The following is a 54650-nucleotide window of genomic DNA, read 5'->3' on the forward strand; positions in this document are numbered from 1 at the left end:
GCTCGCCACCGTGGTCGGCTTCGTCATCCTGCTGGGTTATGAACTCTCGGCCAGTCGTTACGCCAATGTGCAGTTACCGGCCAAAACCCTGGTGTTGGGCGGCTTCACCGCTTTTGCCATCGGTAACGCCGTCGGCCTGTCGATGCTCTCGGGCGGTTCGGTACGCTATCGGTTGTACTCACGGCACGGCCTGGGCGCCATAGAAGTCGCCCGCATGACTCTGTTCGCCAGCCTGTCCCTGGGCAGTGCGCTGCCGCCCCTGGCCGCCCTGGCCATGCTCGCCGACCTGTCCGACGCCTCCTTGGCGCTGCATCTGCCGGTCGACGTGCTTGCTGCCATCGCTATCGCGGTCCTGCTGCTGGGCACGCTGGCGGCGGTCATGCTTTATCGTCGGCGCCTGCCTGAGCAGACTATCCCTCACAACCTGCTGGTGCGGATCGGTCGTCGTACCCTGCGTCTGCCGAGCACGCGCCTGACCCTGATGCAGTTGGTCATCACGGCTCTGGATGTTGCCGCAGCCGCCACCGTGCTGTATCTGCTGTTGCCACAGTCGCCGCCGTTCGCCGCGTTCCTGCTGGTCTACCTGCTGGCTCTGGCTGCTGGTGTACTGAGCCATGTGCCCGGTGGTGTGGGGGTGTTCGAGGCCATTCTGCTGGCCGCCTTCGCCAACGAACTCGGTGCCGCGCCTCTGGCCGCAGCGCTGCTGCTCTATCGCCTGATTTACGTGGTGCTGCCGCTGCTGGTGGCGTGTCTGGTCCTGCTGTTCAACGAAGCTCAGCGCTTGCTGCCGACCCGTCAGGCGATGCGCGTGGCGTCCGGTCTGGCGGCGCCGATCCTGGCCCTGCTGGTATTCCTTTCCGGCGTTGTGTTGCTGTTCTCAGGCTCCACGCCGGAAATCGACACGCGCCTTGAATACGTCGGCTTCATGATTCCGCACCGCCTGATCGATGCCTCGCACTTTGTCGCCAGCCTGGTTGGCGTGCTCTGTCTGCTGCTGGCCCAGGGCCTGCGTCGGCGCCTGTCAGCGGCCTGGATGCTGACCCTCGGTCTGCTCGTTGCCGGCGCCGTACTGTCAATGCTCAAGGGCTTCGACTGGGAAGAAGCCAGCATGCTGGTGATCACTGCCTGCCTGCTGGCCGTATTCCGCCGCTCGTTCTATCGCCCCAGCCGCCTGCTTGAACTGCCTTTCTCCGGCCTGTACCTGATGGCCAGCGTCTGCGTGGTCGGTGCATCCATCTGGCTGCTGCTGTTCGCCTATCAGGACGTCCCCTACAGCCATCAGCTGTGGTGGCAGTTCACGCTCGATGCTGACGCCCCGAGAGCCCTGCGCTCGGCGCTGGGCAGTGCGGTGTTGCTGGTGATTGTGTCCCTGACCTGGCTGCTGCGTACCGCGCGCCCGGTGATCAAGCTGCCTGACGCCGCCGAACTGGCCAAGGCCGCCGAGATCGTCAAGGCCTCGGCCCAGCCTGATGGTGGCCTGGCCCTGACCGGTGACAAGGCGATCCTGCTGCACCCCAGCGGTAATGCCTTTTTAATGTACTCGCACCGTGGCCGCAGTCTGGTGGCTCTGTACGATCCTATTGGCCCGACCCAACAGCGCGCCGAACTGATCTGGCAGTTCCGCGATCTGTGCGACGTGCACCATGCCCGCCCGGTGTTCTATCAGGTTCGCGCGGAAAATCTGCCGTTCTACATGGACATCGGCCTGACCGCGATCAAGCTCGGCGAAGAGGCGCGGGTTGACCTGCTTCGCTTCGATATCGACGCCAAGGGCAAGGAGATGAAGGACCTGCGCTACACCTGGAACCGCGGCGGCCGTGATGGCCTGTCCCTGGAAATCCATGAACCGGGCCAGGCACCGCTGGAAGAACTGAAGATCATTTCCGATGCCTGGCTCACCGGCAAGAACGTACGCGAGAAAGGCTTCTCCCTAGGCCGTTTCAGCCCCGAGTACCTGCAATATTTCCGCGTGGCGATCATTCGTTTCGAAGGCAAGCCTGTGGCCTTCGCCAACCTGCTGGAGACCTCGCGCAAGGATCTGGCCAGCCTCGACCTGATGCGTGCGCATCCCGAGGCGCCGAAGCTGACCATGGAATTCATGATGGTCGGCCTGATATTGCACTACAAACAAAACGGTTATGGACGCTTCAGCTTGGGCATGGTGCCCTTATCCGGCTTGCAGCCACGACGTGGTGCGCCCCTGACTCAGCGTCTCGGCTCAATGGTCTTCCGCCGTGGCGAACAGCTGTACAACTTCCAGGGGCTGCGCCGCTTCAAAGACAAATTCCAGCCTGACTGGGAACCTCGTTATATGGCCGTGCCGGCAGGACTCGATCCTCTCGTGGCACTGGCTGACACCGCCGCCCTGATTGCGGGCGGCCTGACTGGATTGGTGAAACGCTGATGATTCAACGCTACTGGCGATTTTTGCTTGCAGCCCTGGTTATTCTCGTAGTGGCACTGGGCTTCTGGCTGTGGAATCGCCCTGCCCCTCCAGCGGTACTGACACGCACCACCCTCTCCGATGGTTCGGCCCTGACGACCGCCACACCTGCGACCCGGGTCAAGACTCAGGTCGCCCTGGCTGTGACCACTGACGACTTTCTCTCGGACAAACAACTGCAGGCACTGAGCAAGGACGCCTCGGCGCAGATCATTCAGGTGATCCTGCCCAAGGACAACTGCGTCCTGCAGCAAAAGACCTTCCAGGAAGCCCTCACGCAGATGCAGGGCGCACCCGACGTGGTTGCCGGCATAGGCCCGGGCGCTACCCTGGCGTGGCGCTGGCTGGCCTCCCAGAACAACGATAAGGCCGAGGCCATCTCGGTCGGCTTCGTCGTCGAGGTGCCTTCAACAGAGCCAGTCAAGCCGCTGGAGCCCGATGAAATTCCACCGGTCATCTGCGACACACCCTTGCCGCAAAAGGCGCCTCACGGTCACTGGATGGTGGCCTGGAACGATCAGCCCGATGATGTCCCGGCCGCATTCGTTCGCGACCAACCCAATGCCGACACCAGTATCAGCGACTACGACATCAAACTGCCGCAAGTGCTGAACACCGAACTGCGCCACAAGCTGGTCGGCGAGAACGACAGCGGCGGCCTGGGCGTCCCTACCGTGGAAGTGCCGGCCGCTGCAGGCCCGAACTCCGACACCGTGACCCTGTTCATGTCCGGCGATGGCGGCTGGCGCGACCTGGACAAAGTGGTCGCCGGGGATATGGCCGGCATGGGCTATCCCGTAGTCGGCATCGACACCCTGCGCTATTACTGGGAACACAAGACCCCGGAACAGACCGCTGCGGACCTGACTGAAGTGATGGCCCACTATCGGCAAAAGTGGGGCGCCAAGCGCTTTATCCTCGCCGGCTACTCCTTCGGCGCAGATGTGATGCCGGCGATCTACAACCGCCTGCCTGCCGACGACCAGAACCGTATCGCCGGCATTATCCTGCTGGCCTTCGCCCGTACCGGCAGCTTCGAGATCCACGTCGGTGGCTGGCTGGGCAGTGCAGGCAAGGAAGCCACTACCGGCGAGGAAATGGCCAAACTGCCTGGCGACAAGGTGCTGTGCGTCTACGGCATCGAGGAGAAGGATGAAAGCGGCTGCACCGACAAGACAGCAGTGGGCGAGAAGCTGCAACTGCCCGGCGGCCACCACTTCGACGAGAACTACCCGGCTCTGGCCAAGCGCCTGATCGCCGTGATCAACAAGTGGCAGGCAAAGGCGGCGGCACCCGCACCGGCGGAAACCCCGGCAGCGGAGTAGCGGAGCCGACCTGTGGGAGCGAATTCATTCGCGCAAGCGATAGTGAATTCACTGGCCTCTTCGCGAATGAAGTCGCTCCTACGAGGTTCGCTCCTACGAGGTTCGCTCTAACAAAAAGCCCCCGCAGCTTCACAGCTACGGGGGCTTTTTATTGACTCCGCAGCTACATCTCGACCTGCGTACCCAGTTCGATCACCCGGTTGTACGGCAGCTTGAAGAAGCGCAGATTGCCGTTGGCGTTCTTGAGCATGAAGGCGAACAGTCCTTCACGCCAACGCGCCATGCCTACCAGCTTGGACGAGACGATGGTCTCGCGGCTGAGGAAGTAGGTGGTACGCATCGGACTGAAATCCAGCTCATCCAGATGGCACAGCTTCAACGCGGCCGGCACGTCCGGCTCGTCGATAAAGCCGAAGTGCAGGATCACCCTGTAGAAACCTTCGCCGTAGGCCTCGACCTCGAAACGCCGCTGCGCCGGCACCCGTGGCGAGTCTTCATAAACCACCGTCAACAGCACCACCTGCTCGTGCAACACCTGGTTATGCAGCATGTTGTGCAACAGTGCATGGGGCACGGCGTCGGAGCGGGCCGTCAGGAAGACTGCAGTCCCTTGGGCGCGGAATGGCGGCTGCACGCGAATACTGCTGATGAAAATCGGCAGGGGCAGGCCGCCTTCGGAGATCCGCTCGCTCAGCAACTGCTTGCCGCGCTTCCAGGTGGTCATCAGGACAAACAGCACGATACCGGCGAGCACCGGGAACGCCCCGCCCTGCACCACTTTTGGCACGTTGGCGGCGAAGAACAGGCCATCCACCAACAGGCAGCCCAGCAACACCGGCACCGCCAGTATCGGCGGCCATTTCCACAGCATCAACATCACCGACGACACCAGAATGGTCGTGCAGAGCATTGTCCCGGTCACCGCCACGCCATAAGCCGAGGCCAATGCGCCCGACGACTCGAAACCCAGCACCAGCAGGATCACGCCAACCATCAGCGACCAGTTCACTGCACCTATGTAGATCTGGCCCTGAGCGTCACTGGAGGTGTGCTGGATGTACATGCGCGGGATATAACCCAACTGGATCGCCTGCAGGGTCATGGAGAACGCGCCGGAGATCACCGCCTGAGAGGCAATGATGGTCGCCAGGGTCGACAGGCCGATCAGCGGCAACAGCGCCCAGCTCGGCGCCAGCAGATAGAACGGGTTGCGGATCGCTTCCGGGTCCTGCAATACCAGGGCGCCCTGACCGAAGTAGTTCAAGACCAGTGCAGGCAGCACCAGGATGAACCAGGCACGGGAAATCGGCCGGCGACCGAAGTGGCCCATGTCGGCATACAGCGCTTCGGCACCGGTCAACGCCAGGACCACAGCGCCGAGAATTGCCACGCCGATGCCCGGATGCTCGACAAAGAAGCGAAAGGCCCAGAGTGGATTGACCGCATGGATCACTTCAGGCTGCTGGCTTATGCCCCACACGCCCAGAGCGCCAAGGACCAGAAACCAGGTGACCATGATCGGGCCGAACAGCACGCCAATGCGCGCCGTACCGTGGCGCTGGATCAGGAACAGCCCGACCAGCACGACCAGAGAAATCGGCACGACCCAATGCTCAAGACCATCAAAGGCCAGCTCCATACCCTCGACCGCCGACAACACCGAAATGGCCGGGGTGATCATGCTGTCGCCGTAGAACAACGCCGCACCGAACAACCCGAACACCACCATGGTGGCCTGCAATTTCGGATATTTCGCCGACGCCCGCCGCGCCAGCGCCGTCAGCGCCATGATCCCGCCCTCGCCCTGGTTATCAGCGCGCAGGACAAAAGCCATGTACTTGAAGGAAACCACCCAGATCAGCGACCAGAAAATCAGCGACAGGATGCCCAGAACTCCATCGTGACTGACACTGACGCCGTAACCGCCGTTGAACACTTCCTTTAGGGTATACAGGGGGCTGGTGCCGATATCGCCGTAAACCACCCCCACCGCCGCGATCAGCAAACTCAATGGTTTTGCCGAATGATGTCCGGTCTCAGCCTGACTACTTGCTTGACTCATTTACCACTCCTGAAACCAAGACTCGAACTCCAAGACATGAAACGCCGCCTTGTGAGCTGCGCAACGCTGCAATCATCGCCGTTAACGCTCTGTTTTTTTGTGACACGACGTAACGCCGCGAAGCATAGCGCAGCACTCGTCGTAATTCTCTGCATAACGCTGGTCAATCGACAGACTCGTCGCTAGAATTGCGCACTTTTTGATCAGAGGCGCGCCAAGCGCCCAGCCAGTGCCCCCGGCCACCTGCCCAGGCACTAACTATCGCCGAGGTTCGCCATGTCCACCGTCACCACGCCATCCGCCCCCAAGGTCGGGTTCGTTTCACTCGGATGTCCAAACGATGGCACATATATACTTCTTGCCAGAACGTAATCCGGGCCAAAAAAAACCCGCCAAATGGCGGGTTCTCGATATGCTTGCAGCTTAGGCAAATACAACTTCAACGCGCCCTTCACGGCGGGAACGGGGCGCGGTTTTAACGACGATCTGCACATCACGTCCAAGACGTGACAGGCAGTCAATCATTTTGGCCTCGCTGATCCCTCGGAACTTACCCCGTAACATTTCGGAAACTTTGGGCTGAGGCATAGCCAGAATTTCAGCTGCTTGAATTTGTGTCAGATGGCGAGCCTTTATGATGCCGCCGATCTTTGTAGCCAACTGAGCTTTGACCAGCATTTCTTTGGCGTCAGAGCGCCCGATGTCGGCATAGACACTTCCACTACTTTCTTCGATCTCAATCATTTTTTTAATCCTTTTGCGTGTGCTTCGGCGTCTTTCAATCGTGATTTGATCAAGTCAATATCATGCTGCGGAGTCTCTATGCCTTTAGTCGATTTCTTCTGGAAGCTATGCAGGGCATAGACCGCCGCTCCAAACTTTACGGTGTAGACAGCTCGATAGGTATCGCCATCGTGGTCCTCGACCACCTCAAGCACCCCAGCGCCCCAGCGCCCGAAAAACCCTTCATCGGCTTAGCTTGTGGATGCTTGCCGCCTTCCTGAGCGAGATGGAGAGCGAACCCGAATACATCCTGTACTTCATCGGGCATTTCCATGAGGTCCTTCTTGCTACTACCGACCCATCGCAATGGCTTCACTACCGACTCGCTTCCCTGAACATGTGGTGAAAATATATACCTATTTCGGTATAAATTCAAATGTCATATCAATGATCATTCAACGGCGAATCCGGCATCAGCATCAGCTCCCAATCGCCACAATTTGGGTCAAAACAATTGCCCCAGGGACGCAGGCTCCCAGCTTGTGATCACGAGCTCACCACTCGCCTCTGCCGTTCCTCCTCTCGGATTACCAACGCTGTAGCGAATGTTCACTTCGTCGAAATGAAAGCCCTTGAACGCCTCTCTGATGTCCGGGTGGTCGTTGATGCTCACCATTACCTTGCCTTTACACCGTCGCATGAACTCCGCCATGCGCTCGTAGTTTTCAAACGGGAAATCCACCCCATAACCTGCAGTCTCCCAATATGGCGGATCCATGTAGTGGAATGTGTGCGCACGATCGTAGCGTTCAGCACATTCGAGCCAGGGTAGATTCTCGACATAGGTGCCTGAAAGTCGCTGCCATGCGGCTGACAGGTTTTCCTCGATACGCAGCAAATTGATTGCAGGGGCCGTCGTAGCGGTACCGAAGCTCTGCCCGGTGACCTTTCCGGCGAAGGCGTGATGCTGCAGGTAGAAGAACCGGGCAGCTCGCTGGATATCGGTGAGTGTTTCCGGTCGGGTCATCTTCTGCCACTCGAATATCTGCCGTGAGCTCAGCGCCCATTTGAACTGCCGCACGAATTCTTCGAGATGGTTCTGGACAACGCGATAGAGCGTAACTAGGTCGCCGTTAATGTCGTTCAGAACCTCGACGGGCGCGCCCTGCGGGCGGAGGAAATAGAGGGCTGCCCCACCTGCAAAAACTTCGACATAGCACTCATGGGGCGGGAACAAAGGTATCAACCGATCGGCCAAGCGGCGTTTGCCGCCCATCCAGGGAATGATGGGAGAAGACATGAAAATAGGCCTTAATACTGTATGGATAAACAGTTCCCATGATAACCGTTTTTCTTATGATGGCGATGCGCCTTCGTGCAAAGTTCCGAAGTACTGAAAATTGGCTGTAGGCCACAGCCGGTGTGACTTCAGCCGCCACGACCGCAGCCAGCTCTAGCTGGGCCTTGCTCATAAACTCGACCAGGGCTAAGTTTGAAAACACGCTTAAATAGATGTTTTCGAGTTTTTCACCTAATGAATCCGGGGGTATCACCTTTTATGGGGGGCAACCTGGCTGGCACGTCGATGTGCGATCGCGCTGCATTTGTTTGCAAAACCTTGCACAGAATGCAATGGCCGATCGCCTGGGAGAGCCCACGGCCGGCGTGGGCTAGAGCCTTGATAGCACCACCCCCGTGGTTTGCACTAAAAAGGGACACAAAGCCCGTCGGCGAGGGGGGGATAAGTGTTTTTCCCGTTTAGTTTTTATTTCTGACGAGATTTTTTTTCGTCATTTTTTTGGGTCATCTGTCGACTGATCGCTGTAGTCCGTTGACCGTCTGAGCGTTTCCACGTTTACTGTATGTTCATACAGTCATTTTGAAACCAGGTGTGTCATGAGCATTACCATTCTTGGCCCGTTGATGGCCGGGGGCGCTGAACTCCCGCTCTACTCGTTCCAAGTACCTGCCGGCTTCCCTTCGCCAGCAGCCGATCACCTGGAAAAGAAAATCTCGCTCGATGAGCTGTTGGAGATCCGCGCTCCTCACGTCTACCTGGTGAAGATCGAGGGCAACAGCATGCAGGGTGCCGGGATATTCGCGGGTGACCTGGTGATCGTTGACCGTGGCCGGGAAGCTGAGCATGGCGATATCGTGATTGCCGCAATCAACTGCGAGCCAATGTGCAAGCGGCTACACCGTCGCGACGGGCATGTAGTACTGCAGTCTGAGAACCCAGGGTTTCCTCCGATCCACATCATGGAAGGCGACGATCTGTTGGTGTGGGGTGTTGTTCGATACAGCGTGCGTGCCCATGACAAAGCCTGATCAGGTTTTCGCGCTGATCGACTGCAATAGCTTCTACGCGAGCTGTGAGCGCGTGTTCCGGCCGGACCTTGCTAAGACCCCGATTGTGGTGCTGAGCAACAACGACGGCTGCGTCATTGCCCGCAGCTACGATGCAAAGCCCTATGTGAAGATGGGCGCACCGTATTTCCAGATAAAGGACGATCTGAGCCGCCTGGGCATCGTGCCGTTTAGCAGCAACTACGCCTTATATGGCGACATGAGCGAGCGCGTGATGAGCATCATCGAATCTATGGTGCCCGCCGCCGAGGTGTATTCAATCGACGAATCGTTTGCCGATTTGTCGGGCATCCCGGGCAACCTCACCCAGTTCGGTCGCCAGATCCGTAGCACTATCTTCAAGCGTACGGGCATACCGGTAGGTGTGGGGATAGCACCGACAAAGACCTTGGCCAAGCTCGCGAACCACACCGCGAAACGACTGCAGGCGCAGACAGGTGGTGTTGTCGATATCTGTGACGAATTCAAACGGGCTTGGGTATTGCGCAATACCGAGGTCGGTGAGGTATGGGGTATTGGTCGGCGCCTGAACGCGCACCTGGAAGGAATGAAGATCAAGACAGCCATGGACCTGGCCATGGCCGATCCGTCTATGTTGAGGCAGAAATTCAGCATCGTTGTCGAGAAGACCGCCCGGGAGTTGGCCGGAACACCATGCTTGGAACTTGATGACCCGGACCCACCGAAACAGGAAATATGCTGCAGTCGCATGTTCGGTAAGCGGCTGACGGAGATCGAGCCGATCAAGGAAGCGGTGGCCACCTACATGATGCGAGCATCGGAAAAGCTGCGTGCCCAGGGTTCGCTATGCAAAAAGATCCGGGTCAGCATCAGAACAGGCATGTTCAACCCTGAAGAAGCAAAGTATGCGCAAGGCGCCCTGGTGGAGCTGCCCTACCCAACGAACGATGTGCGGCTAATGACGAAGTTCGCCGTGGCCGCCGTGGACCGCATTTTCCGTCCCGGCTTTCGGTACAGCAAAGCAGAGGTGCTGCTGATTGATCTGCGCCAACTTGGGCAGTTCACAGACGATCTGTTTGCTGAACACCAGCCCGCCACCTCGGACCAGGTGATGGGCGTCCTGGATCAGATCAATAACAGATGGGGACGTGGCACGCTGCGCACTGGAGGCGTGCCAGCGGCGCCGGACTGGGGTATGCAGCGCTCATTGATGAGCCAGAGCTACACAACCCGTATAGATCAGCTATGGACCGTAAAATGACTGACGATCCTGGTTGGGCTGCATGGATGGCAGTGCTGTATGACCGGCAACCGCTGCTCAACGCGCCAGGGGCAAGACATAAGCTGCTGATCAAAGAAGCCTACGCCATGGTTAGCGCCGGGACCATTCATCCCGACCTGCTGTGCGATATGCTGGAGATGGCCGATGCAGCCTTGGAATGGGCATTTCAAGAATTGATCGAATGGGAGTCGGACCAACCTGCAGATGCTCATGCCGGGCCACGGGCATCTTTGGGGGCACAACCTTGTTCATCGATAAAATAAATGCTTAGAAATGCTGGCGTGACAAAGCATAATGAAGATCCATCATGGACGAATAATTCGAAGGGATTTCAAATGCTGTACGAGAAAAAAACCGAAAAAGAAAAAAGCGTTTTCGTCCAACCCCTAGTGCTGGTGACACTATTTCTGTCTGTAGGGATAGCATTCGCAGTGCTGGCATCAAGATTCCCTGACAAATTTTGGGAGTTTAGATTGTTTGATATCTTTACGTTGATTGCTCAGACGGCAACAGCAGGGGCGTTTTATATCGGCTTTCGGCAATACGGCGAAAATAAGCTAAAAGATCGGCAGACCGCATTATCAGTTGAGTGTCGCGCATTGGTCACAAGCATGTCAGAGTTGCTGGAGAAAATGCCAGACAGTCCAGCTAGCCCGCATTCTTATACTCGTGACTTCACCAAGCTTTGCAATCAAGCCGGAGATTTTAGAGAGATTTTTTCGGCAATGCGGGAAGATATAATCAAAGGTATAGCCCGTATGCACTGGCAAGATATGTACTTCAACGAATTCAGACCATATGTTCAAGGCCAGGCTTTTTTTACGTTTCTTTCGAATGCCGGAATTGATAAGGATGTTGTTCGTGCACGACTGGCCAGACTCTCAAATCAAATAAATCCAAACATATCTGATGAGGAGCGATCTAGCACTCTAGCTGACTTGGTGATTTCCGATCCTGAGATAGCGGACAAACTTCATACCACAAAGTGGTACTGGCTGGACTCAGTATATGAAGAATTTTTCAACAACAAGAATCTCAATGACTTTTTATACGGCACCAAAAATAGAGCAGATATGTATATAGAAGCCCCGCTATTATATAGTCTTTATAAATTAAGAAAAAAAGTAGTCCTTGGAACAGTAATTACACCTTCGTCATTGCGCTAGCTATATGCTTGGAAAGGTAGAGTGACTGATACCTTATAGATGTAGCGGCATTAGCCAGTGGGAATGTAAGTGGTCTGAGCGGTATCTTCGATGCACACCGCAGCTTTAGGGCTTGGGATGTTTGATGCCGCCGACCCACCCTAACGAGTGGGTAGCCACGTCTAGATCATGACTTTGGTACTTCTCCGAATTGGTTGAGGCGTCACCGAGCTTAAGAAATCACGACTCCGCCATGTTGCGGCTATACTCAATATATTTAGCCAATACATCTCTGGTAAAAAGTAGCATGGCTCGTCTTTGATCTCTATCAGAGCCGACCTCTATCCAATTGCCATGACGGACCGGTGCTGCATATTGGCCCACCATGTTCACGATTGTATCTTTGGTTGTTCCAAGTGCTTTATGCATTGGCCTCCAGTCCGTATCATCAATACCGGTATTCCCTAAAGATTTAGCCAGGCTCTCTAATGCTCTGTAACATAGCATCGGGCCGCCAACGTGGTCTGTTATAGCAGTGGTATAATCGCTGATGGCAAATCGCAAATATATATCTTTTCTTACCAACTCTGTCAGCTCATTAAACTTCTGCGTCAATTGCTCATTTGACTCTTTAAAAGCAACATCAAGATCCTGCACGCCATAAAAGCACGTCTGGTCAGAATCGTTAATTACTTGAGCTATTTCCGTAGAATAACTACACCCGAATAAGAATCCCGCTGCGCTTACAACAGCATGGGCCACATGCTCTATTGAGTGATGAGCAGAATCGACGTCGTTTACGTCGGCGCGATCAATAACAGCGTATATTTGCGAGCAATCGCAGGACACCGATATCATCCTTCCTGGCTCACCCCACGTTACTGTGTTGAAACGTAAACCCGCTCTTTCTGGATATACCCTACCAATCCCCCTAAACCTCATTTCCTAATACTCCGTTATGAAAAATCTGAAGTGTAGTCGCAGGTGAACCACATGCAGATAAAATTTCAGAGTGTGATTTGACTAACCTTTAGTGACATTAACGCAGCTTTGGCCGCATCAGCGGTGAATGCAGCAGCGTTAGCAGGCGGTGAACCAAGCTGAGGATGCACATGCAAAGCGATCTGCGTGTTCATCTGCTCCACCAGGTCGATTAGGTCGCACACGACCTTGAATATATTGACGTTCGCCGACCCTACCCAGCTTTTAGGCGCCTGCAGGCGTTGGCTCTCTTTAGCGATGCTCTCGCGCAGGCCCTGGATCCGCTCGGACATGTCGCCACCCACAGCGGCGTTGTGCTTCTTGCCCACCACCAGGTTGAGATCGCGGCCGGTGGCCTGGTGCATGTCGTCCAGGGCGGCCAGCGTGGCAGTGCCGGCGGAATTCAGCTTGAGCGCGCCCAAGGCGTCGATACGTTTGATGCCGCCGACCTGTTCCGTCGAGTGGGTGGCCACGTCCTGGTCGTGGCTCTGGTACTTCTCCTGGTTGGTGCCGCTATCGACCTGGCGTACCAAGGACTGGTCGCTGATCTTGCCATCGGTGGTACGGGTCCAGTTGCCGGCCGCGTCGACGCGCTGCTGGGCCACGTCGCTGTGCTGCCAGACGTGATCGCCCTTTGGCACCTTGGGCAGGCTCAGGCCGTGCGGCAGGATCGTTTGGATATACGGGCAGTGCGGCAGGCCATAAGCAAAGCACACCACAACCCGGGTTCCTTCGTGCGGGAAGGCGTACATGCCCATTTCGTCACCGCCGGTCGGTACCGGCAACGGCACACCGGGCAGCAGCGGCATACTTGAGTCGGGCATACCGTCCGGGGTCAGCACCTGCAGGTCGACCGCGTAACGCGGCCGGAAGTCATCGCACATGCCCGCGTCCGCCGGCGGATCCGCGACGGCCACCACCTGGGCGAACCTGGGCAGGTGGTATTGGCCGGACAGCTCCGGGAATTGCCGCTCTACGCTGCGTTTTACTGCGTCGTCCATTTGATGGCCATCTGTGTGCCGGCGAGGGCCACGCTGGTGACGCGCTCGCCATTGTTGATTGATGCACCAGGGCGCAACCCGGGAAGCGCAGCAATAACTGCGCTCTGGTTGCCCTGGTAGTCGTTGAAGAGTTCCAGCGGCAGCTGCAGCGCAGATCGGGCGCCAAAGAAGCTATCCGTCCAACTGCCGGCGAACACTTCGCCATTGCCCTGCTGCTGCCAGATGAAGTCGGGAATGCCGTAGACCTTGGCCAGGCTGTCCAGGGCCAGGTATCCGGACGCCAGGCTATAGAAGAAAGGTGCCTTTACCCGGGTGTAGTCCTGGTCGGGCACCTTGAACGACAGGCCGGTCTGGTTGCTGACCTCGGCCAGAACCTGGCGCATGTCGACGTGACGCAGGTTCATCGGCAGCGGGTTGGCCAGGATCCCGGCCAGCTCGCGGCAGGCGACCACCTGTTCCGTGCGGTTGGTGGTGGTGCAGCGCTCGACGTAGCCGAGGAAATGCCGCTGCAGCGTGCTGTCGTTGTAGCCGATGTCCAGGGTAACCAGGCCTTTTACCGCGGCATCGGCCTTAATCGTAAAAACAGCCCGTCCTGGGCTTTTTAGATCGAGGCGCACATCGTCTTTGATCATTGGGTAGACGGTGCCAGCAATAGCCAGTACCTGGTGCAGTTTCATGCTCATTTCTTGTCACCGCCCAGCCAGCCGTCCACCTTCTTGAGCACGTTCTCAAAGCCGGTCAGCTCCGGCTCGCCACCGGTACCCCCGCTTGCCACGCTGTCGCCTGGGGCGGCCTGGCTGTTGGTGCCGTTGGCGGCCCGGCGCTGCTCGGTTTTCTCGGGGTTAGACAGCTTCTCAGCCAGGGTGAACTGGATAATCCACTGCGACAGCGTGTCGTCTTCCCGGGCGCTCACGCTCTCGCTGAACTGCGCCTGGCGCACGCCGAAGGCCTCGGCCGTGTCGCTGACCACCCGATAGGTCTTGCGCTGGCCACCGCTTTCCGTCGCCTCCGCCATGCTCATAAGGCTGGCCAGGTCCGCCGAGTCCTTGTATTTGATTTTCATCGCGACGGTCAGCGTTTTAGGCTTGAAACCCTTATCGGCCGAGTCGGTGGCGCTGGTCTGCCCTGACATGTCGTCGCTTTCAATGCGCAGATTGCCCGTCAGCTTGATGCTGTGGCCACGGATCTGGATTCCGTCCAGGAGCAACGTCATAGGCCCATCATCTCCTTTACAAAGCTCAGCCCCTTGAGCGAGCCCACGAACATGACGCCCGAGGACATGACCCATTCGTGCCCGGGCGTGCTGTCGTCCTCCTCGAGCAGCTGCTTACGCAGCTCGGCGGTGTCGCCCGGCCCGATCATGCGGGCCTGCATGCCGGCGTTGTCCGTACCGCTGTTGAGCACGTCACGCAGCGCGGTGAGCCGATCGGACTGCTCGAGCACTTGCTCGGCCTTGCGCTGGGCCAGTTCGGCCAGGTCGCTGAGCGGTGAGCTGTTGGCGGCGTAGGCCTCCAGGTTGGCCAACTGGGTGTTGAACGCCTGGCTGGCTTCGCGCAGCACGGTGCAGCGCTCCATCGGCGCGGTAAACCAGCGCGGTTGCTCCCCTGCAGCTGGGATCTGCCACTTCTCGGTTTCCAGCTGCACCAGGTTCTGTGCTCGACGCTCGGCGCGCTGCAGGTCGCCGATCGGCATCAGGGCATTGAACTTGCCCAACAGGCTCGACATTCCGTCGTATTGCGTGCCCAGGAACAGGACAACGACCGCGTGCTGATCGTCGCCGTCCGGGCGGTTGGGGTCTGAGCTGTCCTGCAGCTTGTCGGCCAGGCGCTGGACCACGCCCGGCGCCGAAAGCGAGCACTGATATCCGTTGCTCTCGCCAACCCCGGACTGAAACGGTGTCACGGTGATACAGCGCGGGATCTCGCCAAATTGGCCGTCCAAGGCTTCGCGGCCGATCGCCACGGCGCCCTTGGCGATATCGCCGATCAGGCTCAGGTCGGTGGTAACGAGATCTGCAATGCCGCTCAGGCGATCGGCTGTGCTCTGCAGGTCGGCCGCTGCCATGTCCTTGGCCTCGTCCAGCGTGCTCATCCAGCCGGTGGCCTCCTCGGGCCACTGCATGGCGACTGGCATCCAGTTGAGCGGGATCATTGCGGGACACCTGCCAGGATCTGCTGGTGGCGTTCCTCGGTCAGGATCCCCAGCCCCTCCAGGTGAAACAGTACGCTTTCGGTGGACGGTAGCGTCAGATCCACGCCCGTAGAGTCTGGATCCTCGGCAATCGAGAAGAAGTCCTCCACCAGGTCATCAATGGCGCGGGCCTTCTTGATGGCCACGCGCTCGGCGCTGGTGAAAAGCTCTTTGAATTCCAGCCGCGTTACCCGGGTAACGATGGTCGGCACGCTTTGATCGATCCAGGCGCCGTCCTGGTACTGAGGCGTAAAGCCTTCGGTGTAAATCGGCGCTTTCGTGGTTGAATTTTCAATCACGCTGTTGCCCTGATGAAGGCCGTACAGGTAGCCCTTGTCATCAAATAGATAGAGAACCGTCATTATTTGACCCTCAGATATTTGCCAGCCGTGCCGCTCAAGTACATCCAGTTAGAGTCTGTGAGGTTTTCCAACGTGACGTTAAGCACTGTCGATTGGCTTGAGCTGTAGCCAATGATCAAAACCCCATCTTTGTAGCCGATCTGATTAGGCGGGGGCTGGCTCATCAGAGAGGTCTTCTGAATCCATACAAGACCGTCATAGGACACGAGTGTTATAGCGTTCCAGATCGCCACAAAAACTGAATCCCCGAAGGCGACGCAACCGGGCCCAGCTGCAGTCGATGAAACAGGCATGTTTCGAAGTGTCCACGTTTCCAAGTCGGTGGAAGTGGCAATGATCGGGATTGTGATACTGGTACTTTGTTTATATCCGACAGCCACATAGACGCCTTTCCCCTGCGTGACCGACATCCAGTGGCCGGGCGGCATGGCCCGTTGGGTAAACGTGATCCCATCGGCCGAACTCAAGCAGATGGACGAGCCGGACTCAGTGCTGTCAGTCGAAATGACCGCAATACCTTTAGGCCCAGAGGCTACAGAGGTCCAGAGCTTGCTGGGCACCTGTACGGGTTTCCAAACCAAACCATCAACGGACGTCAGTAACGTGGTCTGGGGGCTAGTCGAATACGGGCTGTAGCCGCAAGAAGCGACAAACAATGAAAGCTCTTTCGAGTAGATGAGCGACGACACCAGGTAAGGAAGCTGGAATGTCCTGGCCGTCCAGTTAACACCGTCTTTAGACGTAGCAAAGGACGTCGTCGCAGATCCAGTTTCAGTACCCATTGCGACAAATAAATCAGCCCCGAATGCAACAGTGCGATACGAGAGTAGAATCGGCATCTGCATGAAATACCAAGTTTTGGCATCTTCGCTGAATGCGGCTGTCGTTCCGTTTGATGCTCCCACCGCCACATGCACACCCGCTCCATAAGCAGTAGAGACCCACGCCTGGTTGGCGGGCATCGGCCCTGAGTTAACCGCGTTGATTGCGCCGGCCCTGGGATAGGCGTTGGACATGTCCGGATACAGGGCGCGTGAAATCACGCTGCCGACCAGTTTGAAGTTGGCACCCGAAGTAAATACGTCGGCATATCCGCCAATCGGAACGTTGCCGGCGTTGGTGCTGGACGATGATCTGGTAGTTGCAAAACCCATGGTTAATCCTCCGCCCCGAATGCACGCACCGACACATTGCCCTTGGTGGCCATGGCCCAGATCTTCTCCCCAGGATCCATGCGCATGGCGGTGTCCTCCCAGGGCGCGTTCCCATCGACGGTCACGCCTGGGGTGATGCATTTGTCGGGCGTGGCGTTAGGCCCGATCCAGACCCAATACTTGACGTCATCATTGTTCTGGTTGGCCATCCGGATATTCGCCGTGATCGGGGCGGCGCCGGTGTGTTCGTAAATCAGAGTGGTCGCGTTGGGAACAAGCAACGCAGACCCAAAGAATGCGGGCATGACAGGTCCTTAAAATTGAGCGAAGTAATAGAGGTGGGAGCGCTTGGGTGTGGCCAGCTGGATCTGTTCAGCTAGGCCGCTACCGTTGGTGCCCAGCTTCACAACAGTGCGCAGATCCACGATGGTGTTTGCATTGGGCAGGTGTGCGATCGGCACGACGTAATGCTGGGTCGCCACGCTGTCCAGGTAGTCGACCAGGCCGGTACCGAAAACGATCTTCCAGGTGGCCACCACGTCGTTGAGCTGGCGCTCCAGGGCGCAGTCAAGATAAACCGTGGTCGGGAAGGACGGCGGCGCGACAATCACATGTGAGGCGTTTTCAATCCGGATGCCTTCGCCGTAGGCAATACCCGGGGCGACCTGGTAAGCGCCGGCCACCTTCTCCAGGAGCAACGCGGTATCGAAGAACGCCGCTCGGCCGTAAATATCGCGGTTGCTCAGGCGCTCGCGTTGATCGATGCCAACCAGGCGCACCGTGAAATCGTGCTGCCAGGTGCTGGCGTCGACCGTCAGGCCGGTCAGCGCCTGGGCCCCGTCGAAGGCCACCAGGAAGTTGCGTGTAATGTTGTTTCCCGTCTGCAGCGGCGGGATGTTGCGGCGCTTCTGCTGCACCGGCACATACGACACGGCGAACAGCACACCGCCGTCGGACTCCAGGCCGATCCAGTTGTAGTCCCAGTCGCCGACGTCGCTGCCCACCTGGGCGCTGTACACCACCTGGTTGGGATTGACGTAGCCAGCGGCCCAGGACGGAATCGCAGAGCTGTAGACGATCTGGCCTGCAGGCGGCTTCGCGGCCGCCCGATCGACCGCGCCGGCCGTGTCCAGCCCGGGCACATTGGCGAAAATGAAATGGGTGATGTTCAACGGCAGGTTGGCGGCTTGCTTCTGTGCAATCAGCGATTCGCCGGCAAACGTGATACTGGCAGCCATGGGTTGGCTCCTACAGGGTGGCGATCAGTGTTTGCTGATCGTCATTAAAGTCAGCGATGGCCACATGCATGGACACGCGGGTGATGGTCACGAAGTCATAGCGGCGGCAGGTGCGGCCGTACTGCTGGACAATGATTCGTAGCAGCTCGGGGTTCTGCGATAGCTGCGAGTCAGAGAGGCGCAGCAGGATCACGTCCCAGTCCCGATCCGGCATGCGCTCCTCGATCTCGATGTAGCCGACGCCCAGGCGCACCAGGATGCGTTTAAGGCCTGCAGTGCTGCCGGCGTCCACTGCGTTGACGAAGGCGTACTTCACGCGCAGGCGGTACAGGCTCTCGGGTTCGCCGCTGAATCGGGTGATGTCGCGCTGCCAGGCCATCAGGTCCAGCACGGTCAGGTGGCAGGTCTCCGGGTCCAGCTGCAGGAGCGGCCACTGCAGCCAGCCCTCGACGTTTTCCCACCAGGCCTGTGCGCTGGCCTTGAGCTTGGCCAGCTCACCGGCATCGAGCCAAAAAGGCAGTTCGAGCTTAATCACCGAAGGTCACCTGCAGCGTGTGGATACGGGGAATGGTCAGCTCGGACACGATGTCGCTGTTGGTGAAGCGCAACGAGTCGATGCCGGGGAACTGCTGGTGCAGCTCCTCACCCAGGCGGCTGAATGAAAAGCGCGACTGCGGATAGGTCAGGGTTGGCTGATAGTCGCTGTCGGTGCTCTCGCGGAACGCGGCGCGAATGAACAGCTCGACGTTGGCCTTCAAGGTGTCGCGCTCGGCCGCTGTGAGGGTCGATTTAGGCCACAGCGCCATGGCGATATCGTTCTGCGTCTCCGGGATCACCATCACCAGGAGATCGTCGCCGTGGCCATGATTGCCCTCGTCCATGATCTTGCTGTTGATCTGCACCAGGTACGATTGCGCCGGCACATCGGCCTCAAACAGCACGTAGGCATTGGCGGTACCGGGACCACGCGGGGCCCCATGTTCGAAATACACGCCATTGGGCTGCACGCCCTGGAACGCAGAGATCAGCGCCCGGTATACAGCGTCGGTGTGCCACTGGTTCACGGCGCTGAACTGGTTGCGCACGCGCAGGCGCAGCTCGTCGTCGGGCTCGTCGTCTGCGCCTGGTGTTGTCAGCCAGCCTTCCGGGTTGGTGACGGCGATGACGCCGGCGATCGGTGTCGGCAGCACGCCGTAATAACCCGGGGCCAGGTTGTGCCCACTGCCGGCCAGGGCGGCGATCACCGGCACCAGGACCGTGGTCTGTCCGTCAGCGAACTGCGCGGTCGCGCTGGTTAGCAGCTGGTACACATTGCCGTTGATCGGCGTCGACTGCACGACGGTGCCGGCGGGCAGCTGCAGCACGCCCGAGGATCCGGAGCGCGTGAATAGAACAGTGCCGATCGCCTTGCTCTCGCCCTTGCGAGCGATGTTCACGGCCCAGGCCAGCGTGTCGAGCCACTGTTTACCGGCGGTCTTGACGAAAAAGTTGGGCAGCACGGTGTCGCTGAAAAAGGTCAGGATCCACAGCACCGGCTTGGTGACCAGGGCGCTGACCACGCGCCAGAACGGCGAATAGGCCGAGGTGTTGGCCACCGTGGCGCCCTGGGCGGTAACTTCCGCTTCCCAGGCAGCGCGCAGCGCGGCGTCGGTTGTCGGGATACCGGAGTCGGCCAGGGCCTGTTTGAAGTCGATATCGCTCATAGGATCACCTCGACGTCACCGAACTGCAGGGTTTTGGCGGTGATCAGGTACTGGCCGTTGCCCAGGTCTTTCACCCGGGCGGTGCCCGGTACCAGGCGCACGTCGGTTTCCACCAGCAGCTCCAGTTGCTGGCGGTAGTCGCGCTTGATCAGGTTGCTGCGCTCGGCGACAAGGGAGACCAACAGGCCGCTGTCGCGGATCATGTGGCCGATGTCCTGGGCGATGCAGGCCCTATCGACTACTAATTCCGGCTGTCGGCCGAGATCGAGCACCAGGTCGTTGTCGACGATCAGCAGATCCAAGTACTCGCTCATCCGCTCACCGCCATGCCGACCATGTTTTCCAGCTCCAGCGGGGTCATCGGCTTGTCGTTCTTGATAGTCAGGTTTTCCACACGGATGCCTTGTTGCGTCTGGTTGTTGTTGGTGGTGTTCTGGATGGCGCGCAGCAGGCCGCCCGCCGGCACAGCATTAGGGCGCAGCGGCGAAATGCTGGCGGTGTTGGCGGTGATACGCTCGCGGGTCTGGTCGGCCTGCTCGCCCAGGGACGGCACGGCTACCAGTTGCGGGATCTGCGGCGTGGCGACCAGCGGCGCAGAGATACCGGGCAGCTCCGGCGCCTTGGGCATGTCGCCAAACGATGCGTCGATCTGCACGCCCGGGATTTTGTTCAGCATCTCGATCAGGCTGTTGATCGCTGACTTGAAGATGTTGACGATGCCGTCCCACGCGGCGCTGGCCATGCCGGACCAGCCGCCGATCGAGCCGAACCAATCAGAGAGCGCCTGCAGTTTCCCGCTGACCCACTGGAACGCGGCCGTATCCATCAGGGCGCTGGTCCAGTCGTCCCAGTAGTAGACGGCGGCGGCGATAACGGCGATCGCGGCGACGACGCCGGCAATGATCAGCCCGATCGGGTTGGCGTACATGGCAGCGTTCACCAGCCAGATAGCGCCTTGCCAGAGCAACATGGCGCCCCGGACCACACCCATCCAGGTGTACATGGCCACCATGCCGACCACGAACGCGGCGATCATGACCGTGTGGTAGAGGAACATGGCGATCGAGCGGTAACCGGTCCAGGTCAGCACCTTCCAGATCGTGACCATCGACAGCCAGACCATTTTGCTCATACCGACGATCAGGGTCATGGCGGACATTGCAGCGATCAGACCCAGGACGACCAAGGTGGTGATACCCATGACCCGGGTAATGTTGGGGAACATCTGGGACCAACGGGTCAGCGTCGACGCGATGGCCACCAGCTTTTCCATCAGTGGGGTCAGGATCGGGATCAGCGCCTGGCCGAACGATATGCGCAGCGCCTGCACGGCGGCGCCGAATTGCTGCCAAGGATCGACCATTGCCTGGGCCATTTTCTCTGCCGACTCGAGTCCGCGGACTTTGCCCAGCTCCATGATCCCGTTTTTCAACCGGTCGGTGTCCTTGGCCAAGGCGCCGATCACCTGGGCGCCTTCGCCACCGAATGCGGCCAGCAGCTTGGCGTTAGCCGATGCGGTGGTGAGGTCGCCCAATTTGCCCTGCAGCTTGGCCAGCACGTCCATGATGGGCAGCATGTTGCCCTTGGCGTCGGTCAGCTTGACGCCCAGGGTCTTGGCGCCGTTGGCGGCGTTCTCAAAGAAGGCCTTCAAACGGCCGCCGGCATCGCCGCCTTCCATGGTGCTGCTGAGCGTGCCGATCACCGCGAACTGCTCCGCAATGCTCATGCCGGAAGACGTCGCAATCGCTCCGACCTCCTTGAAAGCGTCTTTGAGCTGGGCGCCATCTGTGCGGAACAGCTTCACGACCGTGGCGGTCTGGCCGCCCAGCTGTTCGACCCACTTGTCCTTACCCATGGCGTCGGCGCCGGCCTTGAACACGTTGTACATGGTGCCGACGTACTGGCCCATGGTTTCGGCGTCGGATTTGGTGGCCTTGGCCAGCAGGTTCGACGTGTTGGTGAAGGTGGCCAACTGGTCGCCGGCCAGGCCCTTGATGGCCCCGGAAATGCTGTAGGCGGACTCTACAAACTCGGACGCGCTGGTGGCGTACTGGACAGAGAAAGCCAGGGCCTTCTTGTTCAGTGCGTCCAGGGCGTCCCCGGCGACGTCAAGGGATCGGACCTGGCCCAACGCTCGGTTCATCTCAAGCGCCGGTTCCAGAGACTCGGTGATGCCCTTCGCCGCACCGATCATGCCGCCCAGGCCGAGGCCCATCTGCTTGATGTTGGCTTCACCTGCAGCAGCCAGGTCGGAGAAGGTGGTTTTCACCTTGCCCAACGGCGCGCTGACCTTATCGGTCAGGCTGAGAATGAAAGCCAGGCGGGCGGAGCGATCGGCCATTGAGTGTTATCCGTTCAGTGCGTAAGCGATGCCATTGGCAACGGCGATTTCCATGCGGCGCCAGTGCTCGTCCTCCAGCCACTTGGCTGTGCCCATTGTTTCAATGGTGAGTTCGGTACCGGGGAGCCAGCGGGTGGTGAGTGCCACCAACTGGCCCATGCCGTCTTCGGTTAGGCGATCAGCGTGCTCGAGGACTTTTTTACGATCACGTCAAGGCTTGGCGCGTATTCCTCCAGCAGTGCGCCGGCCAGTTCCATGACGGTGACCGGGTTGACCAGGAACGGTTTCAGGGAGGCGCGCTGGTCCTGCAGCACGGTATTGACCAGCAGGTTGTTGGCCGGCGCGACCTTGTTGGCCTGGGTGGTCGAGTTGAAGTACTTCGTCACGACCTGCGGATCCAGCTTGAAAGTGAACTCCTGGTCGCTGACTTCCAGGGTGATTTCGCGTACGGCGTCATTGGTTGTGGTGGTCATGGTGCTTTCCGTGGTTTGAGGTGATTCAGGGTTGTGCCGGCGTGCGCATGCACACCTGGCGGATGTGGTCCTGCAGGCCGAGGGTCATTTTTCGGCTGAGGGTGAGTTCGTCGCGGAGGGTGAAATAATCCGGTCGAGCGTCTGCAGCGAGTTCGGCGGTTCCTGCATCAGCCACGCGGCCGGCGCCGGTACTGGCGGACACTGCGGGGCGGCTGCAGGTGGCACGGACGAGCAGCCGCTGATTGCCAGCGTCAACGTCACGGTGCAGAGCCGCGTTTTCAGCGCGTTCATGGTTCAGTTCCTCGGTGCGTTTTTGGTCGATCTGGTCGCGGGCGGCGAGCATTTCGCCGGCCAGCACTGCAGCGGCGCGCAGGCCATTCACTTCCTTTGTGGCGGTGTCCAAGTCGCGCTGGGCGGTATCCCGTTGATCAGCGACGTGATCCAGCCAGGTCCAGCCGAGAAGACCGACCACCAGGAGCACCAGGGCGAGTCGTAGCGGGCTGATGGTCATTTCAGGCACAGCTCCATTTCTGCCAAGCGCCGGGCGTGCAGGCCTGGCACAAAAACCTTGCGGCCCTGGGCGTCAGTCACATAGGCCCAGACCGGCGTTTTACCGTCCTGGGCCCAAGCCAGGGCTTTGCAGCCCTCGGCGATGCGGCCGACGTTGATCAGCCCCATCGAGCGGCTGGCGCATGTGTTCGGGTTGCCGACGTTGTGACCATGGCTGGTCAGGGCGTCGAACGTGTTCTGGCCTACGGCCTGGTTGGTGATGCAGTCCGCCAGTTCGAGCTGGCCCTTGCTGATCACCAGGTGCTCGACTTCGGCGCAGCGCGCGTCAGACCAGTAGTCGCCGACAACCACGGGATACGGGCTGGTGTGCTTCGTAATGCCCTTGCACACGCTCGGGAGGCCCCGGGCCAACTTGTCGGCATAGACGACGTTCTGGCCGGTGCCTTCCCATCTGCCCAGGAACGCCGTAAGCGTGCCGCTGCACAGCACCAGGGCGCCGGCTGCGATCTTGGCGCGCAGGTTCATACCTTGCCCTTCCAGTCACGCAGCATCTGCCGGTACTTGGGGACCAGCAGCAGGATCTGCAGCACCATGTAGAAGGCAGTCAGCATGTAGGCGACCGACGACCAGTCAACGGCGCCTGTTGCACCGGTGGCAGCCACGCCAATCGCCGGTGACGCCTTTACCAATGCAATGGCTGTGTCCTGAGCAGCCTGATTCGTGCTCATCAGCGGAATCCTTTTTCGATAAGGGTCTGGCAAGGCACACAACGAGTCATGCCGCCCAGCGCCTGGCGCGCTTGGGGGATCGCCTTGTCGCAGTCCTCGCAATGGGTGAGGCTGGGCCCGGACGGACGCACCTGGGCCAGCGCGGCGGCGATGGCCTGGTCACGCTGACGCTGTTCCAAAGCCTGGGCGCGGTCGAACGGGCAAACCATCAGGTCAGGTCCTCGATCTCGCTGGCCGCCAGGTAAGGCACGTCATCGATCTTGATGAAGTCCGGCGACGTCACGTCGAAAGGCAGCTTCACCGTGGACTTGGTGGCGCCCTTGGGGTCCAGGCTTAGGAGGCTGGACACGCGGAGCTTGCAGCCGAAGGCCTCGTACTTGATTTCTTCCTCGCCGGCCTTGGCGTAGAACACGATGTCGAACGGCTCCAGCTCGCGGAAACTGCCGGCAGTACCTGCCTGTTCGGTGATCAGCTTGAAGTTGGTGATGTCGACCTCAAGTTCACCGGCCGCTGCTACGTCGCCGTCGACGTGACCGTTGGGAACGCCCCGGGTTTGCGCCACGGCGGTGTTGTCGGTGATATCCAGGGTGCAGGCTTCGCAATGGATCTTGGTGTCGCCCAGGGAGATATCAAAATTCTTACCGCCAATCTTTGCTGCCATGGGTTACTCCGTTTCGGACAGCGAAAGGTCCAGCGCCAGGTTGGCGGTGATGTCTTTCGGGCAGTTGAGGGGGCGCAGGGTCAGGTAGGCGACGACTGCGGTTTTGCTGGTCCAGGCCAACGTGATCGAGTCCTTCCCGGGTTGCTCGATCTCGCCAGGGAAGATGTTGGCGCCGACCTTCGTGGACTTGGCCATCTGGCGCAGCGGTGCCATCAGCGCGGTACGGTTCACTTCCATGCTGGCGGACGAGCTGTTCAGGCGGCGATCGCCGATGCGCTGGATCAGCAGCACGCGCACGCGGCGGGCTGCCTTATCGAGCACACGCAGATACTCGATCACGTCGGCGTCGGAACCAGGAGCGACCAGCATGTTGGCGTCGGCCCAGTACATGCCCGGGTAACCGGCATAGGTCTGGGTCACTGACAGCCGGGCGGCATCGAGCACGGCGCTGGTGGCCGATTGCAGAGGTACGTTGTCCTTGTCGACTGGGGTGTCGCCCAGGCCGACCAGCGCACCGGTGGCCACGCGCATCGGGGAGTCGGCAATGCTGACCGCCGCGTTGGCCAGGCGCCCGGCCAGCACGCCCAGGTTGTTGCCGTGCAGCTGCGGGACCGCAATCACGCGATCAGCGACAAGACCGGCCACCAGGTCACGCTGGGCCGTCTGATACTCGGCCCAGGTAGCGGTGGCACTGTCGATGCCGGCGGTGGCCGCGATGATGAACAGGCGCCGGCCATAGGTGTTCTGCACACCTACAGCGGCGGCGTTCATGCTGGCCAGCTCGACAGCAGTGGTCACCGGTTTAGTGATCACCACGGCTTCGACGTCGTAGCCATGTTGCTGGGCATAGGTGAAGGCGTCCGACCAGGCACCATCAGCCGCGATCGGCATGGCCAGGGCGTTCCAGCGATCACCGCCGTTTGCCCGGGCGGCGATGATCTGGGTTTTCAGGTCGCTGGCCGGGATGCCCAGCTGGACGTCAAGATCGCTTTCAGTGTTGAGAGCGATGACCTGGCCAATGTTCTTGGCGCCTGGTCCGATGAACAGGAATAGACGCTCGACCTCGGTGGCGGTGCCTTGGCCGAGGTTCTGGTTATTGACTGAGACTCTGCCGAGTGCCATGGGATGCCTCTATCGCGGGGATGTGATGGTTTGGCGCAGCACCAGGTTGACCAGTTGGCTGGTCTCACTGGCACTCGCGCCCAGGAATTGGCGGGCAGGCAACTGGATGTTCCAGGCCTGCTTACCGGTTGAGGCTTTGTGTTCGGTGTCCAGGACGCGGATCAACAGACCGGCCTTGGTGTATTCCAGGTTTTGCTGAATCCAGGCCACGCTGGGCTTGGAAGGCTTTTTCTTCCCGGGCAAGCGGATCCGGTAGTTGAGCTGGCGCAGGCGCTTGGCCTGCTTTTCCGTGGCGGCGGTACCGGGCGGGACCTTGTTCAGCTCGCGCATCTGGTGCGCGGTGACACGCTCACTGCCGCCGTTGTTCTGTTGCGAGGCGACGTACTGGGTCAGGCGGTTGCGCCAGCCGAGTTCCGCCTCTTGGGCGGTCAGCTTCACGACATCGAGCAGCTTGGCCAGGCCGGTTTCCATCTTCTTCTTGGACTTGGTGGTGTCCTTGCGCGGGGCGAACGACGAACCGTCCAGGTTCTCCTGGTTGCGCACGCGGCCACGGCTCAAGCTGCGCACGCGCTTGCTGACGTTGTTCAGCAGACGCCGGCGTTTCACCGGTGGCAGCTCCATCAGGGCGAGCAGCTCCTCGGCGCCCAGCAGGCCGCGAATGTCGAGGCTGAGCGGACTAGACGCTGTCATGGCGCACTACCTCGCCGCTCTCGGCGACCCACAGTTCAAACGGAACGGCCGACCAGGTCTTGCCGTACACCTCGATTTCGCCTGCAGGATCCTCGGCCAGGTACTGCGGTTCGCAGAACTGCAGGGTCAGGTCGACGTCAGCCAGGTCATCATCGAGCATGTCAATGGCAAAGGTCGGCGCGGCCAGGTCCTCGCGGTCTTCGTCGTTCGCTTCCAGCCAACTGCCCACCAGGGCGATCAGTCGCGCCGGGCTGTCGGCGAAGCGCTCAAACGAGATCGTCGCGGTGTAGTTCAGGTCGCCCATGTACATGCCCTTTTCGTCGGGCTTCCAGATCAGGTCGACCTGAACGTTGTCGGTCCAGCTGTCGAGCTGCTCGGTGGCCACCAGTTGGCGACCGATCAGGTAGGCGGTTAACGCCCGGAGCTTGATCACAGCAGCTTCGCCGTGATGCGGCCGCGACCCTGGATAGCTCGCACGGCTTGCTGACTGAACGCCAGGAAGGTGTCGGAGCGCTCAGGCAGGTCCTTGCCAGTGTTCTCGGCAGAGTCGCGGCGGGTGACGGTTGCGAACTGGGTCAGCAAGCTGGCCTTGGCGCGGCAGTAGACGGCGCGCTTGTACAGGTCGACTTTAAAGGTGCGCTCCGGCAGGACGGTGGTGTCTGCAGACTCAACGCTTGACACTCCAGCGCCCTGCCAGCGCGCTTTACACGTAGCCAGGTCGAGGTTTACCTCGTGCATGGCCATGGTCAGGTCAGCGGCCAGCATGTCGACCAGGTATTCCGCCGGCAGGCGGTACGCCTTCTGGAACTCAGACACGGAGAGGTCGGGCCAAAAGCCGTCGTTCTCTACTGCCTGTTCCACAAAGGTGGTGGGTTTACCTGAAAAGCCGCTCATGCTCGACGCTCAAATAGGGCAGGTGCGGCTTCGGGGCAGACCGGGGTCATAAATGACCTGATCGTTCCGTGGCAGCTCCCTGCAGGGGGTAGTCGGTTATTCGGTGCCGTTGCCGGCGTTGTCTTGGGTAGCGTTCGCCTGCAGTGCTGTATCCAGCTGCATAGCGGTTTCAGCGGTCGGGTCGGTGGCCTGGGCCAGTTGCTTGGCCAGAGCCTTGCGGGCACCTTTCAAGCGGGTCTCGACGCGGATTTCCGGGTAAAGGGCCTCGGCCCGTTCCAGGTGCGTGACGGCCTGGACCCAGTCCTTGCGATCCATGGCCAGGAAACCCAGCATCCGGTGGTAACGCGCCGGGATCCGCTCGAACAGCTTCCATTCGCCGTCAACCCGGGGCAGCAGATCCGACACATACGGTTCCGGGCTACGACCGGCCTTGTGCTCGGCCTCGGCCCACTCGATCACGGCATCAGCCACGAAGGTCGGGACGTCACGGCGGAAGCGCTCAGGCAGCTCCTGGCCCTGGGACATGGCGAAGTCCGCCAGTTCCTGGCCGGCGACAAACTCGCCGGTGTCGAACAGCCAGACCAGGACGTACATCAGCACCTGGTTGGGGAAGTTCAGGCCCGACTCGCGGTAGCGGGTCACGTACTCCTGGTACTTGGGCAGCAGCTCGGAACGCTTGAGCTGCTGACGCTGGTCCAGACTGTTCAACTGGTGCAGGCGATCGAGGTCACCCGCCAACGCCACTTCCATCAGTTTCAGGTGCTTCTGCGCGTTGGCCGGGCTGTTCAAGGCAGCGCCAGGCGAATAGGCAGCGGGCTCGGCACTGGCGGACGCGGCCGCTGAGCCTTGGGCGATCACGCGGCGCTTGTGCGCCAGTGCCAGGCTCACGCGGCCACCACTTCGACGTTTTCGGTCAGGGCGAACTTTTCCAGCTGCTCGATCACGTAACCTTCGTTGCGGCTGTTGAAGTCCTCGACGCGGCTGCGTTTCGGGTTGTCGATGGTCTGCTTGCGCCAGCTGGAGGCCTGGTAGTAGATCGACAGGTTGTCAAAGCTGGTGACCACCACGGCATTAGCCGGGAAGTGCGGGACGCTGAACGCCGGCAGGCCGCCGTAGGTAGCGATGACTTGCTGGCTTTCAATGCGCTCTTTTTCGGTCGGCTTGCCAGCCTGGTTGGCGTACAGCTTGGCCTTGTCAGCCGCCAGCAGGTCGGAACCAATGATTGCGATCAGATCGCCGCCATCACGAACACGCTCGTCAACCATCTGCTTGGTGTCATGCACCAGGCTGTCGAGGTTTTCGTAGTCGCCGTCCGGGCCCATGGTGACCTTGCCAGCGACCTTGCCTTCCTTGAGCACCTGTTGTGGGATCTGCTCCCGGGCGATCTGCAGCCAGCCCTTGTTCACGTCCTGGAGCAACGGATACAGGGTAATGTCTGTTTGCGCGGCGGCTTGGATACCGTGGAAGCCGATCATGATGCGATCCAGCGCGATCTGCTTTTGCACCGCTGCGGAATAACGCACATGGAAGTCGGGGAACTTGGCCCAGGCGTCAATTTTCGCGTAAGCCAGGCTTACGTCGGACTCGGTGGAAAACAGCTCGTAAGTGTCATCGCTGAGGTCCGATGCATCTTTGGCCAGACGATCCGTGGTCTTGGTGTTGGTACGCCCAGTGACCGGCCCAGTAGTGCCCAGGAACACTTTCTGACCCTTGATCTCGTCCACGCCGATGACGTTGATACGCTCAAGGAAATCGGCCTGCGCCGTGATGGCTTCGTTAAGTTCCTGGGCGATCGAGGGTTCAACGCTGAACGTCTTGGAAGCCAGCGTGACGCCGTAGGTCTCGGCCATGGCGGCCTGCATTTCGGCGAACATTTGCGCGCCGTACGCACTCAGTGAATAGGCCATGTCAGAGCACCCGACGCTTTTCAGGGGCCAGAGTGCCGGTAGTACGTGGCACAGCGCGACCGTTAGAGGTATTCAACAGATCGTTGAACTGCTTTTCGATGCGGGCGACGCTGGCCGCCAATGCCTGGTTGCCGGCACTCTGACGGCTCAACTGCTTATCTTCCTCGGCGGTGGAGACAATGCCGTCGACAGCTGCTTGCACGTCGGCAACTGGAGCTTGGTCAACGACCGGTGCGACTTCGGCCGCACCATCAATGATGGTTTGGACGCCGGCCGCTACGACCAGCAATTGGGCAACCAGGCTCTGGAGCGCCTTAGCTGTAGCTTCATCCATTGGGGGTTTGCTCTCGGTAGAGGTATCGGGCGAGTCGGAAGACCCGCCCGCTTGCTGCTCATCTGCAGCGAAGCGTTTGAAGAGTTGGGCGAACATGGCCGCGAACTTGCCCAGCGCCGCTTCAGGCTCGGTTTCACGCAGACGGCCCAGCTCGATCGGGGACGCGAAGAACGCGGCCTTACTGGTTTTGGCGGAGAAGTAGAGTTCTTGAGTGCCCAGGCTGGCGGGCGAGTCAGTGACGGCTAGGCCGGTTAGGTAGGCTTTGCCGGAGTTGGCGAAGTTCGGAGTGATCTCCACGCTGGTAAACAGCTTTTCGCCTTGGTCGTTGAGCCAAAGCAGTTTGTCGTTAGGCTTCAGTTGGGCTTCCAGGGCAACCTGCCCGGGCTCCAGGTCATCGGCCTCTTCAACCAGGCGCAGCGCAAACACCGTTCCGTGCGAGCCATACCAGCGCTCATGCTCCGCCCAGATCACGGCGGTGTACTTCGACAGGGCATAGGTCTCGGCCATGTCGCGCAGCTCCTGGGGCAGGATCTCGCGGCCGTCGACGGTGGGGCCGCTGGTGGCTACGCGCTTCCAATAGGAGACAAGGGAACGGGGCATGTACTGCGCTCAATCGGTGATGTGAGGCCCCAAGATAGGGACGTGGCCACCTCCAAACAAACGGTTAGGTTTTGCCCTTCTCCTATTTTCGATATCTAGGACGAACCCGGATTTTCTCCACACGTTTTCCGCGTTTTCGCCGCATAGACTGCGGCCATGAACTACGCCAAAGAAGTCAAAGAAGCCGCTAAACGCCTTTATTTGCGTCGCTGTTCCGTGAAGGAAATCCAGACGCAACTGAAGCTGCCGCACAAGCGCGTTATCTATTACTGGATCCGTCAGGGACTCTGGGACGAGATGTTGACGGAGGAAGAGCCGCTCACAGCCTGCAGCCGGCGCATCACCCTTCTCCTAGAGAAAACCGACACGCTGACCAAGGGCGAGTTGGACGAGCTGGACCGCTTGATCCCCATGCGCGAGCGCCTGGCGAAGCAATGCGCCAAGCCGTCGCCGGCGCCGACTGATACGCCACCTGCAGGAGATGGCCAACGCGACGAGGGAAAGCGCCGTGACCGTGGCGAGCGGCGCGAGCGCGGGGACCGCAAGAAGGAAAAGAAGAGCAAGAACGACATTGCTGGACTGACCGAAGTCGACTTCCTGGATAAGTTCATCAGCAAGATGTTCGGCTACCAGAAAGAGCTGTTCGCCGCCAAACAGAACCCGCTAACCGCCCGGATCCGGAACATCCTCAAGTCGCGCCAGGTGGGCCTGACCTACTACTTTGCCGGCGAAGCCTTCATGGATGCCGTGCTGACCGGCGATAACCAGGTGTTCCTATCGGCGAGCCGCGCCCAGTCCGAGATCTTCCGCAGCTACATTATTTCGTTTGCCATGGAGTGGTTCGGCCTGGAGCTGACCGGTAACCCGATCGTGCTCAGTAAAGACGGCCAGCCTTGGGCCGAACTGCGTTTCCTGAGCACCAACAGCAGCACCGCCCAGGGTCACCATGGCCACGTCTACATCGACGAATATTTCTGGATCCGCGACTTCGAGAAGCTGAACACCGTGGCGTCGGCGATGGCCACCCACAAGAAGTGGCGCAAGACCTACTTTTCCACGCCCAGCGCGGTCACGCACCAGGCCTATCCGTTCTGGACCGGCGAGACGTTCCGCAACAGCAAGCGCAAGAAAGCCCGCGATCCTTGGCCAGGTGCTGCCCAGTACACCGGTGGCGCGCTCTGTCCGGACGGCCAATGGCGCAAGGTCATCACAATCCTGGATGCCATTGCCGGCGGCTGCGAGCTGTTCGACCTCGAGCAGCTGCAGCTGGAGTACGACGACGACAAGTTCCAGCAGCTGTTCATGTGCAAATTCATCGACAGTACGCAGAGCGCCTTTTCCCTGGGCGATCTGGAGCGCTGCTATTCCGATCTGTCGCTGTGGACCGACTACGATCCCGACGACCCGCGCCCTTACGGCAACAGCCCGGTCTGGATCGGCTACGACCCAAGCCGTACCCGCGACGATGCCACCTGCGTCGTTATTGCGCCGCCACTCGAACCCGGGGCGAAGTTCCGGATTCTGGAGAAGCACAGCTGGCGCGGGACGTCGTTCACGCACCAGGCAGCCCAGGTCAAAAAGCTGGTGGAACGCTTCAACGTGCAGCACATCGGCATCGACACCACGGGCATCGGCTACGGGGTGTTCGACCTGGTGCGCGACTTCTACCCGCGTGCGACTGCCATCCACTACAGCCTGGAAGCCAAGAACGCCCTTGTGCTCAAAGCCCAGGACACCATCACCGGCCGCCGGCTGGAGTGGGACGCCGGCTGGAACGACATTGCCCAGGCCTTCCTGACGATCAAGCGCGGCACCACCAGCAGCGGCCAGATCACCTACAGCGCCTCGCGCACCGAGGCCACCGGCCACGCGGACGTTGCCTGGGCAATCATGCACGCCCTGGCCAACGAACCCTTGAACATCAACAAGCAGCGGCGCAGCCGCTACGTCACCAGCGGACCAGGTACCCATGCCCAAACGTCACCAAAAGCAGGCAACCACGCCGGCGCACGCGCCCAAGGGGCCAATGCGTTCATTCACGTTCGGCGCGCCCGAGGCCGTGCTGACCGAAAACATCGGGCAGTACCTGGGCGTGTTCGCCAGCCACGACGCGCAGATCTATACGCCACCGGTGTCGCGCCCCGGGTTGGCCAAGCTGCTTAAGGCGAATGCGCACCACGGCGCGATCCCGCCGTTCAAGCGCAACCTGATTCTGCGTGAGTTCATTCCGTCTGCAGGCTTCTCGATGCAGACCATGAGCCGGGCAGCCCTGGACTATGTAGTGTTCGGCGAGACCTACCTGCTGCGCAAACGTAATGCGTTTGGCCAGGTTCTCGAGCTGCAGCACCTGCCCGCGATCAACATGCGCGTGAAGCTGGACGGCGGTTTCCGGATGCTACTGCGCGACGGCAAGTACGAGGACTTCGACCAGGACGAGATCGAGCACATCTACAACTACGACGTGGAACAGGAGATCTACGGCGTGCCCGACTACCTGGGCGGCCTGCAGGCGCTACTGCTGAACGAAGCCGCCACGCTGTTCCGCCGGCGCTACTACAGCAACGGCGCTCACGTTGGTTACATCTTCTATTCCAACGACCCGAACATGAGCCAGGAGGACGAAGACCACTTGCAGGCACAGATCGCCGACGCAAAGGGCGTGGGCAACTTCCGCTCGATGTTCGTCAACATTCCGGGCGGCAGTGAGAAAGCGATTCAGATCATCCCGGTCGGTGACTTCCAGGCCAAGGACGAGCTGGAGAAGGTCAAGAACATCACCCGCAACGATGTGATTGCAGCCTGGCGAATGAACCCCGCCCTGGCCGGGATCATCCCGGAGAACGTCGCCGGCTTTGGCGACATCGTGAAGATTGACCAGGTGTACACCAACAACGAGATCCGGCCGATCTGCCAGCTGTTCAACCAGGTTAATGACACCCTACGACCTGACAGGCATATCAACTGGATAGAGCCGCCGAAACAAGTTGAAACAACTGTATAAACATACAACTGCAAGATTTTCACCTAAAAAACATGGCAAAATGATGCCACAACGAAACGCCTTGGGAGGGAGCTATGCGGATCTACTGCACGACATGCGGAAGCAAAGGAAGAATCAGTTCGCGGGAAGAACTGACCAAGGCGTTCGTGAAACTATATTGCCAGTGCCTGGACGCAAAATGCGGCCATACCTGGGTCGCAAACCTCACGTTCTCGCACACGCTCAGACCATCGGCGCAGCAACTGGACGTGTTGCTGTTCGATCGCCTGCGAGATCTGCCGCCGGCTCAACAGCGCGAACTGTTCGACCAGTTGGGGAAACAAGCCGTCGCATAACATCGCAACCCTTCCGAAGCGCCCTCCCTACCCGCCAGTCTCTGCCCTCTACTCTATCGTAAGCCCCCCGCCGTCATGCCTGCACCGCAGGCATACAAGCCGCCCGCACTACCCCACCTGACGTACACCGGATATGGCGCGGCGGAACCCGCGCAGCGGCCGGTAGTCCGACAACCTCGCCCCAAGAAATTTCAGCAGTGACACCGCGCCCGCCCGCGCTCGCCGCCAGACGACGCAACGCAACGCCCAGGCGCGCCCGATTACCGCTTTTGGGGCCGATGGACCCCGGCACCGCGTGCAGGAGTGCCAGCATTGGGTGCAGGGCGCCGCCCTGCCGCAGGTGCGGGCGCGCAGCCCGCGATCCTCTGGAGAATTGAGCGAAGCGAGCTGAGCCCTTGGGCGAAGGCATCATTGGTACACAACACACAGGACTGTCAGTACACACCGAAAGTCTCTTTTATTACCCGAAGGGGTTACTGAGTGGGACTTAAAATTCCATTTAATTCAAATGCTTCCTGGACGTCCGGGCGCGCCGCCGGCGTCGACGCATAAACACGCCGAATAGTGGGCGCACATGTGGCGATTTGCCTGTACGACAGCTGAACAGATGAAGGGAAATATGGATTTCTTGACGGCCAGCCATGAGCTGACCTCGCAGGGGATGCGATTATTTCGAGGGAGGTGTTTTGCCGTTTTTAGCCAGGACGCTGGCCATGAGCTGGTCGGGCGTCATAGGGCCTCTGTCAGGCTCTCTGGGCGGCTCTGGGTGCCCGTGCCTGCCTTCATGAACATTGACGGATTGTAACTGGCTGTGGGCTGTCTCCCGCCGTTGGCTACGCTCCCAATTGGCTCGAGACTCCTGCCGGCGCAACTCTTCTAACGAAGCCCGCTCCTGCCGCGCAACGCGCATGTCGCCGATCTGGCGCAGTTCACGTTCACGCTTCTTGATCGCAGCCTTCTTCGCTCGATGCCAAAGCCACCGCACGCCAAGGTCCGCGAAGAACTTCTCAGTGAACCTTACCAGGACACGGGTGCGCACCAGATTGAGTCCCGCCTCGTCCTTTTCCTCCAGCCTGACCCGCTCCGTGCGCAGATACACGTAGTCAGCCAATTGCATGCTGTGGAGGAGTCGATTGAACGACGAGGGGGACATGCCGCAGTCCTCTGCGATGTTGCACTGCGTGTTCAAAAAGTACTGGCCACGTTCTACGTCGAGCCAGCCCAGCACGCCCGTGGCCAGATCCATGCGTAGCAGCATTTGTTCGGATGACCTGGCAAGCGCCGCAAATTTTTCGGACCTGGTGCGCCGGCCTCCGTGAATGGTGTCCAGCTCTCGCAAGTACTTACCGCGCAACTCGCCGATCTGGCTCAAGCGATGGTAGGCCATGCGCAGCAGCGGATTCTTGCGCTGATCAGCGCTTAGGGAGCGTTTGTCGCGGTACCGATCCGGGCGGATCGGCGCATATAAGCCGGCATGCGGCTTTTTCTTGTCGACAGCAGTAGGCCGACCCTTTGCGGGGCCGGCCTTGCGATTATTTCGCGGCGGGATGTCCTTATCCAGGGAAGTCACTTGCGCTAGTTCACCTGGTGCAAAACGGGTCTTTCCGCTCGGTCGAGCACATCCTCGGCACGCGATCGCAGTTCACTGCAGCGCGCCTCTACCGACCGAAGGCGGTCGACGAAATCGGGTAGCTGCTGCAGGTCATCAATGTCGATGCGACCGTCAGCCAGGATCTCGCTTCCCAGGGCAACGGTATTGCCCAGGCGCGCAACCAATGAGCCGAACACGCCCACAGGGTTAGCATCGCCCTGCAGCGCCCGGGCGCCGGTGAGTCCGTGCCGGCTGGCCAGCTCGTTGACGCAACGTTCATGGAAATCATCGGTAAGCGCGTCAACCCACGCCTCCTCGATCCAGCACGGCAGATCCACTTCCCCGCTGAGCCAACGGCACACACGGCGCAACCAGGCGCCGGAGGCTTTGAGAAATGCCGCGGTATTGTTGGTGCCGGCCAACTTATCGAAATCGGGCACGTCCTTGCTGACTGCCTTTTCCGGAATCTGCTGGTGCAGGTTCTTACTGAGCGCCTGGGCGAAGTCGTCCTGGCTGAACCCTGTTCGGGCGATCATCTCGGCGGCATGAGCGACCAGGACCTGGTCGCGGGAGATGGTGGGTTGTCTTGGGCTGGACGTGTTCATACCAGCGTACCGCACTTAGCCTGCACGTCAGTGCTCGGCTTGTGATGCGGGAATGGTCTCAATTCCTGCGCTGAATAACTGCCGTCCTCATGCACCGTGACGATGATATTTCGACCGGATCGCACAGCTTTATGGACAGCTGCTGGGGTAATGCCAAATGCCTCAGCAACCGTTGCCTGACCGATCTTTGCGACCAGATCGGGCAATTGGATTTGATTCATGACAGGTCGTCTCTGACTGGATTCAGAAATGTTAACCGCAAGTAATCTTATCTGCAAGCAAAACGATACCGCAGGTATCGTAACCGTAAGTTACGACAACCCCGCAGGTAAGCCTAAAAAGTTAACCTCCGGTTTATCATTCGTCCCCATGACCAAGAAAAATCCCCTCGATCCAGTGCTACTCGCTGAGTGCCAAGCGGCCAACGAGCTGTACCTCTCCAAAAAAAATGAGCTGAAACTCAATAAGCGAAAAATTGCAGATGCACTCGGCGTCAGCCCCGCTGCTGTGGCGCATTACCTGAGCGGCGTGAATGCACTGAACGTGAATTTCGCTTCCGCGCTCGCGAAACTGCTGGGCGAGCCAGTCGAGAAATTCAGCCCGCGATTGGCTGCGGTGATTGCAGATCTCTCGGCAACAACCGATAACTCAAACGTGAGGCCAATGCCTCAGCCTCACAGGGAGGCAAGGGAGTACCCATTAATAAGTTGGGTTGATGCGGGTCGTGGGGTTCAATCATCTGCCAGTTACCCGACCGGGATTGCAGATGTATGGCTTAGCTCTACCGAAAATGCGGGGCCTAAAGGTTACTGGTTGGAGGTTAAGGGTACGTCCATGACATCCCACTCCACCCCGACCTTCCCGGAAGGGACACCGATTCTGATTCGTCCCGAAGGCTTCGACCTGGTCAGTGGAAAGTTCTACGTCGCTTACAACGCGGAAACTGAAGAAACCACTTTCAAACAATATGTTTTAGACACAGGGGTCGCCTACTTGGTACCGCTGAACCCCAGCTACCAACCTGTGGTGCTGGATGAAAGCTGGGAAATCATCGGCCGGGCGATTGATGCAAAAATTACCGGTATGTAGCGCCGCCGTGAGCCAGCTCCATATAATTGACCAGGTAACTTTTTTAGAAATCTTTTGATTTGGGCTAGGCAAGCGATTTCGGCCTATCATGCGTCACCAACCCTGGTGGCGCACTATGAACCACGATATGCCCCTGCCCTATCTTAAAATTCTTGATCACAGCGATACATACATTCCACGTTTCGCGGGCTACCGCGTCCCCAGAGTCAACGACATTGCCTTCTTCGTCGATGATCGCCAGCCGTGCAGGCCGGCCGTCAGCAGTCGTGATCTTATAGCCGCTGGTCACATTGGCAGCGATACGACCGTTTTCGAGTGTTCCCGTCTTCGGAATACCAATCATGCCTTTGCCCCTTGTTCTGCGACTGCATCTGTATGTTTATTTATGATCAACGCAATGGTATTGGCGTGTAGCGAGCGATTGTCCTGGGCCGTGTTAATTGCGCACCAGTTCTCGGACTCAATCGCGTTGTCCATGTCAGCGTTTGCGCTTCTGTAACCAACTATGCTTGAGTTAAGAAGCCGCGAATCTTGTTCTGAAATAGTGATGGTGATTGTCATAGTCGCTTCTCCTTAAGCCGTAACATAGCCAGCTGTAGTTTTTCTAAGTTCGCCGAGATCGAGCGCTGCCCGGAATAGCTTCATCGCTCTTCGATTCCCCACCTTTGCAGCTGCTGTGAAGTCTCGTAGAGATATTGGCGTACCCGGTGCTGTTGCCCGTGTGATGCCAAGTAAGGTCTGCATGAGCGCACCATCAGGTGATCCGAACAGATCTTGTTGCTCGCCTGGTGCTGGTATCGCTTGGACTGTTATTGGCTCAACAACAGCTGTTGCTGTTGCCAGCACTTTGGCTTCCGCAGAGGTGGCCGTGAGCAACGGGCGTTCGGAAATCGCACCCATCCGAATTGCGGAGCCAATGAGGGCTGGTACCGCCTCAAGAGCGACAGCGAAACCAGCACATAACACTATGGCCAGCCACTCTGATAACCCTGCTGAGGTTAGAGGCCTTGACCGGAGCTCTGTCAGCTCGACAGATGCCCTATCGAGCCTTTGCAGCACCTGTTCGCGTTGGCCAGCAATGCGCGACAGTGCGGTTGCTTCCAGCTCCTGAGCTTTGCTTACGATGCCACGCTCGCGCAATTGTCGCGCCTGGTCACCGATCGAGCGAGTTTCATTATCAAGCGCTTCTAGCTGGCGAACTCCATCCACCCTGACAGCTTGCAAATCGACAACTCGCTGGTCACTGACAGCCTGGTGACGCGCCTGGCCCGAGACGATCGAAGTCAGCAATCTGTCATAAGTGGCCCAGGCAGAAACTGTGCCGAGGATCAGAGCCGAAACGATCATCATCACGGCGTAGGCACGTTTGCCTCCGGCCAGCATGCCCAATGCAATTGGCCAGGCCAAATACTTATATAAATCCAGGAGCACAGCAGCAGCAGCAAAAACAACCGCCAGTAACGGGTCACTGATCAATGCTGACATAGTCATGCCAACCGATAACGCAGTAACGCTAGATAGTGATAATGCAATGACGAGCAATACCGAACGCGAACGCTGGTTAATGATGTCCTTAGACATAGCTCACTCCTTGAGAATTTTGCTTGATCAGGGCGGCGTCGCCCACGGAGTAGGTGCCCTCAACGTCAAAGACCACTACAACTTCGCTCCTCACCGACAGCTGCTGTCGCAACTGTTCGATCTCGCCCTGCAGTAGAGCCAGCGATGTGCGTCCAGCCTGTAGTCCCATCCAGTAGGGCAACGCCATGGCGATGATCTGACACGCTGCCATTCCGCCCAGAATTACGAGGTACTGAGAGGTATTCATAAATACCCCTTAAACGGCGCCGTGATAGTTGGCGACGAGTTCCTGCACACAACCGGTAAGCAACTCAAGCGCCTGCTTTTGGTCACTTGGCAAGAGGAGTGGCAGCGTCAACCCCATGCCGCTCATTTCAAATCGAAAAATCACTCGTCCTTGACGAGTGGCAGGAGAAAGCGAAAGCCCCAAATCGTCGACACCGGACGCCGCTAGGGAATAGACACCTCGTCGCCGGCAGATCGCGTTCCACAGAATCGATTCCATCGTATTCATAAGGCAATGGGGGGCCTCCGGTGCATCTCCGTTCGCTAATTCTTCAAGGAACGAGGCAACCCGAGAAGCAGCGTGAGTGCTCTGAGGGATGGTCAGGGAGTTGTTAGTTCCACGCATCTGAACACGCACTGAAACGTCGGCACCGCATTGTTCAATGTCGAGGTTTACGATTAGCCAATTCTTTGGGCCTTGGCCCTCGGTATGGTCGGTGCCAAGGTGATGCACAAAAAGACCATTTCTGGCGATCTGCCCGGCCAGCGTCTGCCGGGCTTCTGATGAGAGGGTGAAAACCTGCATTGTTAACCTCCACGATTGTAACTGCAGCGCGTTGCGCTGAGCTGGTACGCGTAGATTAACCGCAGGTAACGCATTTTTTCAATACCGCAGGTATCTAAATTAACCTCTAGTCAACACGATCAAATGTGAGACAGGTGCTGGTTTGTCCAGGTGAGCCTAGCTAATCCGCCTTCGAGACGAACGACCCTCACACTTTCGTCGATGTCCAACTGATCCAAGAAAGTTTCCCAATCATCCTCACTTTCGTCCGACAGGCGCACTATAACGGTCTGTCGCCTGAGCTGAGCATCTGAGCTATTAATCTGCTTGTGAATGCGGCGCATCAGCTCTTGGTACGAAGTGAAGACCTGGTGAGTAATACCGACGGGGGGGACGTGCAGCATGAGGGCTCCTTGCCATCACTGTATGAACATACAGTATATTCATATTACTTATGGCCGCAAGCCATCATCACCAGTCTTCACTGGCCACCCACTCACCAGATTTACGGTTGATCTGCATAAGCCGGTGCTGCCCTGTGCGGGAGAGCAATTGCACGTCGATGAATTTGTGTTTGCGGTCCTCGTCCCCCATCCCGCGCATATAGACGACGATGCGCTCGAAGGTATCCATAACCAACTGACGCACCTTTTCCCGGGCGCCGTAATCTCCTGCCGCGACCAGGGCGGCCAGTTCGGCCCACTGCTCAGCCTGTGCTGGCTTGCCAGATCCGGCGGTTGCCGCCAGCTCGTGCTCGATTGCTGCCACTTTCTTTTCAGCCTCGATCTGCTGTGCTTCTAACTCGCGAGCTTTGCGCACAAATGAGATAGGTGCCGGCCCGTCATCATCTGCGAGCAGTGCATCGGTCACCCTAACCAGCTGCTCCGTGATTTTCTGCACAGCTGCTCGGGCTGCTACCAGTTGCTTGCGAAGACCTTGCCCGTCGTCACCAACCTGCATCAACCGCTGCAGGTTGAGCTGATCAGAGCAGAAGTTGAGAAGCGCTTTTTCAATCGGTACCACGCTGCAGGAACCGCCAGATCCACAGCCTTCATTCCGGCTATACGACACGCAATGCAGGCGCCGATGGCCATCTGCGAGGGTCCCGTCTGCCCGGGCACGGCTCATGTAGTTCTGCCCAACGACGGCGGTACCGCAGTACCCGCAATAGGTAAGACCGATCCCAGTGATAATCCCTGGGATTTCTCCCTTCATGCGCCGGCGCAAACGTTGGCCGCCCATGTGCTGCAGTTCGGCCCACTCAGTTTCCGACAGTAGACGCGGGTAGTAGTCCTCGAGGACATACTCTTCACCATTGACGCTCAAACTTTTGGCCCCTCGCAGGGCCTGGAGCTTGATCAGCCTGTAAATCTGCAGAGCGGTGATCCCTACATCGCTGTAGCTCAAACCTTCGTCGTGCAGGATGCGAACCGCTCGAGCAGCACCCATTCCCTGCAAGTACAGCTCAAGGGCACGGCGCACGGTATTAACCCGCTCGGGGATTAATTCCCAACCGGTGCCCGTCCATCTAAGCCATAGTGGGTCTTTGCCGTTGCGGATCTGGCCTCGATAGGTGCCGGCCTGCCAGGCTTCACACAACCGACGGATAGAGGCCTTCACTCGCTTACTCTTCGTGTCTGACTCTTCATGGGCCCGGATCATGACCAAGAGCGAATAGACCAGGTCCATCGGCTGTGCCTTCAAACCAGCCCGGTTGTACTCCCTGCCATCGCTGGCGGTTACAACGGTAATGCCGGCATTGATAATCTGTGCGAGTTGCGCCTGCGCTTGGATGGGTTCAGCACGGCTCAATCGGTCGAGGCCTTCCACGACCAGGACTGAGCCGGAAGCGATACGGCCGTCCTCAATCGCTCGAAGGAAGACACCCAAGGCGCCCTGAGTTACATGCCGCTGGTGATAAGCCGACAGTCCCTCGTCGCGCATAGAGAGAGATTCGTCGAGAACCAGGTCTTTTTCAGCAGCCCATTTTTGAGCGTACTGCAACTGACGATCGGCGCTGCCACCGGTGCCCTGGCGGGGGTCTGAAAAGCGTAAATAGCTGTATACTCGCGCGCCGTTTTTAGTCATTAAAAAATAGAAGCCCTGATGAGGATCCACCTATTATGACCGCAAAAGCCCCTCGTGTAGGAATGGTATCGTTAGGGTGCCCCAAGGCTCTGGTTGATTCCGAGCGCATCCTGACCCAGCTGCGCATGGAAGGCTACGAAGTCGTACCGACCTACCAGGACGCCGACGTCGTAGTCGTCAACACCTGCGGCTTCATCGACAGCGCCAAGGCCGAGTCCCTTGAAGTGATCGGCGAAGCCATCGCCGAGAACGGCAAGGTCATCGTCACCGGCTGCATGGGCGTCGACGAGAGCGTGATCCGCAACGTGCACCCAAGCGTTCTGGCCGTGACCGGTCCGCAGCAGTACGAGCAGGTGGTCAACGCCGTGCACGACGCCGCGCCGCCCAAGCTCGATCACAACCCACTGATCGATCTGGTGCCACCACAAGGCGTCAAGCTGACCCCGCGTCATTACGCTTACCTGAAGATTTCCGAAGGCTGCAACCACAGCTGCAGCTTCTGCATCATCCCGTCGATGCGCGGCAAGCTGGTCAGCCGTCCGGTGGGCGATGTTCTGGACGAAGCCCAGCGTCTGGTCAAGGCCGGGGTCAAGGAGCTGTTGGTGATCTCCCAGGACACCAGCGCTTACGGCGTTGACGTCAAATACCGCACCGGTTTCTGGAACGGCGCGCCGGTCAAGACGCGCATGACCGAACTGTGCCAGGCCCTCAGTTCCCTGGGCGTCTGGGTACGCCTGCACTACGTGTACCCGTACCCACACGTCGACGAGCTGATCCCGTTGATGGCCGCAGGAAAAATCCTGCCGTACCTGGACATCCCGTTCCAACACGCCAGCCCGCGCATCCTCAAGCTGATGAAGCGCCCGGCGTTCGAAGACAAGACTCTGGCGCGGATCAAGAACTGGCGCGAGCAGTGCCCGGACCTGATCATCCGTTCGACCTTCATCGTCGGCTTCCCCGGCGAAACCGAGGAAGACTTCCAGTACCTGCTGGACTGGCTGACCGAAGCACAGCTGGATCGCGTCGGCTGCTTCCAGTATTCGCCGGTCGAAGGCGCGCCAGCGAACCTGCTGGACGCGGCCATCGTGCCCGATGACGTCAAGCAGGACCGCTGGGACCGCTTCATGGCCCATCAACAGGCCATCAGCGCAGCCCGTCTGCAAATGAAGATCGGCAAGGAAATCGAAGTGCTGATCGACGAAGTCGACGAACAGGGCGCGGTTGGCCGTTGCTTCTTCGATGCTCCGGAAATCGACGGTAACGTGTTCATCGATAGCGACAAGGACCTCAAGCCGGGCGACAAGGTCATGTGCCGTGTCACCGATGCCGACGAGTACGACCTGTGGGCTGAGACGATCTAAGTCGTCAATCCTGTGAACAAAGCCTCGCCCTTGCACAACGGCGGGGCTTTTTTTCGGCAAAAATTTGCGCCCTGCCCAGAGCGGTCCAGACTTGCTCAGATAATGGAAATCAGCCAACAGGGAATCCGTCGACATGTTGCAGCCGCAATGCATCTTCATGCCCAAGCCCGGCGACTACCCACAAATCATCGAAGTCTGGGAGGAATCGGTCCGCGCCACCCATGATTTCCTTCCCGATTCCTACATCGAAATTCTCAAGCACCTGCTGCTGACCCAGTATCTGGACGCCGTCAGCCTGTTCTGCATCCGCGGCCCGAACCAGAAGATCAGCGGTTTCGCCGGGGCCAGCCTGGGCAAACTGGAAATGCTTTTTCTCGGCCCCGAATATCGTGGCCAGGGCCTGGGCAAGTTGTTGCTGGACTATGCCCTGGAACACTTCGACGCCCGGGAGCTGGACGTTAACGAGCAGAACACTCAGGCGGTGGGCTTCTACCTCAAGCAGGGCTTCGAGGTGGTCGGGCGTACCGAAGAGGACGGTCTGGGCCAGCCCTTTCCGATCCTGCGCATGCGTCTGGCGGATAACGAATGATCAAAACACACCCCGTTGGGGCAAGGCTTGCCCGCGAACCCTGATTGTCAGCGTTGATTTCAATGAGTAAGCGATTAACCCGGCCCGCACAGGTACAATGTGCGCCCTCTTCTCCAAGCAACGGCTTTTTTTCATGACAGACCCCATTCGCCTATCCAAACGCCTTATCGAACTGGTCGGCTGCTCGCGCCGCGAGGCCGAACTGTTTATCGAAGGCGGCTGGGTCACCGTGGATGGCCAGGTCATCGATGAGCCGCAGTTCAAGGTCGACACGCAAATCGTCGAGCTGAGCGCCCAGGCCCGGGCCGACGCACCCGAGCCGGTCACCCTGATCCTGCACAAACCGGCGCAGCTGTCTCTGGACGCGGCCCTGGGGTCGATCACGGCCGGCACCCTGTCGGAGGAACACAGCTTCGGCAAACGTCCGCTGCGCGGCCACTTTCTGCGCCTTGAATCGTCTTCGTCGCTGCAGGACGATGCCAGCGGCCTGACAGTGTTCAGCCAGGACTGGAAGATCCTGCGCAAGCTCACCGACGATCGCAGCAAGATCGAACAGGAATACGTGGTTGAGGTATCCGGCGACATGGTCGATCACGGCCTCAACCGCCTGAACCACGGCCTGACCTACAAGGGCAAGGAACTGCCCGCCGTCAAAGCCAGCTGGCAGAACGAAAACCGCCTGCGTTTCGCCATGAAGAACCCGCAACCGGGGGTCATCGTGCAGCTGTGCACCGCTGTCGGCCTGAAAGTCGTGTGGATGCGCCGCATCCGCATTGGCGGCGTGTCCATGGGCAAGCTGCCGGAAGGCCAATGGCGCTATATGACAGCCAAGGAAAAATTCTAAGGCCTCGCACCCTCACTTAATTTCGCTGATGCGGCACGACCTGTTGCCGCGTCATCAGCACCTGATCAGGATTCAAGCACCATGATGAACAACGACGTTTTGCGCAGCGTGCGCTACATGCTGGATATCAGTGACGGCAAAGTGGCCGAGATCACTGCGCTCGGCGGCCTGGAAATCAGCAAGACCGACGTGATCGCCTTTATGAAAAAGGACGAAGAAGAAGGCTATCAGGATTGCAGCGATGAAATCATGGCGCACTTCCTCGATGGTTTGGTGTTCTTCAAGCGCGGCAAGGACGAAAGCCGTCCGGCGCAGCCCATCGAGCTGCCGATCACCAACAACATCGTCCTGAAAAAGCTGCGGGTCGCTTTCGAACTGAAAGAGGACGACATGCATGCCATCCTCAGCGCCGCGCAGTTCCCGGTTTCCAAGCCTGAACTGAGCGCGCTGTTTCGCAAGGTGGGCCACAACAACTACCGCCCGTGCGGCGACCAGTTGCTGCGCAACTTCCTTAAGGGCCTGACCCTGCGCGTACGTGCCTGAGCCGTCCATGAGCTACAACGTCACGCCGGTGGGGTTCGTGCGCTCCTGCTTCAAGGAGAAGTTCGCCATCCCCCGCCAGCCACAGCTGGCTCCCGCTGCGCGGGGCGTATTGGAACTGGTTGCACCCTTCGATCAGGGCGAGGCGGTACAGGGTCTTGAGCAGGTCAGCCATGTCTGGCTGCTGTTCCTGTTTCATCAGGCCCTGGAAGAAAAGCCACGGCTCAAAGTGCGCCCGCCCCGGCTGGGCGGCAATCAGTCCATGGGCGTCTTTGCTACTCGGGCGACCCACAGGCCCAATGGCATTGGCCAGTCCGTGGTGCGTCTGGAGAAAGTCGAGCCAGGGCGCCTGTGGCTGTCCGGCATCGACCTGCTCGACGGCACGCCGGTGCTGGATATCAAGCCTTACGTGCCCTATGCCGACTGCATCGATAACGCCAGTAACCTGATGGCCAGTGCGCCGCCGCAGCTGATTCCGGTGCAATGGGCGGACGAAGCACTGATTCAGGCCCGCGAGCACGGCCAACGCCTGGCAGAACCGCTGGTGGAGCTGATCGAGCAATGCCTGGCCCAGGATCCGCGTCCGGCCTACCAGATACCGCCTCCTGAGCGTCGCTACGGCGTACAGTTCTGGGATCTGGATGTGCGTTGGCATTATCCCGAGATCGGTCTGATACGGGTACTGGAGGTTGTGCCAGCGGCAATGTGACACCCGTGGCTGGCGAAATATCTGTGTAGAAGCCCGCTTCCATTCAGGCACCCAAAACAAAACACCCCGCTTTCGCGGGGTGTTTGGGTATCGCTGAGCAGTCGCCCAAGCTTACTTCTCGACGAAAGCACGCTCGATCAGGTAATCCCCCGGCTCGCGCATACGCGGCGAAACGGTAAGACCGAAGCTGTTGAGCACTTCGCTGGTTTCGTCGAGCATGCTTGGGCTGCCGCACAGCATGGCGCGGTCGTCCTGCGGGTTGATCGGCGGCAGGCCGATATCAGTGAACAGCTTGCCGCTACGCATCAGGTCGGTCAGGCGGCCCTGATTCTCGAAAGGCTCACGGGTCACGGTCGGGTAGTAGATCAGCTTGTCACGCAGGGACTCGCCGAAGAATTCGTTCTGCGGCAGATGCTCGGTGATGAACTCGCGGTAGGCGACTTCGTTCACATAGCGTACGCCGTGGCAGAGAATCACTTTCTCGAAACGCTCGTAGGTTTCCGGATCCTGGATCACACTCATGAACGGCGCCAGGCCCGTACCGGTGCTGAGCAGGTACAGATGCTTGCCCGGCTTGAGGTCGTCGAGAACCAGCGTGCCCGTAGGCTTCTTGCTGATAATGATCTCGTCGCCTTCCTTGAGGTGCTGCAACTGCGAAGTCAGCGGACCGTCCGGCACCTTGATGCTGAAGAATTCCAGATGCTCTTCCCAGTTCGGGCTGGCGATCGAGTAGGCACGCATGAGCGGGCGCCCGTTGGGCTGCTGCAGACCGATCATGACGAACTGACCGTTCTCGAAGCGCAGACCTGGATCACGGGTGCACTTGAAACTGAAGAGGGTGTCGTTCCAGTGGTGGACGCTGAGGACACGCTCGTGGTTCATGTTGCTCATGTAAGTGGAGACTCCTGAAAATATCGCCTGCGCCTGATGTGAAAGCGCTATTGCGCGACATTCTAGTGGCAGACACAATATCTGTTAAATGGATTATCAAGATATAGGTTATCGGTTATATAGATATGCGATTTACTTTGCGTCAACTCCAGGTTTTCGTCGCCGTCGCCCAGCAGGAGAGCGTTTCGCGCGCTGCTGTGCAATTGGCCCTTTCGCAATCGGCGGCCAGCACCTCTATTACCGAACTGGAACGCCAATCTAGCTGCCAGCTGTTCGACCGCGCCGGCAAACGCCTGAGCCTCAACGCCACCGGGCGTCAGCTGCTGCCCCAAGCCGTGGCCCTGCTCGATCAGGCCAAGGAAATCGAAGACCTGCTCAACGGCAAGTCCGGTTTCGGCTCGCTGGCGGTGGGTGCGACCCTGACCATCGGCAATTATCTGGCGACGTTGCTGATCGGCAGCTTCATGCAGCGCCACCCGGAAAGCCAGGTCAAGCTGCATGTACAGAATACGGCTCATATCGTGCAACAAGTGGCGCACTACGAAATTGATCTGGGTCTGATCGAAGGTGATTGCAGCCATCCGGATATCGAAGTGCAGACCTGGGTCGAGGACGAACTGGTCGTGTTCTGCGCGCCCCAGCACCCGTTGGCCAAGCGCGGACAGGCGAGCATGGACGAATTGACCCGCGAGGCCTGGATCCTGCGAGAACAGGGCTCCGGCACGCGCCTGACCTTCGACCAGGCCATGCGTCATCATCGCAATGCGCTGAACGTACGACTGGAGTTGGAACACACCGAGGCGATCAAGCGCGCGGTGGAGTCGGGTCTGGGCATCGGCTGTATTTCCCGCCTGGCCCTGCGCGATGCCTTTCGCCGCGGCAGCCTCGTGGCCGTAGAAACGCCGGAGCTGGATCTGGTGCGGCAGTTCTACTTCATCTGGCACAAACAGAAGTACCAGACTTCGGCCATCCGCGAGTTTCTCGAACTGTGCCGCTCGTTCACCGAAGGCGTGCAGCGCAGCGATGAAATTGTCCTGCCGAGCGTGTACTAGCCCAGCAGAATCAATGCCCAGACCACGCCAATCATGCTCAGCGCCACGAACTGCGCGGCGCTGCCCATGTCCTTGGCATTCTTGGACAGCGGATGCAGGTCCAGGGAAATCCGGTCGATTGCCGCTTCCACTGCCGAGTTCAGCAACTCAACGATCAGCGCCAGCAGGCACACCGCGATCAGGATCGCTCGCTCGCCACGACTGACGTGGAACAAAAACGACAACGGGATCAGGATCACATTGAGCAGCACCAACTGGCGAAAGGCCGCTTCGCCCTTGAATGCGGCTTTCAGACCGTCGACGGAATAACCTGCGGCATTGAGGATACGCTTCAGGCCGGTCTGGCCTTTGAAAGGAGACATAGGTGGGCAACTGCTTATAAAAAGAAAAGAAAGCTAATTCAAAATGAGTCAAAAAAGCGTGAAAGATCAGCAGTTTTGCCCGGTTTACCCGGCGGAAATCGATTCCAATTGTTGCAGCAGCAGCGCCGCCTGTGTTCGGGTGCGTACCCCAAGCTTGCGGAAAATCGCCGTCACGTGAGCCTTGATCGTCGCTTCCGAAACGCTCAGTTCGTAAGCGATCTGCTTGTTCAGCAGGCCCTCACAGACCATGGTCAGGACGCGGAATTGCTGGGGTGTCAGGCTGGCCAGCCCGGCACTCGCGGCCTTGGCGTCAGCCGAAACACTGACCGGCTCATTGACCTGTGGCGGCCACCAGACATCGCCGTCCAGCACGGTGCGTACCGCTTGCTGAATGGTTTCCAGGGAGCTCGATTTGGGAATGAAGCCGCTGGCACCGAACTCGCGGGAGCGCACAACGATGGACGCTTCCTCCTGCGCTGAGACCATGACCACGGGAATCTGCGGATATTGCCCGCGCAGTAACACCAGCCCGGAGAATCCGTAGGCACCTGGCATGTTCAGATCCAGCAGTACCAGATCCCAGTCAGCCTTGGCAGTAAGATGGGTTTCCAGTTGGGCGATGCTGTCCGCCTCGACCAGCCGTGCGCCGGGGCCCAGACCGATACTGAGGGCTTGATGCAGGGCACTGCGAAACAGCGGGTGGTCATCGGCTATCAGGATTTCATAGGTCATTTCTTGATCCTGTTCTTCTATAGGTGAGCGTCGATCCGTTCGAGCACTCATCAGGGCATCCGTGAATATTGGCAGTTCACTATGCGCCGTGGCTGCCTGCGCAGCGAATCCGACGACCAGCGCCTGAGCGGCGCCAAGCATGCCCAGCGAAGCCGGGGTGGTCAAGCAGCTAAGCCTGCAGCCTGTTAGCGATAAGTCTTACAGACAAATGCGGGTGTGGCGCTATGTACCATTATAGAGCCACTAGGGCCCTTCTCCTTGCAGACACAAGCGGCTTCAGCCGCGAGACAGCCCTCCCGGCTAAAGCCGGTCCCACAAAGGCTTTTATAGAAAAGCCTTGAGCTGGGTATGGGCGGTATCGTCCGGATCAATCGGATTCTGAAACTTCGCACCAAGGTAATGGGCGCTGAACACATCCAGATAGGCATCGAGCACACTGCTGGCCTGACTGTCGTCCGCCAGTTCCAGGCAGAACGCGGCGACTTCTGCGGTGCAGAAATGATCGTCACGCCGTGAGCGACGCAGGCGATAGCGGGAAATCTGCTCCGGCTCAAGGCTCAGTACTGGGAAACGCTCAAGGTACGGACTCTTGCGAAACATCTTGCGGGCTTCGGTCCAGGTCGCGTCCAGCAGAATAAACAACGGGCGCTTGCCATCATCGCGACGGACCTGGGTAACCACCCGTTCCTTGGCAACGAACTCGCCGGGAAAGACGATATATGGCTGCCATTGCGGGTCATCGAGCAACGCCAGCAGCTCCGGATCGACTTCAAGGCGCGACCAGCCAAAGGCGTAGGTATCCTTGATCACATCGGCAATCAGCCAGCCGGTATTGGTCGGCTTCAGCGGCTCGGTGTCGTACATCAGCAGGCACATGGCCGAATTCGCCTCGACACTGGGCCGCCAGGCACACAGGCAATAGCTGAAAATCACCCGGCAATCGGGGCAGCGCGGCGCCCGCGAACCGCGCGCGACGAAGGGTTTGGTGCTACGGGCCAGGCGCTCATCGCGCAGGCGGGAAACGGCATGGGTCATTACACACGACGCCAGCGACGGGAGAGCATAGACACAGCAAGAACTCGGCAGGAGGAAAAGCCGCGCAGTTTATCAGAGCCCGCCCCTCTGCCGCCTGAATAGACGCCCGGTCCTGTATACTCCGGCGCCATTGCTACAGCGCCGACGGTGAACGCAAGACCGGCTCACCGGTCCAACGGCCAACCATCGAATCAGGCCCATCGAATCAGGAGATTTTAATGCTGCGCCTCATCGCCCCGACTCTCACCTTGCTGCTCGTCACCCCATTCTGCGCTCAGGCTGCCTCCAAGCAGGACTATGAACTGAGCCAGATGCTGGAAAAAGTCGCGAAGGAAAGCAGCGTCGGTACTCCGCGCGCAATCAACGAAGACATTCTCGATCAGGGTTACACCGTCAACGGTAAGGAACTGGTCAACCACCTGAGCGTGCGCGAAAGCCAGGCCCAGCAGATGCGCGCCAACCCTGACGCTGTGCGCTATCAACTCGGCACCAGCGTGTGCCACAACACCGGCTTCCGCCAGTTGATGGACAAGGGCGCGACCCTTAAGTACTCATTCACCGAGTACAAGACCAATCGCGGCGTCATCGTGCAGACCTTCAAGGCCAGCGATTGCCAGGTTAAAAAGTAACAATCTGACATCACTCTCTCTGACTGCTGGCGCCTTTCATTTTGACTTAGGATAGGGACACGGCAGAATCGAAAGACGATGCTGCTCAAGGAGAGTTTGAATGCCGTACAAACCCAGTGATGTCTTGTCTCGCCATTTCCAGGACGAAGGGATCGATGTCATCACCCAGGTCGACGCACTGTTGCAGCAGGTTTCGACCGACAGTCCAAATCTGCCGCTGTATCGCGACATGATGCTGACCGTCCTGCGCATGGCCCAGGACGATCGCAATCGCTGGAACGCCAAGATCACCTTGCAGACCCTGCGCGAACTGGATAACGCCTTCCGGGTACTGGAGCGCTTCAAGGGCCGTCGCAAGGTCACGGTATTCGGCTCGGCCCGTACTCCTCTGGAACATCCGTTGTATGCCCTGGCGCGTGAACTCGGAGCGCAACTGGCGAGCGCCGACCTGATGGTGATTACCGGTGGCGGTGGCGGCATCATGGCTGCGGCTCATGAAGGCGCGGGTCGCGAACACAGCCTGGGCTTCAATATCACCCTGCCTTTCGAGCAGCATGCCAACGCGATTATCGATGGCAGCGAGCATCTGCTGCCCTTCCACTTTTTCTTCACCCGCAAGCTGTTCTTCGTCAAGGAAGCCGATGCCCTGGTGCTCTGCCCTGGCGGCTTCGGCACTCTGGATGAAGCACTGGAAGTACTGACCCTGATCCAGACCGGCAAAAGCCCGCTGGTGCCGGTCGTCCTGCTCGATGTACCGGGTGGCCGCTTCTGGCAAGGCGCTCTGGATTTCTTCCAGAACCAGCTGCAGGACAATCATTACATCCTGCCCGCCGACACGAAGCTGATGCGCCTGGTCTACAGCAGCGACGAAGCGGTCGAGGAGATCAACCGCTTCTACAGCAACTTCCACTCGACTCGCTGGCTGAAGAATCAGTTCGTGATCCGCATGCACCACCCGCTCAACGAAAGCGCACTGGCACATATACAAGAGGCCTTTGCCGACCTGCGCCTGAACGACGACTTTCATCAGCATGCCTATCAGGGCGAAGAGCACGACGAGGCGCAGTTCAGCCATCTGAGCCGCCTGGCCTTTGCCTTCAATGGGCGCGGTAATGGACGTCTGCGCGAACTGGTGGACTACATCAACCTGCCAGAGAACTGGGTCGAGGGTTCGCAGCAGACGCAGCCCGAAAGCCGCGAACCTCTTCTCAACGATTAAAAACTAATCATCGCCGCCTCGGCCGCTTAGCAAGCGGCCGATCATCTCCATGGAAAAACCCCGATAACTCAGGAAGCGCCCTTGTCGGGCCCTTTCCTTCGCATCTACAGGTAATTGCCCGGCGAATTTACGCTGCCAGGTTTCCTGCATCTGCTCGCGCCAATCGATGCCGCACTCGCGCAACGCCAATTCAATATCGGCACGTTGCAGGCCGCGTTGGCCCAGTTCTTCGCGGATACGCATAGGGCCGTAGCCGGAACGGGCACGGTAAGAGACGAAACTTTCGAGATAACGGGATTCGGAGAGGAGCCCTTCCTCGGTCAGGCGATCGAGAGCGGGTGTGATGAGTTCATCAGAGGCGCCGCGCTGACGCAACTTTCGCGTCAGCTCGACTCGACCGTGCTCGCGCCGCGCGAGCAGGTCCATGGCAGTACGCCGTACGGCGACAGGTGTATCGAGCACGGCGGACATGGCGGCTATCAGAAGTCGGAATCAGCTTCGACTTCAGCCACACCGTCAGCCACGACAGCAGCAGGACGCGAACCTTCAGCCTTGGTGTCGACGCCTGGGGTCAGCAGCTTGTCGCGAATCTGCTTCTCGAGGGCTGCACCGATTTCCGGGTTATCCGCCAGGAACTTGGCCGAGTTGGCCTTGCCCTGACCGATCTTGCTGCCCTGGTAGCTGTACCAGGCGCCGGACTTCTCGACGAAACCGTGCAGTACGGCCAGGTCGATGATCTCGCCATTCAGGTAGATACCCTTGCCGTAGAGGATCTGGAACTCGGCCTGACGGAATGGCGGGGCTACCTTGTTCTTGACGATCTTGACGCGGGTTTCGCTGCCGACTACTTCGTCGCCTTCCTTCACCGCGCCGGTACGACGGATGTCCAGACGTACAGAGGCGTAGAACTTCAGGGCGTTACCACCGGTGGTGGTTTCCGGGCTACCGAACATCACGCCGATCTTCATGCGAATCTGGTTGATGAAGATCACCAGGCAGTTGGCGTTCTTGATGTTACCGGTGATCTTGCGCAGCGCCTGGGACATCAGGCGAGCCTGCAGGCCCACGTGCATGTCGCCCATCTCGCCTTCGATCTCGGCTTTCGGCACCAGGGCCGCCACGGAGTCGACGACGATCACGTCGATGGCATTGGAGCGCACCAGCATGTCGGTGATTTCCAGGGCCTGCTCACCCGTGTCTGGCTGGGAAACCAGCAAGTCGTCGACGTTGACGCCAAGCTTGCCGGCGTACTCCGGGTCCAGGGCGTGCTCGGCATCGACGAAGGCGCAGGTGGCACCCATTTTCTGGGCCTGGGCGATGACGGACAGGGTCAGTGTGGTTTTACCGGAAGATTCCGGACCGTAGATTTCGACGATCCGGCCTTTTGGCAAGCCGCCGATGCCCAGAGCGATGTCCAGCCCGAGGGAACCGGTGGAAATAGAAGGGATCGCCTGGCGGTCATGGTCACCCATGCGCATTACGGCACCTTTGCCGAATTGACGCTCGATCTGACCCAAGGCCGCAGCCAAGGCTTTCTTCTTGTTGTCGTCCATTGAAGTCCTCACGTAATCAAATTCATTGAAGGGCCGAAGCGGCCGCAATACCTGTATAAGTAGACAGTATTATTCCACAGCGCCGAGCGCGCGCCTACCCCTGAATCGGGATTTCTCCGTCAGAGAGTTGTATCAGACCCTCTAGCGCGGCCTTTACCGTTTGTCGGCGGACCTCATCGCGATCGCCGTCGAACTGATGTCGCCGGGCAACCATCTGCTCGCCCGCGCCCCAGCCTACCCAGACGGTGCCGACCGGTTTGTCTGCCGAGCCGCCATCGGGTCCGGCCACGCCGCTGACGGCCACGGAAAAATAGGCACCGCTGTTGTGTTGCGCACCCCGGACCATCGCCTCGACCACTTCCCGACTGACGGCGCCGACGCGGCCAAACAGTGCCTGCGGCACCTGCAACTGGCGGGTCTTCTGGGCATTGGAATAGGTGACATAACCTGCTTCGAACCAGGCGGAGCTGCCGGGAATACGGGTAATTGCCTCGGCAATACCGCCACCGGTGCAGGACTCGGCCGTGCTCACCTGATGCTGCAAAGCCTGCAAGCGCTTGCCGAGGTCGGCGGCAAGCTGGGTAAGTTCATCCACGCTCTTGTCCTCATATAGACACTGATCGTTACAGAGGGGCGGCCGCAGAAGCAGCCGCCCGTCGAAGCGCAACTACGGCTCTTCGGTCTTACTTTGTTTGCCCTGGCCTTTCGGACACGGCTTCCTGATCGTCACGACCGTAGTTTCCCTGGGCCTGCTCTTGGCTTCCTCAATTGTAATGAAGCGCCCGGTGACGGAATCCCTTCCCCGTTTGTTTGCCTTGGCCATAAAAGCTCCTTTTCGATGGCTGACTCGATAATGAACAACAGTCCGGAGTCTATACAGGCACGCAACCGATTGAACGCCGATGAAAACTTCGGTCATGAAAAAGCCACCGCACAACCGGGCCTGCGCAGGCCTGGCGTGCATGGTAATCTTGCGCCCATCGCAATCGGACCACCCGGACTCTTCCTACGGTTGGAGTCGCCTGGCCCTGTCCGAAAAATTTGCCTCCCCCTTCTAACGAAAACTCATAAGCCTCTGATGAATAAAGCTATTTCTGATCTTTCGTCGCACACCCCCATGATGCAGCAATACTGGCGGCTGAAGAATCAGCATCCTGATCAGTTGATGTTCTATCGCATGGGCGACTTCTACGAAATCTTCTACGAAGACGCGAAGAAAGCCGCCAAATTGCTGGATATCACCCTGACCGCGCGTGGTCAGTCCGCCGGGCAGAGCATCCCCATGTGCGGCATTCCCTATCACGCCGCCGAAGGCTACCTGGCCAAGCTGGTCAAGCTCGGTGAGTCGGTGGTGATCTGCGAGCAGATCGGCGACCCCGCAACCAGCAAAGGCCCGGTTGAACGCCAGGTGGTACGTATCATCACGCCCGGCACTGTCAGCGATGAAGCCCTGCTCGATGAACGTCGCGACAACCTGATCGCCGCCGTACTGGGTGACGAGCGCCTGTTCGGCCTGGCCGTGCTGGATATTAATAGCGGACATTTCAGCGTCCAGGAGATCAAGGGCTGGGAGAACCTGCTGGCCGAACTGGAGCGGACCAATCCGGTCGAACTGTTGATCCCGGACGACTGGCCTCAGGGTTTGCCCGCCGAGAAACGTCGCGGCTCACGGCGTCGTGCGCCCTGGGACTTCGAACGTGACACGGCCCATAAAAGTCTTTGCCAGCAATTCGCTACCCAGGACCTGAAAGGCTTCGGCTGCGAAAACCTGACCCTGGCCATCGGTGCTGCCGGTTGCCTGCTGGCCTATGCCAAGGAAACCCAGCGCACCGCCCTGCCACACTTGCGCAGCCTGCG

65 protein-coding genes and 2 pseudogenes (2 of these 67 cut by a window edge) are annotated in these 54650 nt (G+C 59.2%); 19 read left to right on the forward strand and 48 right to left on the reverse strand.

Annotated elements, in window-relative coordinates; all coding sequences use genetic code 11:
- Positions 1 to 2404, forward strand: partial view of a bifunctional lysylphosphatidylglycerol flippase/synthetase MprF gene (mprF, locus tag M2401_RS30695; RefSeq protein ID WP_259109737.1) — the 3' portion only. It extends 242 nt beyond the left edge of the window; only the last 2404 of its 2646 coding nucleotides appear in the window; its start codon lies off the left edge, out of view; it ends in the stop codon at positions 2402 to 2404.
- Entirely contained in the window at positions 2404 to 3768 is a 1365-nt protein-coding gene (locus M2401_RS30700; RefSeq protein ID WP_259109739.1) for a virulence factor family protein, read from the forward strand. Before mprF ends, M2401_RS30700 begins: the two co-directional genes overlap by 1 nt.
- Positions 3769 to 3931: 163 nt before the next feature.
- Here the strand turns inward: M2401_RS30700 and M2401_RS30705 are convergent, their stop codons facing one another.
- From M2401_RS30705 to M2401_RS30720, 4 genes and pseudogenes are all read right to left on the reverse strand, one after another.
- Positions 3932 to 5830 (reverse strand): potassium transporter Kup, encoded by a 1899-nt coding sequence (locus tag M2401_RS30705; protein WP_259109741.1) that lies wholly within the window; start codon positions 5828 to 5830, stop codon positions 3932 to 3934.
- A 423-nt stretch (positions 5831 to 6253) separates the two neighbouring features.
- Positions 6254 to 6574, reverse strand: a complete 321-nt coding sequence (locus tag M2401_RS30710; protein WP_259109743.1) for a helix-turn-helix domain-containing protein — start codon at positions 6572 to 6574, stop codon at positions 6254 to 6256.
- Positions 6571 to 6881 (reverse strand): annotated as a pseudogene (locus tag M2401_RS30715) (type II toxin-antitoxin system RelE/ParE family toxin). Before M2401_RS30715 ends, M2401_RS30710 begins: the two are co-directional and overlap by 4 nt.
- Positions 6882 to 7058: 177 nt before the next feature.
- Positions 7059 to 7853 (reverse strand): DNA adenine methylase, encoded by a 795-nt coding sequence (locus M2401_RS30720; RefSeq protein WP_259109746.1) that lies wholly within the window; start codon positions 7851 to 7853, stop codon positions 7059 to 7061.
- A gap of 596 nt (positions 7854 to 8449) precedes the next feature.
- Here M2401_RS30720 and M2401_RS30725 point away from each other — a divergent pair.
- The 4 genes from M2401_RS30725 to M2401_RS30740 are packed head-to-tail and all read left to right on the forward strand — an operon-like array spanning position 8450 to position 11329.
- Positions 8450 to 8881: a LexA family transcriptional regulator gene (locus tag M2401_RS30725; RefSeq protein ID WP_259109748.1), complete on the forward strand. Its 432-nt coding sequence runs from the start codon at positions 8450 to 8452 to the stop codon at positions 8879 to 8881.
- A complete protein-coding gene (gene umuC / locus M2401_RS30730) occupies positions 8868 to 10142 on the forward strand; it encodes a translesion error-prone DNA polymerase V subunit UmuC (RefSeq protein WP_259109751.1) in 1275 nt (424 codons plus the stop codon). The genes M2401_RS30725 and umuC overlap by 14 nt, the downstream gene beginning before the upstream one ends.
- The gene (locus tag M2401_RS30735) at positions 10139 to 10426 is read left to right on the forward strand and encodes a hypothetical protein (protein ID WP_259109752.1); all 288 of its coding nucleotides are present in this window, start codon (positions 10139 to 10141) and stop codon (positions 10424 to 10426) included. Before umuC ends, M2401_RS30735 begins: the two co-directional genes overlap by 4 nt.
- Entirely contained in the window at positions 10427 to 11329 is a 903-nt protein-coding gene (locus tag M2401_RS30740) for a hypothetical protein (RefSeq protein WP_259109755.1), read from the forward strand.
- Positions 11330 to 11548: 219 nt separating this feature from the next.
- On the opposite strand, the gene M2401_RS30745 is transcribed toward M2401_RS30740, so the two are convergent.
- The 27 genes and pseudogenes from M2401_RS30745 to M2401_RS30875 all read right to left on the reverse strand — a co-directional run bounded on the left by M2401_RS30745 (position 11549) and on the right by M2401_RS30875 (position 30197).
- Positions 11549 to 12157 (reverse strand): hypothetical protein, encoded by a 609-nt coding sequence (locus M2401_RS30745; protein ID WP_259109757.1) that lies wholly within the window; start codon positions 12155 to 12157, stop codon positions 11549 to 11551.
- A gap of 158 nt (positions 12158 to 12315) precedes the next feature.
- On the reverse strand, positions 12316 to 13290 hold the full coding sequence (locus M2401_RS30750; RefSeq protein ID WP_259109759.1) for a hypothetical protein: 975 nt from the start codon (positions 13288 to 13290) through the stop codon (positions 12316 to 12318).
- Positions 13275 to 13973, reverse strand: a complete 699-nt coding sequence (locus M2401_RS30755) for a hypothetical protein (protein WP_259109761.1) — start codon at positions 13971 to 13973, stop codon at positions 13275 to 13277. The genes M2401_RS30750 and M2401_RS30755 overlap by 16 nt, the downstream gene beginning before the upstream one ends.
- Positions 13970 to 14503 carry a DNA-binding protein gene (locus M2401_RS30760; RefSeq protein WP_259109763.1) on the reverse strand — a complete coding sequence of 178 codons (534 nt, stop codon included), beginning with the start codon at positions 14501 to 14503 and terminating at the stop codon, positions 13970 to 13972. The genes M2401_RS30755 and M2401_RS30760 overlap by 4 nt, the downstream gene beginning before the upstream one ends.
- Positions 14500 to 15441, reverse strand: coding sequence for a hypothetical protein (locus M2401_RS30765; protein ID WP_259109765.1), 942 nt, complete (start codon positions 15439 to 15441; stop codon positions 14500 to 14502). The genes M2401_RS30760 and M2401_RS30765 overlap by 4 nt, the downstream gene beginning before the upstream one ends.
- The gene (locus M2401_RS30770) at positions 15438 to 15842 is read right to left on the reverse strand and encodes a hypothetical protein (protein WP_259109767.1); all 405 of its coding nucleotides are present in this window, start codon (positions 15840 to 15842) and stop codon (positions 15438 to 15440) included. Before M2401_RS30770 ends, M2401_RS30765 begins: the two co-directional genes overlap by 4 nt.
- The gene (locus M2401_RS30775) at positions 15842 to 16996 is read right to left on the reverse strand and encodes a hypothetical protein (protein WP_259109769.1); all 1155 of its coding nucleotides are present in this window, start codon (positions 16994 to 16996) and stop codon (positions 15842 to 15844) included. The genes M2401_RS30770 and M2401_RS30775 overlap by 1 nt, the downstream gene beginning before the upstream one ends.
- 2 nt (positions 16997 to 16998) lie before the next feature.
- Positions 16999 to 17301 carry a hypothetical protein gene (locus M2401_RS30780; protein ID WP_259109771.1) on the reverse strand — a complete coding sequence of 101 codons (303 nt, stop codon included), beginning with the start codon at positions 17299 to 17301 and terminating at the stop codon, positions 16999 to 17001.
- 102 nt (positions 17302 to 17403) lie between these two features.
- A pseudogene (locus tag M2401_RS30785) lies at positions 17404 to 18234 on the reverse strand (phage tail protein); the annotation flags it as partial.
- A gap of 10 nt (positions 18235 to 18244) precedes the next feature.
- The gene (locus M2401_RS30790) at positions 18245 to 18769 is read right to left on the reverse strand and encodes a phage tail protein (RefSeq protein ID WP_259109773.1); all 525 of its coding nucleotides are present in this window, start codon (positions 18767 to 18769) and stop codon (positions 18245 to 18247) included.
- Positions 18762 to 19937: a baseplate J/gp47 family protein gene (locus M2401_RS30795; protein WP_259109775.1), complete on the reverse strand. Its 1176-nt coding sequence runs from the start codon at positions 19935 to 19937 to the stop codon at positions 18762 to 18764. Before M2401_RS30795 ends, M2401_RS30790 begins: the two co-directional genes overlap by 8 nt.
- Positions 19934 to 20251 carry a DUF2590 family protein gene (locus M2401_RS30800; protein ID WP_259109777.1) on the reverse strand — a complete coding sequence of 106 codons (318 nt, stop codon included), beginning with the start codon at positions 20249 to 20251 and terminating at the stop codon, positions 19934 to 19936. Before M2401_RS30800 ends, M2401_RS30795 begins: the two co-directional genes overlap by 4 nt.
- The gene (locus tag M2401_RS30805) at positions 20248 to 22278 is read right to left on the reverse strand and encodes a phage tail tape measure protein (protein WP_259109779.1); all 2031 of its coding nucleotides are present in this window, start codon (positions 22276 to 22278) and stop codon (positions 20248 to 20250) included. The genes M2401_RS30800 and M2401_RS30805 overlap by 4 nt, the downstream gene beginning before the upstream one ends.
- A gap of 6 nt (positions 22279 to 22284) precedes the next feature.
- Positions 22285 to 22428, reverse strand: coding sequence for a DUF6890 family protein (locus M2401_RS30810; protein ID WP_409034012.1), 144 nt, complete (start codon positions 22426 to 22428; stop codon positions 22285 to 22287).
- 20 nt (positions 22429 to 22448) lie between these two features.
- Entirely contained in the window at positions 22449 to 22751 is a 303-nt protein-coding gene (locus M2401_RS30815; protein WP_259109781.1) for a putative phage tail assembly chaperone, read from the reverse strand.
- A 25-nt stretch (positions 22752 to 22776) separates the two neighbouring features.
- Complete coding sequence (locus M2401_RS30820) at positions 22777 to 23262, reverse strand: lysis protein (protein ID WP_259109783.1); 486 nt, start codon at positions 23260 to 23262, stop codon at positions 22777 to 22779.
- The gene (locus M2401_RS30825; RefSeq protein ID WP_259109785.1) at positions 23259 to 23786 is read right to left on the reverse strand and encodes a lysozyme; all 528 of its coding nucleotides are present in this window, start codon (positions 23784 to 23786) and stop codon (positions 23259 to 23261) included. Before M2401_RS30825 ends, M2401_RS30820 begins: the two co-directional genes overlap by 4 nt.
- Complete coding sequence (locus M2401_RS30830; protein WP_259109787.1) at positions 23783 to 23989, reverse strand: hypothetical protein; 207 nt, start codon at positions 23987 to 23989, stop codon at positions 23783 to 23785. Before M2401_RS30830 ends, M2401_RS30825 begins: the two co-directional genes overlap by 4 nt.
- Positions 23989 to 24198, reverse strand: a complete 210-nt coding sequence (locus tag M2401_RS30835; RefSeq protein WP_259109788.1) for a TraR/DksA family transcriptional regulator — start codon at positions 24196 to 24198, stop codon at positions 23989 to 23991. Before M2401_RS30835 ends, M2401_RS30830 begins: the two co-directional genes overlap by 1 nt.
- On the reverse strand, positions 24198 to 24650 hold the full coding sequence (locus tag M2401_RS30840) for a DUF2597 family protein (RefSeq protein WP_259109790.1): 453 nt from the start codon (positions 24648 to 24650) through the stop codon (positions 24198 to 24200). The genes M2401_RS30835 and M2401_RS30840 overlap by 1 nt, the downstream gene beginning before the upstream one ends.
- Before the next feature lie 3 nt (positions 24651 to 24653).
- A complete protein-coding gene (locus M2401_RS30845; protein ID WP_259109791.1) occupies positions 24654 to 25772 on the reverse strand; it encodes a DUF2586 domain-containing protein in 1119 nt (372 codons plus the stop codon).
- Positions 25773 to 25781: 9 nt separating this feature from the next.
- Positions 25782 to 26462 carry a phage virion morphogenesis protein gene (locus M2401_RS30850; RefSeq protein ID WP_259109793.1) on the reverse strand — a complete coding sequence of 227 codons (681 nt, stop codon included), beginning with the start codon at positions 26460 to 26462 and terminating at the stop codon, positions 25782 to 25784.
- Positions 26449 to 26895: a phage tail protein gene (locus M2401_RS30855; protein WP_259109794.1), complete on the reverse strand. Its 447-nt coding sequence runs from the start codon at positions 26893 to 26895 to the stop codon at positions 26449 to 26451. The genes M2401_RS30850 and M2401_RS30855 overlap by 14 nt, the downstream gene beginning before the upstream one ends.
- Positions 26892 to 27356: a head completion/stabilization protein gene (locus M2401_RS30860; protein WP_259109796.1), complete on the reverse strand. Its 465-nt coding sequence runs from the start codon at positions 27354 to 27356 to the stop codon at positions 26892 to 26894. The genes M2401_RS30855 and M2401_RS30860 overlap by 4 nt, the downstream gene beginning before the upstream one ends.
- Positions 27357 to 27452: 96 nt before the next feature.
- Entirely contained in the window at positions 27453 to 28244 is a 792-nt protein-coding gene (gpM, locus tag M2401_RS30865; protein WP_259109798.1) for a phage terminase small subunit, read from the reverse strand.
- A complete protein-coding gene (locus tag M2401_RS30870) occupies positions 28241 to 29263 on the reverse strand; it encodes a phage major capsid protein, P2 family (RefSeq protein WP_259109801.1) in 1023 nt (340 codons plus the stop codon). The genes gpM and M2401_RS30870 overlap by 4 nt, the downstream gene beginning before the upstream one ends.
- A 1-nt stretch (position 29264) precedes the next feature.
- The gene (locus tag M2401_RS30875; protein WP_259109804.1) at positions 29265 to 30197 is read right to left on the reverse strand and encodes a GPO family capsid scaffolding protein; all 933 of its coding nucleotides are present in this window, start codon (positions 30195 to 30197) and stop codon (positions 29265 to 29267) included.
- Between the two features lie 156 nt (positions 30198 to 30353).
- Between M2401_RS30875 and M2401_RS30880 the strand changes: the two genes are divergently transcribed.
- From M2401_RS30880 to M2401_RS30890, 3 genes are all read left to right on the forward strand, one after another.
- On the forward strand, positions 30354 to 32360 hold the full coding sequence (locus M2401_RS30880) for a terminase large subunit domain-containing protein (protein WP_259109806.1): 2007 nt from the start codon (positions 30354 to 30356) through the stop codon (positions 32358 to 32360).
- The gene (locus tag M2401_RS30885; protein ID WP_259109954.1) at positions 32257 to 33198 is read left to right on the forward strand and encodes a phage portal protein; all 942 of its coding nucleotides are present in this window, start codon (positions 32257 to 32259) and stop codon (positions 33196 to 33198) included. The genes M2401_RS30880 and M2401_RS30885 overlap by 104 nt, the downstream gene beginning before the upstream one ends.
- A 74-nt stretch (positions 33199 to 33272) precedes the next feature.
- A complete protein-coding gene (locus tag M2401_RS30890; protein WP_259109809.1) occupies positions 33273 to 33533 on the forward strand; it encodes an ogr/Delta-like zinc finger family protein in 261 nt (86 codons plus the stop codon).
- Between the two features lie 667 nt (positions 33534 to 34200).
- On the opposite strand, the gene M2401_RS30895 is transcribed toward M2401_RS30890, so the two are convergent.
- From M2401_RS30895 to M2401_RS30905, 3 genes are read right to left on the reverse strand one after another with little or no spacing between them, the layout of a single operon-like run.
- Entirely contained in the window at positions 34201 to 35103 is a 903-nt protein-coding gene (locus tag M2401_RS30895; protein WP_259109812.1) for a hypothetical protein, read from the reverse strand.
- Between the two features lie 5 nt (positions 35104 to 35108).
- Positions 35109 to 35729: a hypothetical protein gene (locus tag M2401_RS30900; protein ID WP_259109814.1), complete on the reverse strand. Its 621-nt coding sequence runs from the start codon at positions 35727 to 35729 to the stop codon at positions 35109 to 35111.
- Positions 35726 to 35950, reverse strand: coding sequence for a Cro/CI family transcriptional regulator (locus tag M2401_RS30905; RefSeq protein WP_259109817.1), 225 nt, complete (start codon positions 35948 to 35950; stop codon positions 35726 to 35728). The genes M2401_RS30900 and M2401_RS30905 overlap by 4 nt, the downstream gene beginning before the upstream one ends.
- A 28-nt stretch (positions 35951 to 35978) precedes the next feature.
- Here M2401_RS30905 and M2401_RS30910 point away from each other — a divergent pair, with 28 nt between their 5' ends.
- Positions 35979 to 36818, forward strand: a complete 840-nt coding sequence (locus M2401_RS30910; protein WP_259109819.1) for a S24 family peptidase — start codon at positions 35979 to 35981, stop codon at positions 36816 to 36818.
- A 64-nt stretch (positions 36819 to 36882) separates the two neighbouring features.
- Here the strand turns inward: M2401_RS30910 and M2401_RS30915 are convergent, their stop codons facing one another.
- The 7 genes from M2401_RS30915 to M2401_RS30945 all read right to left on the reverse strand — a co-directional run bounded on the left by M2401_RS30915 (position 36883) and on the right by M2401_RS30945 (position 41277).
- Entirely contained in the window at positions 36883 to 37161 is a 279-nt protein-coding gene (locus M2401_RS30915) for a hypothetical protein (RefSeq protein WP_259109822.1), read from the reverse strand.
- Positions 37158 to 37379: a hypothetical protein gene (locus M2401_RS30920; protein ID WP_259109824.1), complete on the reverse strand. Its 222-nt coding sequence runs from the start codon at positions 37377 to 37379 to the stop codon at positions 37158 to 37160. Before M2401_RS30920 ends, M2401_RS30915 begins: the two co-directional genes overlap by 4 nt.
- A 12-nt stretch (positions 37380 to 37391) precedes the next feature.
- A complete protein-coding gene (locus M2401_RS30925) occupies positions 37392 to 38399 on the reverse strand; it encodes a hypothetical protein (protein WP_259109827.1) in 1008 nt (335 codons plus the stop codon).
- The gene (locus M2401_RS30930; RefSeq protein WP_259109828.1) at positions 38392 to 38646 is read right to left on the reverse strand and encodes a hypothetical protein; all 255 of its coding nucleotides are present in this window, start codon (positions 38644 to 38646) and stop codon (positions 38392 to 38394) included. Before M2401_RS30930 ends, M2401_RS30925 begins: the two co-directional genes overlap by 8 nt.
- 9 nt (positions 38647 to 38655) lie before the next feature.
- Complete coding sequence (locus tag M2401_RS30935; RefSeq protein WP_259109830.1) at positions 38656 to 39210, reverse strand: hypothetical protein; 555 nt, start codon at positions 39208 to 39210, stop codon at positions 38656 to 38658.
- A 119-nt stretch (positions 39211 to 39329) separates the two neighbouring features.
- A complete protein-coding gene (locus M2401_RS30940; protein WP_259109832.1) occupies positions 39330 to 39593 on the reverse strand; it encodes a DUF1654 domain-containing protein in 264 nt (87 codons plus the stop codon).
- 67 nt (positions 39594 to 39660) lie between these two features.
- On the reverse strand, positions 39661 to 41277 hold the full coding sequence (locus M2401_RS30945; protein WP_259109957.1) for a recombinase family protein: 1617 nt from the start codon (positions 41275 to 41277) through the stop codon (positions 39661 to 39663).
- Between the two features lie 35 nt (positions 41278 to 41312).
- On the opposite strand from M2401_RS30945, the gene rimO reads away from it, so the two are divergent.
- The 5 genes from rimO (at position 41313) to tsaA (ending at position 45320) form a co-directional block, all read left to right on the forward strand.
- Positions 41313 to 42638, forward strand: coding sequence for a 30S ribosomal protein S12 methylthiotransferase RimO (rimO, locus tag M2401_RS30950; RefSeq protein ID WP_259109835.1), 1326 nt, complete (start codon positions 41313 to 41315; stop codon positions 42636 to 42638).
- Positions 42639 to 42771: 133 nt separating this feature from the next.
- Positions 42772 to 43227, forward strand: a complete 456-nt coding sequence (locus M2401_RS30955; RefSeq protein ID WP_259109837.1) for a GNAT family N-acetyltransferase — start codon at positions 42772 to 42774, stop codon at positions 43225 to 43227.
- A 133-nt stretch (positions 43228 to 43360) separates the two neighbouring features.
- On the forward strand, positions 43361 to 44071 hold the full coding sequence (locus tag M2401_RS30960; protein WP_259109839.1) for an rRNA pseudouridine synthase: 711 nt from the start codon (positions 43361 to 43363) through the stop codon (positions 44069 to 44071).
- Positions 44072 to 44152: 81 nt separating this feature from the next.
- On the forward strand, positions 44153 to 44614 hold the full coding sequence (locus tag M2401_RS30965) for a DUF1456 family protein (RefSeq protein WP_259109840.1): 462 nt from the start codon (positions 44153 to 44155) through the stop codon (positions 44612 to 44614).
- A 7-nt stretch (positions 44615 to 44621) separates the two neighbouring features.
- The gene (gene tsaA / locus M2401_RS30970; protein WP_259109842.1) at positions 44622 to 45320 is read left to right on the forward strand and encodes a tRNA (N6-threonylcarbamoyladenosine(37)-N6)-methyltransferase TrmO; all 699 of its coding nucleotides are present in this window, start codon (positions 44622 to 44624) and stop codon (positions 45318 to 45320) included.
- Positions 45321 to 45431: 111 nt separating this feature from the next.
- Here the strand turns inward: tsaA and fpr are convergent, their stop codons facing one another.
- Positions 45432 to 46211, reverse strand: coding sequence for a ferredoxin-NADP reductase (gene fpr, locus M2401_RS30975; RefSeq protein WP_259109844.1), 780 nt, complete (start codon positions 46209 to 46211; stop codon positions 45432 to 45434).
- A 125-nt stretch (positions 46212 to 46336) separates the two neighbouring features.
- On the opposite strand from fpr, the gene M2401_RS30980 reads away from it, so the two are divergent.
- Entirely contained in the window at positions 46337 to 47263 is a 927-nt protein-coding gene (locus M2401_RS30980) for a LysR family transcriptional regulator (protein WP_259109846.1), read from the forward strand.
- On the opposite strand, the gene M2401_RS30985 is transcribed toward M2401_RS30980, so the two are convergent.
- The 3 genes from M2401_RS30985 to M2401_RS30995 form a co-directional block, all read right to left on the reverse strand.
- Entirely contained in the window at positions 47260 to 47625 is a 366-nt protein-coding gene (locus M2401_RS30985) for a diacylglycerol kinase (protein ID WP_259109848.1), read from the reverse strand. The two genes, M2401_RS30980 and M2401_RS30985, sit on opposite strands and share 4 nt — an antisense overlap.
- Positions 47626 to 47709: 84 nt before the next feature.
- A complete protein-coding gene (gene erdR, locus M2401_RS30990) occupies positions 47710 to 48357 on the reverse strand; it encodes a response regulator transcription factor ErdR (protein ID WP_259109851.1) in 648 nt (215 codons plus the stop codon).
- Positions 48358 to 48681: 324 nt separating this feature from the next.
- Entirely contained in the window at positions 48682 to 49392 is a 711-nt protein-coding gene (locus M2401_RS30995) for a tRNA-uridine aminocarboxypropyltransferase (RefSeq protein ID WP_259109853.1), read from the reverse strand.
- Positions 49393 to 49610: 218 nt separating this feature from the next.
- Here M2401_RS30995 and M2401_RS31000 point away from each other — a divergent pair, with 218 nt between their 5' ends.
- Both M2401_RS31000 and M2401_RS31005 read left to right on the forward strand, forming a co-directional pair.
- Positions 49611 to 50021 (forward strand): quorum-sensing-regulated virulence factor family protein, encoded by a 411-nt coding sequence (locus M2401_RS31000; RefSeq protein ID WP_259109855.1) that lies wholly within the window; start codon positions 49611 to 49613, stop codon positions 50019 to 50021.
- Between the two features lie 100 nt (positions 50022 to 50121).
- A complete protein-coding gene (locus M2401_RS31005; RefSeq protein WP_259109856.1) occupies positions 50122 to 51240 on the forward strand; it encodes a TIGR00730 family Rossman fold protein in 1119 nt (372 codons plus the stop codon).
- Positions 51241 to 51243: 3 nt separating this feature from the next.
- Here M2401_RS31005 and recX read toward each other — a convergent pair whose 3' ends face one another.
- The 3 genes from recX to M2401_RS31020 form a co-directional block, all read right to left on the reverse strand.
- Positions 51244 to 51711 (reverse strand): recombination regulator RecX, encoded by a 468-nt coding sequence (gene recX / locus M2401_RS31010; protein WP_259109859.1) that lies wholly within the window; start codon positions 51709 to 51711, stop codon positions 51244 to 51246.
- An 8-nt stretch (positions 51712 to 51719) separates the two neighbouring features.
- Positions 51720 to 52793: a recombinase RecA gene (recA, locus tag M2401_RS31015; protein WP_259109861.1), complete on the reverse strand. Its 1074-nt coding sequence runs from the start codon at positions 52791 to 52793 to the stop codon at positions 51720 to 51722.
- Positions 52794 to 52887: 94 nt separating this feature from the next.
- Complete coding sequence (locus M2401_RS31020) at positions 52888 to 53388, reverse strand: CinA family protein (RefSeq protein ID WP_259109864.1); 501 nt, start codon at positions 53386 to 53388, stop codon at positions 52888 to 52890.
- 495 nt (positions 53389 to 53883) lie between these two features.
- Here M2401_RS31020 and mutS point away from each other — a divergent pair, with 495 nt between their 5' ends.
- Positions 53884 to 54650: the beginning of a DNA mismatch repair protein MutS gene (mutS, locus tag M2401_RS31025; RefSeq protein ID WP_259109960.1), read on the forward strand. Its footprint extends 1801 nt past the window's final position; the window shows 767 of its 2568 coding nt (coding positions 1-767); its start codon is at positions 53884 to 53886; its stop codon lies off the right edge, out of view.

Source organism: Pseudomonas sp. JUb42, assembly GCF_024807945.1.
Classification (GTDB): Bacteria; Pseudomonadota; Gammaproteobacteria; order Pseudomonadales; family Pseudomonadaceae; genus Aquipseudomonas.

Bases quoted from the DNA above. Each gene is read 5' to 3' on its own strand.
- M2401_RS30700 (WP_259109739.1), top strand. From the start codon at position 2,404: ATGATTCAACGCTACTGGCGATTTTTGCTTGCAGCCCTGGTTATTCTC.
- M2401_RS30705 (WP_259109741.1), bottom strand. From the start codon at position 5,830: ATGAGTCAAGCAAGTAGTCAGGCTGAGACCGGACATCATTCGGCAAAA.
- M2401_RS30710 (WP_259109743.1), bottom strand. From the start codon at position 6,574: ATGATTGAGATCGAAGAAAGTAGTGGAAGTGTCTATGCCGACATCGGG.
- M2401_RS30720 (WP_259109746.1), bottom strand. From the start codon at position 7,853: ATGTCTTCTCCCATCATTCCCTGGATGGGCGGCAAACGCCGCTTGGCC.
- M2401_RS30725 (WP_259109748.1), top strand. From the start codon at position 8,450: ATGAGCATTACCATTCTTGGCCCGTTGATGGCCGGGGGCGCTGAACTC.
- umuC (WP_259109751.1), top strand. From the start codon at position 8,868: ATGACAAAGCCTGATCAGGTTTTCGCGCTGATCGACTGCAATAGCTTC.
- M2401_RS30735 (WP_259109752.1), top strand. From the start codon at position 10,139: ATGACTGACGATCCTGGTTGGGCTGCATGGATGGCAGTGCTGTATGAC.
- M2401_RS30740 (WP_259109755.1), top strand. From the start codon at position 10,427: ATGCTTAGAAATGCTGGCGTGACAAAGCATAATGAAGATCCATCATGG.
- M2401_RS30750 (WP_259109759.1), bottom strand. From the start codon at position 13,290: ATGGACGACGCAGTAAAACGCAGCGTAGAGCGGCAATTCCCGGAGCTG.
- M2401_RS30755 (WP_259109761.1), bottom strand. From the start codon at position 13,973: ATGAGCATGAAACTGCACCAGGTACTGGCTATTGCTGGCACCGTCTAC.
- M2401_RS30760 (WP_259109763.1), bottom strand. From the start codon at position 14,503: ATGACGTTGCTCCTGGACGGAATCCAGATCCGTGGCCACAGCATCAAG.
- M2401_RS30765 (WP_259109765.1), bottom strand. From the start codon at position 15,441: ATGATCCCGCTCAACTGGATGCCAGTCGCCATGCAGTGGCCCGAGGAG.
- M2401_RS30770 (WP_259109767.1), bottom strand. From the start codon at position 15,842: ATGACGGTTCTCTATCTATTTGATGACAAGGGCTACCTGTACGGCCTT.
- M2401_RS30775 (WP_259109769.1), bottom strand. From the start codon at position 16,996: ATGGGTTTTGCAACTACCAGATCATCGTCCAGCACCAACGCCGGCAAC.
- M2401_RS30780 (WP_259109771.1), bottom strand. From the start codon at position 17,301: ATGCCCGCATTCTTTGGGTCTGCGTTGCTTGTTCCCAACGCGACCACT.
- M2401_RS30795 (WP_259109775.1), bottom strand. From the start codon at position 19,937: ATGAGCGATATCGACTTCAAACAGGCCCTGGCCGACTCCGGTATCCCG.
- M2401_RS30800 (WP_259109777.1), bottom strand. From the start codon at position 20,251: ATGAGCGAGTACTTGGATCTGCTGATCGTCGACAACGACCTGGTGCTC.
- M2401_RS30805 (WP_259109779.1), bottom strand. From the start codon at position 22,278: ATGGCCGATCGCTCCGCCCGCCTGGCTTTCATTCTCAGCCTGACCGAT.
- M2401_RS30815 (WP_259109781.1), bottom strand. From the start codon at position 22,751: ATGACCACCACAACCAATGACGCCGTACGCGAAATCACCCTGGAAGTC.
- M2401_RS30820 (WP_259109783.1), bottom strand. From the start codon at position 23,262: ATGACCATCAGCCCGCTACGACTCGCCCTGGTGCTCCTGGTGGTCGGT.
- M2401_RS30825 (WP_259109785.1), bottom strand. From the start codon at position 23,786: ATGAACCTGCGCGCCAAGATCGCAGCCGGCGCCCTGGTGCTGTGCAGC.
- M2401_RS30830 (WP_259109787.1), bottom strand. From the start codon at position 23,989: ATGAGCACGAATCAGGCTGCTCAGGACACAGCCATTGCATTGGTAAAG.
- M2401_RS30835 (WP_259109788.1), bottom strand. From the start codon at position 24,198: ATGGTTTGCCCGTTCGACCGCGCCCAGGCTTTGGAACAGCGTCAGCGT.
- M2401_RS30840 (WP_259109790.1), bottom strand. From the start codon at position 24,650: ATGGCAGCAAAGATTGGCGGTAAGAATTTTGATATCTCCCTGGGCGAC.
- M2401_RS30845 (WP_259109791.1), bottom strand. From the start codon at position 25,772: ATGGCACTCGGCAGAGTCTCAGTCAATAACCAGAACCTCGGCCAAGGC.
- M2401_RS30850 (WP_259109793.1), bottom strand. From the start codon at position 26,462: ATGACAGCGTCTAGTCCGCTCAGCCTCGACATTCGCGGCCTGCTGGGC.
- M2401_RS30860 (WP_259109796.1), bottom strand. From the start codon at position 27,356: ATGAGCGGCTTTTCAGGTAAACCCACCACCTTTGTGGAACAGGCAGTA.
- M2401_RS30870 (WP_259109801.1), bottom strand. From the start codon at position 29,263: ATGGCCTATTCACTGAGTGCGTACGGCGCGCAAATGTTCGCCGAAATG.
- M2401_RS30875 (WP_259109804.1), bottom strand. From the start codon at position 30,197: ATGCCCCGTTCCCTTGTCTCCTATTGGAAGCGCGTAGCCACCAGCGGC.
- M2401_RS30880 (WP_259109806.1), top strand. From the start codon at position 30,354: ATGAACTACGCCAAAGAAGTCAAAGAAGCCGCTAAACGCCTTTATTTG.
- M2401_RS30890 (WP_259109809.1), top strand. From the start codon at position 33,273: ATGCGGATCTACTGCACGACATGCGGAAGCAAAGGAAGAATCAGTTCG.
- M2401_RS30900 (WP_259109814.1), bottom strand. From the start codon at position 35,729: ATGAACACGTCCAGCCCAAGACAACCCACCATCTCCCGCGACCAGGTC.
- M2401_RS30905 (WP_259109817.1), bottom strand. From the start codon at position 35,950: ATGAATCAAATCCAATTGCCCGATCTGGTCGCAAAGATCGGTCAGGCA.
- M2401_RS30910 (WP_259109819.1), top strand. From the start codon at position 35,979: ATGTTAACCGCAAGTAATCTTATCTGCAAGCAAAACGATACCGCAGGT.
- M2401_RS30915 (WP_259109822.1), bottom strand. From the start codon at position 37,161: ATGATTGGTATTCCGAAGACGGGAACACTCGAAAACGGTCGTATCGCT.
- M2401_RS30920 (WP_259109824.1), bottom strand. From the start codon at position 37,379: ATGACAATCACCATCACTATTTCAGAACAAGATTCGCGGCTTCTTAAC.
- M2401_RS30925 (WP_259109827.1), bottom strand. From the start codon at position 38,399: ATGTCTAAGGACATCATTAACCAGCGTTCGCGTTCGGTATTGCTCGTC.
- M2401_RS30930 (WP_259109828.1), bottom strand. From the start codon at position 38,646: ATGAATACCTCTCAGTACCTCGTAATTCTGGGCGGAATGGCAGCGTGT.
- M2401_RS30935 (WP_259109830.1), bottom strand. From the start codon at position 39,210: ATGCAGGTTTTCACCCTCTCATCAGAAGCCCGGCAGACGCTGGCCGGG.
- M2401_RS30940 (WP_259109832.1), bottom strand. From the start codon at position 39,593: ATGCTGCACGTCCCCCCCGTCGGTATTACTCACCAGGTCTTCACTTCG.
- M2401_RS30945 (WP_259109957.1), bottom strand. From the start codon at position 41,277: ATGACTAAAAACGGCGCGCGAGTATACAGCTATTTACGCTTTTCAGAC.
- rimO (WP_259109835.1), top strand. From the start codon at position 41,313: ATGACCGCAAAAGCCCCTCGTGTAGGAATGGTATCGTTAGGGTGCCCC.
- M2401_RS30955 (WP_259109837.1), top strand. From the start codon at position 42,772: ATGTTGCAGCCGCAATGCATCTTCATGCCCAAGCCCGGCGACTACCCA.
- M2401_RS30960 (WP_259109839.1), top strand. From the start codon at position 43,361: ATGACAGACCCCATTCGCCTATCCAAACGCCTTATCGAACTGGTCGGC.
- M2401_RS30965 (WP_259109840.1), top strand. From the start codon at position 44,153: ATGATGAACAACGACGTTTTGCGCAGCGTGCGCTACATGCTGGATATC.
- tsaA (WP_259109842.1), top strand. From the start codon at position 44,622: ATGAGCTACAACGTCACGCCGGTGGGGTTCGTGCGCTCCTGCTTCAAG.
- fpr (WP_259109844.1), bottom strand. From the start codon at position 46,211: ATGAGCAACATGAACCACGAGCGTGTCCTCAGCGTCCACCACTGGAAC.
- M2401_RS30980 (WP_259109846.1), top strand. From the start codon at position 46,337: ATGCGATTTACTTTGCGTCAACTCCAGGTTTTCGTCGCCGTCGCCCAG.
- M2401_RS30985 (WP_259109848.1), bottom strand. From the start codon at position 47,625: ATGTCTCCTTTCAAAGGCCAGACCGGCCTGAAGCGTATCCTCAATGCC.
- erdR (WP_259109851.1), bottom strand. From the start codon at position 48,357: ATGACCTATGAAATCCTGATAGCCGATGACCACCCGCTGTTTCGCAGT.
- M2401_RS30995 (WP_259109853.1), bottom strand. From the start codon at position 49,392: ATGACCCATGCCGTTTCCCGCCTGCGCGATGAGCGCCTGGCCCGTAGC.
- M2401_RS31000 (WP_259109855.1), top strand. From the start codon at position 49,611: ATGCTGCGCCTCATCGCCCCGACTCTCACCTTGCTGCTCGTCACCCCA.
- M2401_RS31005 (WP_259109856.1), top strand. From the start codon at position 50,122: ATGCCGTACAAACCCAGTGATGTCTTGTCTCGCCATTTCCAGGACGAA.
- recX (WP_259109859.1), bottom strand. From the start codon at position 51,711: ATGTCCGCCGTGCTCGATACACCTGTCGCCGTACGGCGTACTGCCATG.
- recA (WP_259109861.1), bottom strand. From the start codon at position 52,793: ATGGACGACAACAAGAAGAAAGCCTTGGCTGCGGCCTTGGGTCAGATC.